Raw genomic sequence first — 53784 nt, forward strand, 5'->3', positions numbered from 1 at the left:
CCCAGCTCGCCGATAGCGGATAGCGTCGGCAGCAGGGAGCGCTGCTGTAGCGAGCGCTCACGTCCGCCGCGTATCAGCTGAAAGACCTGCACGATAAATTCGGTTTCGCGAATGCCGCCCGCGCCCAGCTTGATATTGTTGGTCAGCCCGCGCCGCCGCACTTCGCGGGTGATCATGCTTTTCATATTGCGCAGCGACTGAATCACGCTGAAGTCGATATAGCGCCGATAGATAAAGGGGCGCAGCATCTGCTGCAGCTCCTGGCTCCAGCGATCCTGGTCGTCGCCCATCAGGCGCGCCTTGACCATCGCATAGCGCTCCCAGTCGCGGCCCTGCTCCTGATAGTAATCCTCCAGCGCGGCGAAGCTCAGCACCAGCGGGCCGCTGTCGCCGAAAGGACGCAGCCGCATATCGACGCGGTAGACGAAGCCGTCCATGGTGGGCTGATCCAGAACCTTGATTAGCCGCTGCCCCATGCGCGTAAAGAACTGCGCGTTATCCAGCTCGCGTCGGCCGCCGCGCGTCGCGCCGTTTTCCGGCCAGGCGAAGATCAGATCGATATCGGAAGAGAAGTTGAGTTCACCGCCGCCCAGCTTGCCCATGCCGAGGATCAGCATCGGCTGCGGCTCGCCCGCGCTGTTGCAGGGCGTGCCGAAGTCCTGGCAGCACGCCTGGTATACCCAGTCGCGCGCGCGGCCGATCAGCGCCTCCGCCAGCACGCTGAGCTGCTGCAGGCTCTGTTCAGTGCTGGCCTCCCCCAGACACTGCATCCAGGCGATACGCACCAGCATGCGGCGTCGGAACAGCCGCAGCGCACGCATTAGCGCCGCCTCGCTGTCCACCGTGGCGATATCGTCATCCAGCCAGCGGGCGTAGTGCTGCCACTCCTCCGGCTGCGGTGGCTGCTGCTGGATCGCCTGCCACCAGTCGGGATGACGTTGCAGGTTCTCGACGATGAAATCACTGAACGCCAGCGCGGCACGCTGCGCGTCGGTTAGGGCATCGGCGGCGACGCCAAGGCGCTCGGCCGCGCTGACCGCCTGCGCCTGTAACTCAGCGGGTAACTCTAACAACGTCTTCTCTCCCTGATGGGTCAGATCATCGTGGCGTACTGCTGTTCAGCCAGAAAGGCGGCTGGCGAATCGCCTGGCTCGCCAGCGATTTCAGCCAGTGCTCCTGGTTTTGCGCAATGGATTGTTGCAGCTGCTGCCAGGGCGCCAGCCAGACGGAAACGGCTTCTACCGGGTAGGCACCCGCCAGCAGATGCACCGCCAGCAGCTGACGCGACAGGCGCGTCGCCTTGTCGTGATATTCATTAAGCAGCTGTACGTCGCTGAAGGTCTCTTTAAGATCGGCGTTGATGCGGCTCAGCATGATGTCGCTGAAGCGCTTAAAGGAGCCGTCGAGCTTCGCCTGGCTTTTTGCATCGATCCAGCGCCGCCACTGCGACTCCACCAGCCAGTGAGTAAGCGCTAACTGGGTCTCTACGGAGAGCGCCGAGAAGCTCAGCGCCTGCGCATCTTTAACCGGCTCGGCGAGGATCTCTTCCAGCGTGGTGAGCTTCTGGCGCAGCTCGCTGCTCGCCTTGCGCGGCACCAGGGCGCCGAACAGCGAGAAGGCCTGACGCAGCGCTTCCAGCGCTTCGACAACGCTGCGCTGCGCCTCGGCGTTGCCGCGTAGCCACACCTCTTCATGATATTGCCAGTGGCTGAGGGCGCTCGACATCGCGGCCACCATCCCCTCTTCCACCGTCGCTTTCGGCGCGGCTTTCAGCAGCGGGAACGGACGCAGAAGACGCGGCGGATTGCCCTGCGCCAGATGATAGCCGCGCGCCGCTTTGCTCAGGCTGCCGAGACGCAGGCCGCCGATGGCGATCAGCTCGCGGGCGAAGGTCATCATGTCGCCGCGCTGGCCGCTTTTCAGCTCCAGCTCCACCTCAACCAGATCTTCGCTCAGCGTCTCCGTGGCGACCGAGCCGCGATCGAAGGCCACTTCCACTTCGCTTTCGCCTGCCTGAACCAGCCAGGTCTCGCGCTGAAAATGGGTGCTGAACAGGGGTTGCAGACGCTGCTGCAGCGCGGCGACGTCGGTGCCCTGCGGCCAGACGTCGGCAGGCAGCCGCGCGATATCCAGCTTCGCTTCAGGCAGGTCGATATTATATTCCGCGCGCTGATGCAGGCCGCCGAGCGTTTTCCCGGCGGTCTTCAGCGTCATTTCATACTGGCCGTCAACGCCGCGAATGCGCAGGCCCATATCCCAGCGACGCAGCTGGTTGTCATCTGTCTCAAAATAGATGTTGCTTAACGCGCGCGCGGCCTGGTGCTGGTGCGGAAAACCGGCGAGAGTCTGCGCCAGCTTGCTGGCGGCGTCAGGCGTGGCAATGAACTTTAGTTCGATTTCGATGGTCATAATTTTTTATTCAATACGCTGCTGGCACTTACGAGGATTATCTGGCGAAGAGTAATGCACAGAAGGCGGGCTGTCTCTGCTTTCTTTGCGCTTTCGCTACCCTTTTCGCAGGGAAATGAGACCAGGATAGTTCTCATTCAGATTTATGCGAGGCGGTTCCAGACTGTGCCGGTAAATTTACAGACCCCCAAGCTAAAACGACATCGAATGAAAAAAATTGTAATCGCAGGCCTTACCTTGCTGGCTATCAGCACGCTCGCACCAGCCCATGCAGATGAAAAGCGCTACATCTCCGACGAATTATCCACCTGGGTTCGCAGCGGACCGGGCGATCAATATCGCCTGCTCGGCAAGCTGAACGCGGGGGAAGAAGTGCAGCTGGTGCAGACCAACAGTGACACCAACTACGGCCAGATCCGCGATTCAGAAGGCCGCACCGTCTGGATCCCGCTGTCGCAGCTCAGCGCCGAGCCGAGCCTGCGCACCCGCGTGCCGCAGCTGGAGCAGCAGGTCAAAGATCTGACCGCGAAGCTGGGCAATATCGACAACAGCTGGAACCAGCGCACCGCCGAGATGCAGAACAAAGTCGCCAACAGCGACAGCGTTATCAACGGGCTGAAAGAAGAGAACCAGAAGCTGAAAAACGAGCTGATCGTGGCGCAGAAAAAGGTTAACGCGGCCAACGTTCAGCTGGACGACAAGCAGCGCACCATCATCATGCAGTGGTTTATGTATGGCGGCGGCGTGCTGGGCGTCGGCCTGCTGCTGGGTCTGGTGCTGCCGCATATGGTGCCGCGCCGTAAGAAAAAAGATCGCTGGATGAACTAGGTTTTTTCCGCGTTTTACCTTCCGCACGCCGAGGGCATCCTTTGATGCCCTTTTCGCCATGCCTGCAATCTGGCCATTGTGTGCAACAATAGAGCAACAAGCGCGCTGAATCTTTAGCGGCGGATCTGCCCTCCGGCGCGCCTTTTTATTATCTCTGGAGTTGTTGAGTGAAGACGTATTTAGTAGGCGGCGCCGTTCGCGATGCGCTGTTAAAACTGCCGGTTAAAGACCGGGACTGGGTTGTGGTCGGCGCGACGCCGGAGGCGATGCTGGCGCAGGGCTTTCAGCAGGTTGGTCGCGATTTTCCGGTCTTTCTGCATCCGCAAAGCCGTGAAGAGTACGCGCTGGCGCGTACCGAACGGAAAAGCGGCAACGGCTATACCGGCTTTGTCACCTGGTCCGCGCCCGACGTGACGCTGGAGCAGGATCTGCAGCGCCGCGATCTGACCATTAACGCCATCGCGCAGAGGGAAGATGGCGAGCTGATCGATCCCTTTCACGGCGAGCGCGATCTGCAGGCGCGTCTGCTGCGCCACGTCTCCGACGCCTTTAACGAGGATCCGCTGCGCGTGCTGCGCGTGGCGCGTTTCGCCGCGCGTTTTGCGCACCTTAACTTCCGCATCGCCGATGAGACCCAGGCGCTGATGCGCCAGATGGCGGCCAGCGGCGAGCTGAGCCACCTTACCGCCGAGCGCGTCTGGAAAGAGACAGAGAAGGCGCTGACCTCGCGCAATCCCCAGGTCTATTTCCAGACGCTGCGCGACTGCGGCGCGCTTGAGGTGCTGTTCCCGGAGCTTGACAGGCTGTTCGGCATTCCCGCGCCGGCAAAGTGGCACCCGGAGATCGACACCGGCGTCCATACCCTGATGACGCTCACGCTGGCGGCATCGCTGTCGGACGAGGTCGATGTGCGTTTCGCCACCCTGTTCCACGACGTCGGTAAAGCGCTGACGCCGCCGGAGAAGTGGCCAAGCCATCACGGCCACGGCGCGGCGGGCGTGCCGCTGGTGGAGGCGCTCTGCCAGCGCCTGCGCGTGCCGAACGCCATTCGCGATCTGGCGCTGATCGTCACGGAATTTCACGATGTGGTGCATACCATCGAACGTCAGTCGGCGGACGCTTTAGTGGCGCTGTTCGATCGCATCGACGCCTGGCGCAAGCCCCATCGGGTTGAGCAAATCGCGCTGACCAGCGAAGCGGACGCGCGCGGCCGCGCTGGCCTTGAGAGCATGGCCTATCCGCAGGGCGACTATCTGCGTCAGGCGTTCGCGCTGGCGCAGGCGGTGCCGACCAAAGCGGTTATCGAGGCGGGTTTCAAAGGTGCAGAGGTGCGAGAGGAGCTGACGCGACGCCGTATCGCCGCCGTGGCGCAGGGCATTGCCGAGATGCGGCCAGCCTGATAGCTGGCCGCGCAGAGGTTACATAAAGATAGCGTAGACCGCTGCCGCAACGATAAAGCGGTAGATAGCGAAAGAGACAAACGAGATACGTTTGATCAGCTCAAGGAAGGCCTTGATCGCAATCAGCGCCACCACGAAGGCGGTAACAAAGCCGACGGCGAACATCGGCAAATCGTTCATCGTCAGGAAGCCGATGCTTTTATAGAGATCGAGGCCGGTGGCGCCCATCATCATCGGCACGGCGAGGATAAAAGAGAACTCCGACGCCGCGTAGCGGCTGACGCCCATCAGCATACCGCCAGAGATCGTGGCGCCTGAGCGAGAGAAGCCCGGCCAGAGCGCGAGGCACTGGAAGCAGCCGATCATAAAGGCCTGGCGATAGGTAATATCGTCAATGCCGACCGCTTTTGGCTGTTTCGGCTTCAGGTATTCCGCCACCAGCAGCAGCACGCCGCCGACCACCAGCGCGTACATCACGTTGATCGGGTTAAACAGCGTTTTGATCTGGTCATGCAGCACCAGCCCAATCACCACCGCCGGGACCATACCCAGCAGAATATGGATCAGCGTCAGGTGGCCACGACCAACGCCCTCATGCCTGACCTGGCCGAAGTGAATGCCGATTAATCCAAACAGACGACGCCAGAACATCACCACCACGGCAAGTATGGACCCGAGCTGGATCACCACCTCAAAGGTTTCCGCCTTATCGCCTTCGAAACCCAGCAGGTGGCCGACAATAATCATGTGCCCCGTGGAGGAGACAGGCAGGAATTCAGTTAGCCCCTCCACGATGCCCAGGATTGCAGCTACCCAAAGCTGATGAATATCTGCCATCAAATTTTCCTTATATCCGTTTTAAACCCATTAAAAAGGCGGTCGCGAGTCTGCTTCCGCCTGAAATTTTGCCATCGCCTGCCTGAGGGAAACCTTAAGGCTTTCGGCGGCCTTCACGTTTCACTCCGCAAGGGCGCCAGTTATGACAGACAATAATTTGGTTTGGTTTCATTGTGATGGCAATCACAAGCTAATCATTTAGGAATAGTCCCGCGCTCAATGCGCACGCCCACCTGGTTTGCCTGCGCCACCGCGCCCGGTTTGGCGACTTTGATACGCACCCCTGGCGTGCTGAAACGGGTCATCAGCAGGTCCGCGATTTCCTCCGCTACCCGCTCCACCAGCGCAAAGCGCGTGCCGCTCAGGTGGGTGAGGATCGCCTCAGAGACGTCGGCGTAGCTCAGACAGTCATTAACATCGTCGCTGCGCGCCGCCAGCCGATTGTCCCACGCCATTTCGACATCGAGCACCAGCTTCTGCTGAATGCCCTGTTCCCAGTCGTAAACGCCAATGGTGGTGTACACCGTGAGTTGCTCGATAAAAACGATATCCATGATGACAGTCTCTGTTTTTGGCTAAGCCGGATACCACTTCCGGCATATAATGCGTATTATCCACGGTTAACGAAGACAAAACGACCCTAAAGGAAACGGTACGGTAATATGAGTGCTATCGCGCCTGGTATGATTTTTTTCGCGTATCTTTGCGGTTCGATTTCGAGCGCCATTCTGGTCTGCAAAATCGCCGGACTGCCCGATCCGCGGACGCAGGGGTCAGGCAATCCTGGCGCGACCAACGTGTTGCGCATCGGCGGTAAAGCCGCTGCGGCCTGCGTTTTGATTTTCGATATTCTTAAAGGCATGGTGCCGGTCTGGCTGGCCTATCTGCTGCATCTCGCCCCGCTTTATCTTGGCCTGACCGCCATCGCCGCCTGTCTCGGCCATATCTATCCGGTCTTTTTTCGCTTTCGCGGCGGCAAAGGGGTCGCTACCGCCCTCGGTGCCATCGCACCCATTGGCTGGGATCTAACCGGGCTGATGACCGGCACCTGGCTGCTGACGGTGCTGCTGAGCGGCTATTCGTCGCTGGGTGCCATCGTCAGCGCGCTGATTGCGCCCTTCTACGTCTGGTGGTTTAAGCCGCAGTTCACCTTTCCGGTGTCGATGCTGTCATGCCTGATTCTGCTACGTCATCACGACAATATTCAGCGGCTGTGGCGCGGTCAGGAGAGTAAAATCTGGAAGCGCAGGAAAGCGCGCGAAGAGAAGGAATAAAGCCGGCTCGGTCTGAACGGCCAGCGGCAGACGCGGGTGAGACGGCCCGATTGCACAGAGGGCACACCTGCCAGCCTGGCCCGCCCCACCCGCTTGCGAGCATTAGCTGCTGCCCGCAAGGAAAATCGCATTTTTACCTTAATGACTTTCGATAGCCGGCAGTTCCGCCAGCGGCCAGCGCGGCCGTACGCTGACGCCCAGCCCGCCGCGCGTGCCGCCCTTCAGCCGCACCATGCCTGCATAGGCGATCATTGCGCCGTTGTCGGTGCAGAACTCAGGACGAGCATAGAAGACCTCGCCGCCGCGCGCCTGCATCATCTGCGCCATACGCTCGCGCAGCGTCCGGTTGGCGCTGACGCCGCCCGCGATCACCAGCCGCTTAAATCCGCTCTGCTCCAGCGCGCGTTTACACTTGATCATCAGGGTATCGACCACCGCGTCCTCGAAGGCGCGGGCGATATCGGCGCGGGTTTGCGCGTCGTCCGCATTCTCGCGAATGGTATTCGCGGCGAAGGTCTTCAGGCCGGAAAAGCTAAAGTCGAGGCCGGGGCGATCGGTCATCGGACGCGGGAAGGTAAACCGTCCTGCCACGCCCTGCTGCGCCATTTTCGACAGCATCGGGCCGCCGGGATAGTCCAGCCCAAGCAGCTTGGCGGTTTTGTCGAAGGCTTCGCCTGCGGCGTCGTCGATCGACTCGCCCAGCAGCGCATATTCGCCGATGCCGGTGACGCTAATCAGCTGGGTATGGCCGCCCGACACCAGCAGCGCCACAAACGGGAACTGCGGCGGATTCTCTTCCAGCATCGGCGCCAGCAGATGGCCTTCCATATGATGTACCGGAACCGCGGGCACTTTCCACGCAAAGGCGAGCGACCGGCCGATGGTGGCGCCGACCAGCAGCGCGCCGACCAGGCCAGGCCCCGCCGTATAGGCGACGGCGTCGATCTGCTGCGGCTGCAGGTTTGCCTGTTTCAGCGCCGCCTGAATCAGCGGCACGGTTTTGCGCACGTGATCGCGCGACGCCAGTTCCGGCACCACGCCGCCGTAATCGGCGTGCAGTTTCACCTGGCTGTAAAGCTGATTGGCGAGCAGGCCCGCTTCGTCATCATAGATTGCGATGCCGGTTTCATCGCAGGATGTTTCAATACCCAGAATTCGCATAGCGCTTACCTCTTACTTGCGGCGCGCAGTGTAGCATAGCAACGCCTGCGTTCGTCGACGCTTTCGCTGTAAAAAGTGATTCCGTGGCGCGCAAAGAGTGCGCTATACTCCGCACCCTTGAAAAAAACCGGCAGCCGCATCGGCAAACGCTCCTGTTGGTTCTTAATTGTCCATGGTGCTTTACAAACCGACTCGTGTTGGAGTAAAATGCTGCACCATTTTGAAATGTGCTGACGCCGCAGTCAGCAGCAAAAACCGAATTTTATCGAGGTGAGAGTTACATGCCGGTAATTAAAGTACGTGAAAACGAGCCATTCGACGTAGCACTGCGTCGCTTCAAGCGTTCCTGCGAGAAAGCAGGCGTTCTGGCTGAAGTTCGTCGTCGTGAGTTCTATGAAAAACCGACCACAGAACGTAAGCGCGCTAAAGCGTCTGCAGTTAAGCGTCACGCCAAGAAACTGGCTCGCGAAAACGCACGCCGCACTCGTCTGTACTAAGTTCTTCCGGAGGTTCGCCTCCACCGCGTGTTAAACGCAGACAGAGTCAAGTAAGAGGCCGTGCTTTCCGAAAGGAAGCGCGGCTTGTTGCCGTTTATGAGCTGAAAAACTGGGGCTTATGGCTGGAAGAATCCCGCGCGTCTTTATCAATGATCTGCTTGCCCGCACGGATATCGTGGATCTTATCGATGCCCGCGTTAAGCTGAAAAAGCAGGGTAAGAACTTCCACGCGTGTTGTCCCTTCCACAATGAAAAAACCCCCTCTTTCACCGTAAACGGCGAGAAGCAGTTTTATCACTGTTTCGGCTGTGGCGCGCACGGCAACGCCATCGACTTTTTGATGAATTACGATCGGCTGGAATTTGTCGAGAGTATCGAAGAGCTGGCGACGCAGCATGGTCTGGAAGTGCCCTACGAAGCGGGCAGCGGCCCGAGCCAGATAGAGCGCCACCAGCGCCAGAGCCTCTATCAGCTGATGGAGAGCCTTAACGGTTTTTATCAGCAGAGCCTGACGCACGCCAGTGCGCGATCGGCGCGTGACTATCTCAGCAACCGCGGCTTAAGTGCTGAAGTGATTGAGCATTTCGCCATCGGCTTCGCGCCGCCGGGCTGGGATAACGTCTTAAAGCGCTTCGGCGGCAATAAAGACGATCGCGAGTCCCTGATGGAGGCCGGCATGCTGGTTTCCAACGATAAGGGCCGCACCTATGACCGCTTTCGCGAGCGCGTCATGTTTCCAATTCGCGATAAGCGCGGACGCGTAATTGGCTTTGGCGGCCGCGTGCTGGGCAACGAGACGCCCAAGTACCTGAACTCGCCGGAAACGCCGATTTTCCATAAGGGCCGTCAGCTTTATGGCCTCTATGAAGCGCAGAAGAATCATCCGCAGCCTGCCCGCCTGCTAGTGGTGGAAGGCTATATGGACGTGGTGGCGCTGGCGCAGTTCGGCATCGATTACGCCGTGGCGTCGCTGGGTACCTCCACGACGGCAGAGCATATTCAGCTGCTGTTCCGCAGCACCGATACCGTGATCTGCTGCTACGACGGCGACCGCGCGGGTCGGGAAGCCGCCTGGCGCGCGCTGGAAACCGCATTGCCTTACATGAATGACGGACGTCAGCTACGCTTTATGTTTTTGCCCGACGGCGAAGATCCCGACACGCTGGTGCGTAAAGAGGGAAAAGAGGCGTTTGAAGCGCGTATGGAGCAGGCGATGCCGCTCTCCTCTTTCCTGTTCGACTCGCTGCTGCCGCAGGTCGATCTGAGCACGCGCGACGGTAAAGCGCGCCTGAGCACGCTGGCGCTGCCGCTGATTAGCCAGATCCCCGGCGAGACGCTGCGCATCTATATGCGTCAGGAACTGGGTAATAAACTCGGCATTCTTGACGATAACCAGTTAGAGAAGCTGATGCCGAAGCAGGCACCCAGCGGTGCGGCACCGACGGCGCCGCCGTTAAAGCGCACCACGATGCGCGTGCTGGTGGCGCTGCTGGTGCAAAACCCACAGCTGGCGACGCTGGTGCCCACGCTTGAGGGGCTGTCGCAGGTAAAAATGGCGGGCTTACCGCTGTTTGCTGAATTAGTCAGCCGTTGCACTGAGAATCCTGGATTGACTACCGGACAGCTACTAGAGTTATATCGCGGGACAAATTTTAGTCAGACGCTTGAAACCTTAGCCACGTGGAACCACATGATAGTGGATGAGGAAGTTGAAGCGGTGTTTCATGATTCGCTGGCGAGTATTTACGACGCCGCGCTTGAACAGCGTCTGGAGGAGCTGATCGCTCGCGATCGCACCCAGGGTTTAAGCGCGGAAGAGCGCCGTGAATTCTGGACCTTAAGCCAGGCACTGGCGAAAAAGTAAAATTTTAACTGGGTCAGAATGTTGCGCGTAGTCAAAGGCGCATCTCTGACCCATTCGTTTCTGGGGCAATGCGCCGCAAGCCGAGGCTCAGCGACGCGATAAGCCAGCCCGGAGACGCAACGAGTCTGGCATGACACAGCGCGCCGTTAGCAACACTGGGGCGATAAAGCCAGCCAGTTCAGAGCGCATTGCCAGCAGGGCCGTCGAGAGAGCCCTGTACGCACAGTAAGAGGCGTAGCCTCGAACAGAATACAAAGCGGCTTAAGTGCCGATATATGAGGGGCAAAAGCCCTGGCCGCGACGAAGGCAGCGGCAATAATACAACGCCTTCACTGTTATAGTTGGCTCGCTGCCGACCGACACCAATCTAATTAACAGAAGTGTGGATACCGTCTTATGGAGCAAAACCCGCAGTCACAGCTTAAGCTGCTTGTCACCCGTGGTAAGGAGCAAGGCTATCTGACCTATGCTGAGGTCAATGACCATCTGCCGGAAGATATCGTCGACTCCGATCAGATCGAAGACATCATCCAGATGATTAACGATATGGGTATTCAGGTGGTGGAAGAAGCCCCTGACGCCGACGATCTGATGCTGAACGAAAACAGCGCCGATACTGACGAAGATGCCGCGGAAGCCGCCGCTCAGGTGTTATCCAGCGTAGAATCTGAAATTGGCCGCACCACCGACCCGGTGCGCATGTATATGCGCGAAATGGGTACCGTTGAGCTGCTGACGCGTGAAGGCGAAATCGACATCGCCAAGCGCATCGAAGACGGTATCAACCAGGTACAGTGTTCGGTTGCGGAATATCCGGAAGCCATTACCTATCTGCTGGAGCAGTACGACAAAGTCGAAGCGGGCGAATCTCGCCTCTCCGACCTGATCACCGGCTTTGTGGATCCAAACGCTGAAGAAGATCTGGCGCCTACCGCCACCCACGTCGGCTCTGAGCTGTCTCAGGAAGACCGCGACGACGACGAAGATGAAGACGAAGAGAGCGAAGACGACAGCTCCGATGACGATAACTCTATCGATCCGGAACTGGCGCGCGAGAAATTCGTCGAGCTGCGCACGCAGTATGAAACGACCCGCCTTGTTATCAAGAGCAAAGGTCGCAGCCATGCTGACGCAGTCAAAGAGATTCAAAACCTTTCTGACGTCTTTAAGCAGTTCCGCCTGGTGCCGAAGCAGTTCGACTACCTGGTGAACAACATGCGCGAGATGATGGAGCGCGTGCGTACGCAAGAGCGCATCATCATGAAGCTGTGCGTTGAACTATGCAAAATGCCGAAGAAAAACTTCATCACGCTGTTTACCGGCAACGAGACCAGCGAGAGCTGGTTCAAAGCCGCGCTGGCCATGAATAAACCCTGGTCAGAGAAGCTGAAAGAAGTGGAAGAAGATGTGATGCGCTGCCTGCAGAAGCTGCATCAGATCGAAGAAGAGACCGGCCTGACCATCGAGCAGGTTAAAGATATCAACCGTCGCATGTCTATCGGCGAAGCCAAAGCGCGTCGTGCGAAGAAAGAGATGGTGGAAGCGAACCTGCGTCTGGTGATTTCAATCGCGAAAAAATATACCAACCGCGGTCTGCAGTTCCTCGACCTGATTCAGGAAGGCAACATCGGCCTGATGAAGGCGGTTGATAAGTTTGAATACCGTCGCGGCTACAAGTTCTCGACCTATGCGACATGGTGGATCCGTCAGGCGATCACCCGCTCTATCGCCGACCAGGCGCGTACCATCCGTATTCCGGTGCATATGATTGAGACCATTAACAAGCTCAACCGTATTTCGCGCCAGATGCTGCAGGAGATGGGCCGCGAGCCGACGCCGGAAGAGCTGGCCGAGCGCATGCTGATGCCGGAAGACAAGATCCGCAAGGTGTTGAAAATCGCTAAAGAGCCTATCTCTATGGAGACGCCGATTGGCGACGACGAAGATTCGCATCTGGGCGACTTTATCGAAGACACCACGCTGGAGCTGCCGCTCGACTCTGCGACCTCCGAGAGCCTGCGTTCCGCTACCCATGACGTGCTGGCGGGCCTGACCGCACGCGAAGCCAAAGTGCTGCGCATGCGTTTCGGTATCGATATGAACACCGACCATACGCTGGAAGAGGTGGGCAAACAGTTCGACGTTACGCGTGAGCGTATTCGTCAGATTGAGGCGAAAGCGCTGCGCAAGCTGCGCCATCCGAGCCGCTCGGAAGTGCTGCGTAGCTTCCTGGACGACTGATTGCATTAGCGTTAAAAAAACCCCGGCCTGCCGGGGTTTTTTATTGCCTCTTTTCTGCCTCGCGTTCTATTCCACATCCTGCTGCAGCGCATCATAGAGCTGTCGGTAGGCCGCGACGATCTCGTCAAGAGAGGCGCGGTTAAGGCCGCTGGGATTGGGCAGCACCCAGACCTGGGTTTTGCCCATAAAAATGCCTTGTAAGCCCCACTCCACCTTGCGCTGATTAAAGGCGCGCTTAAAGGCGTCTTTGCCGAGGATCGCCAGCATGCGCGGCTGGTAGTTAAGCACCTTATCGGTCAGGCGCGCGCCGCCGTCGCGCAGCTCCTCAGCCGCCAGCTGGTTCGCCTGCACGGTGGGACGCTCTACCAGCATGGTAATGCCGCAGCCGGTCTCCAGCAGCCGCTGCTCCTCTTCAGGTTTGAGCTGCTCTCGGGTAAAACCCGCCAGATGCAGCACCTTCCAGAAGCGGTTGCCGGGGTGGGCGAAGTGATAGCCGGTGTGCGCAGTCGAGTGGCCGGGATTAATGCCGCAGAACAGCACCTTCAGGCCGGGCGCAATAATGTCGCTGATGTTGTGCTCGCTCATGCCGCCTGCTCCAGTCCGGTGCGGCGCTTCAGCGCCTGCCTGCTGCGCGCCAGCATGGTCGCGGAGAGCGCCTTATCGGGACAGGCGCGCGCCAGCGCCAGCGCGCCGACCATTTCAGCCAGCAGGCTGCTGGCGAGCGCCTCGGCGTCGCGCTGTCCCAGCTCAGCGAGCAGTTCGCCTAACCGCTGCAGCATCGAGGTCACGCCCTGGGTAAAAATAGCTTGCGCCTCTTCTGGCAGATGACCGACCTCGCTGACCAGCGCGGGCACCGGGCAGCCCTCGGCGCGGCAGTCGCGATGCGCTTCTGACAGGTAATAGTCAATCAGGGCGCCCAGCCGCGTGGCCGGATCGGTGCCCTGCCACAGCGACGCCATGCGCTGCGCTGAGTCGGTAAACATTTCGGCGATAACCGCCTGCACCAGCGCCTCGCGGGAGTCAAAGTGCGCATAGAAGCCGCCGTGCGTCAGCCCGACGCGCTTCATCAGCGCCGCCACGCCGATGCTTTCCGTGCCGCATTCGCGCATCACCCGCGCCGCCTCATCAAGGATACGCTGTCGCGTGCGCGCCTTGTGGCTCTGTTTATCCATCGCTTTTTTTCTCGCTGATATGTTCTGCCATTGATAGTAATTATTACGACCATCATATTCCAGCTTGACGGTGAATATGATGGTCGTCATATTAACTACAAATATGACAACCATCATACAACAGAGGTTCACCATGTCAGCATCATCACAAGGCTTTGCTTTAATTACCGGCGCATCAAGCGGCATCGGCGCCACCTACGCTCGACGCCTGGCGGCGCGCGGCTACGATCTGATCCTGGTGGCGCGCGACCAGGCGAGGCTGGAGACGCTGGCGCAGACGCTGCAGCAGCAGCATCAGATTGAGGCGCGTATTCTGCGCGCCGATCTGACTGATGCGGGCGATCTGCGGCGCGTTGAGCAAGAGCTGCGGGACAACCCCGCGATTACGCTGCTGGCGAATAACGCCGGTATGAGCGTGGACGGCGAGTTTATTGATGCCGATATCGATCGCATTGAGACCATGCTGGCGCTCAACATCATCGCCCCTGCCCGCCTGGCCCATGCGGCAGCCAATGCGTTTCGCGCGCGCGGACGCGGTGTGATTATCAATGTCGCCTCGGTGCTGGCGCTGATGCATGAGCGGTTCAACGGCGCCTATAACGGCAGCAAATCCTTTGTGCTGACCCTGACCCGCTCGATGCAGCGCGAGCTGGAGAACAGCGGCGTGCAGGTGCAGGCGGTTTTGCCAGGCGCTACGCGAACCGAGATCTTCGACCGCTCCGGTAAGTCGATTGATGAGCTGCCGGCCGGTATGATTATGGAAGTGGAAGAGATGGTGGATGCCGCACTGGCGGGACTGGAAGCGGGCGAAGCGGTGACCATCCCGGCGCTGGAAGAGATAGCGCTGTGGCAGGAGTATGACCGGGCGCGCGGCGCGATGCTGCCCTATCTTTCGCTGAACCAGTCGGCGTCGCGCTATCGCGACTGAGAGCCTGATGCTTTTAAGGTGAAAGCGAGGGTAAGAACCAGATAAGAGGCGGGCCAGAGCGGGTTTGCTTACCCGCTTTTACTGGAGGGAATAGCTGAAAGCGGGCCGCGTGTTCTGGAAATATTTAGTTTAATCAAGCACTCATGCGCTGGAGGATTTTTGAGCATCCGGCGGATGAGTGCTGGATCGCCTGAAACAGATACATTATAATCCCCGCTCCGCTGGCCCCTTAGCTCAGTGGTTAGAGCAGGCGACTCATAATCGCTTGGTCGCTGGTTCAAACCCAGCAGGGGCCACCAAATTTAAGATTTAAAATCATTGAGTTAAGCCACCTTTTATCGGTGGCTTTTTTGTTTGCCGCGAGACCATTGGCAGCAAAATGGCAGCAGATTTTTTGCCTAATCCTTAGTCTGAGGCTCATAACATGAAAAAAACCGCTTTCGCGCTTACCCTGTTCGCTTCCCTCAGCGCCCTGGCTGAAGAGGTGCCGAAGCCAGTACAAGAAGTGATTAACGTCTATCAACACTCTTCGTCCTCCCTGGAGAATGGTGTGCTTTCAATGACCATCACAAAACCTACCGTTAATGAAGAAATTGCTACCTCATTTTTTCGCGGGATGTGCGATACGCAATATGTTGGGAAAAGCTGGCAACCTTCCCTGATTAAGAAAGTTGTAGTTTTAAACTCTTCTCAGGATCAGGAAGTGGTAATGAACGGAGGCGGCGCTGAATGCAAGAAGTTAGCGCCAATGAATATGAATGAGTCTGAAGTGTATATAAAGTCTTTGATTCAAAAATAAACCCGCATTAGCGGGTTCTTATTTATAACCAGAGCGCGCCCTGAAGTGTTCTGTCAGGATGCGGAGGGGCAGGCTTGACCTTGCCCGGATTCATTATAATTTCTGCCACTGTTTCATGGGACTTGAAGGTGCAACCACAATTGATGTTTTGGCACTGGTTATAGCGCTCCTTCGTTGTCTTAGAAACTTGAAAGCTACTACGCGTATGGGCCGCATTCCCACACAATGGACAATTCATCATAACCCAGCCCCCAATCTCATTTTGGGTGGATAATACACAAAAAACCCCAATTGGGATACTTCTTATTCCATTTCTAATGAGTCGATTTTGACCTCAAGATCAATGCTTGTTGTATAGCCACTGTCCGCACTGAGGCTGTGCGTAAGCGTCGTAACAATCCATTCGCCCGCATCTATCTGCTGCTTGAAGCCCCTCACCTGTACCGGCATTTCGGTATAGAGATCTGCCCGGCCGCGAGCCAGCTGTATAGAAAACGACGCAACTCCGCGCTGCAGGCGCTCCCATCGCATTTTGGCCGCGCGCTCTGCATTGGCCCGGTTTGCATAGGTGCGGCTCAGCACCAGGACGTTTTCATCCGTTCCGATCAGGTAATCGCCCTGTTTAGCTTCTGGCTCTTTTTTCTTTGTCGTCTTTTTCCGCCTGCGCTTTACTTTCGCTACCGGTTTTTTTGTCGGTTCACGGGTATGCAGCCAGCTGGCAATTACTCCCGTGTAGGCGTCGCGGTCAGCCATGGTAAAGCGGTGGCTGTCGCCGTCCTTGCGTTGAATGGTGATCACCGGCAGCGCCTTACCGCTGGCCGTTTTTCCCTGCCCCTGACGTATAAACAGCAGATTGCCGTTTTTGATAGAGGCTATCGCGCCTGACTGTTTCGCCAGGCGCATCAGAAAGCTGGCGTCTGACTCGTTGGTCTGATCAAGGTGATCTACGGCCATCTTCGCCACATCATCACCCAGGGCGATCTTCAGCTTGTGGCGGCCTGCGATGTCTTTCACGATGTCGCCCACGGTAGTCTGGTGCCATGATTTTTCACGCTTTGTATTGAGCGTCTGCCTGAAGTCGGCGCTGCGCGCGCGCAGGGTCAGCCGGTCAGGCGTGCCGGAGTGCTCAATTTCGTCCACGATAAAGGTGCCTTTCGGAAAAAGCGCCTCACCCTGCCAGCCGAGGGCCAGCGACAGAGAGACGCCCCGGCGAGGCAGCAGAAGCTGGCAGTCTGCGTCGTCCAGCTCGATGTCCAGCTGGTCAGCCTCAAACCCCCGGTTATCTGTGAGCGTCAGACTCATAAGACGCTTCTCAATCTTCTGCGTGATGTCCGCGCCTTCAAGCGTCAGCCTGAAAGAAGGGGAATTTGCCTGCCCGTTTATCCATTTCGTGGCGCTCATGAAAGCAGCCCCCCCATCATGCTGGTAACTTTACCCGCTGCGTCCGTCGCCGCGCCCTTTATGGCTGAGAGCTGATCGCTCAGACTGCCGAACATTTCGCCCAGCGTTTCGTCGGTGCGCTTCAGGGTGAGCGTGAACTCAATGCGCCGGCAGACGCCACTGCTGAAAAATTCCGCTTTGGTCTGGCTCAGGCTCTCGATCACAAACATGCCGTAAATAGTGCCGCTTCCCTCTATCAGCGGCCATGCGCGCCCCAGCTCTGCTATCTGCTCCAGCGCCAGCAGTGACAGCCTGCCGCCGGTTATCTCTGGCAGCAGAACGCCCGAAAGCGTCAGCGTTTCATTATCCGGCCCCAAATACTGGAGGGACGAGCGCATGCCTACGCGACTGTTTGACGGAAACCGCCAGCTGCGCTGGATCTGCAGCTCCTGATAAGGGACCGTCTGCAGCATGAAAACGAACATCCCCAGCGTCATCATCATTATTCAATACCTTCTCTGTCGTGGTAGCTGCTGCGGGCGCGGGCCTTCGCCTGTCGCTCTTTTGCCTCAAGTCTGCGCATAACCTCGTCCGCCACGTCCTGCGCGCTCTGCCCTTGCTGCTGCATGATCGTGATAGAGGCATTAACGGTCACGGGCGACATACTGGCCACCGGTTGCGGTCGTGCCGCTTCCTGCCGGTATGCCTGCGCGGGCTGGCTCATCGGATGTAGTGGACGCGCAGCCGCTGGCGTTGCGGCCATGCCCATCGCCAGCGCGGCAGAGGCGGCCAGCGCGGCAGTGCGGCGGCGGCTGGTTATGTTGGCCGGGCCGTTTACAATTTCCGGCCCGTTTTCCCCGACGATGCCGAACTGCCCGGACGGAATATGCCCGCCGGTGTCGTACATCCTCGGAAAAGCCGGGAAGCCGCCCGGCGGCAGCGCCACTTTCCCGTCTGCCGTTACCTGCGCCGGGCGTGGTCGGGCTGGCTGCGCCGGTGCGCCTGGCTTGTCATTGCCGGGCTTTAGAAAGTCCGGCAGGTAATCAGTCAGCGAGGACAGCTTGCTTTTGAGCGCATCCCATTTCTGGCTGATGCCTGCCAGCAGGCCATCAATCATCTGCGAGCCAGCTTCCTTAAAGCGTGCGGGCAGCGCCTTCACGTCGGCCACGATTTCATCCCATTTGGTGCTGATGTAGGTGCGGATCGCCGTCCAAACATTGCTGACTTTGGTGCTGATGCCATCCCACAGCGCGGCAAACTTCGGCCCCAGCGTGTCCCAGTTCTGCCAGATATATATGGCCCCCATGGCAATCAGCCCGATCACGGCCAGAATGGGGTTCGCCATCATCAGCCGCCCCAGCCACAGCACGCCATTACCGACAAGGCCAATAGCCTTACGCATGAGGCCAAAAGAACTAAACGCCTGAAGGCCCGTCTTGTTCATAAGCATACGCATTAGCAGCATGGGGCCGATTGTTGACGCAAAGACCAGCAACGCCGCACCTATCCCTGCTGTCACGATGGCAAATCCCGCCGCTATCTTGAACAGCGCCGCCGTCAGTTGCGGGTGCTGTTTTACAAACGAGCCTAATGCGCCAGCGAGATTTCCCAGCCAGTCGGCCACCTGTTTAAGCACTGGCGCGACCGTCTCACCAATTGCAGCCATTGCATTAGTAAACGAGCCGCTCGCCGCATCCCAGCGGTTTGACAGCGTCTTTAATGAGGCGTCAACGCGCTCCCGCAGAGACGCCTGGTTGTCGAGCTTCGCTGCGGTTTCCCTGTACCCGTCAAGCCCTTTAGTAATCATGTTGTTTAGCACCTGCAGCGTTTCCGCATCGTCGCCAAACATATCTTTGAGCGTCCGCAGCCGCTTCTCGGTACTAAGCGCCTTGAGCTGATCCAGCTGCGCATACATTTTCTTAATACCGGCAAATTCTCCTTTGCCGTTGGTGAAATCAAATTTCACCCCCGTGCCCTTAAGGTCTTCGTTCACCCCTTTGATTTTCTTGTTGTCCATCATGGCCTGCAGCACCTTGCGGTAAGCGTTACCTGCCGAGCCGCCGTCCATGCCCTGCTGATCAGCCATCACAAGCAGGGGCGCAAATTCTCTCGCCGCATCGATCCCTTTCTTTTTGATGATGTCCATGGCGCTGCCGATTTTAGAAAAGCCCTGCAGCATGTTTTCCGAATCCACGCCCGCATAAAATCCCTTCTGAATGATGTCGGTGAGCGCCATCATGTCCTTTTCGCTGGTCTGCGTGGCGTCCTGCAGCTTCGCCGCAAACTCCGCCGCATCGGTCGGGGCCATCTGCAGCTGTACGCCGAGATAGGCCGTCGCCTCACCCAGCCCGCCCAGGATCGCCTGCGCGCTCATGCCCTGGCGGCGCAGCATGGTCATCATGTTCTGAAAGTCCGCCGTGGTGCCGGGCAGCTTGTCGCCCAGGCTCACCGCCAGCCTGTTGATTTTTTCATACTCCGGCAGCACCTTAGCGCCCGGTCCCATCATGGAGGCGGCCAGCTGCGTCGCGGCGTTCTCCGAATCCGCATAGGCGCGCACCGGGGCCATCAGGGTCGCGCCGGTAGCTACGCCGGTTGCCACCATGCCCGCGCCGTTACCGGCCAGCTTATTGCGCGTCTCGGTCAGCTTTTCATGCCGTGCCTGGATGTCGCGTATCTTCTGCTGGCGCTCGCCGAGCTTGCGCAGCTCTGCCTGCTGGCGTTCGATTGCCCCGGTTGCCGCCTGCGCGTCCGTTTTTAGCCGGCGCTGTGCCTCGCTCAGCTGTTTTGTATCAATGCCCGCCGCGTTCAGCGCCTCACGCTGGCGCTGCACCGACAGGCGCAGGCCGTTGTAGGTCTGCTGCAGCTGGCTGGCGCGGTTCTTTGCCTGCTCAAGCAGTCTGGCCTGCTGCGCCGTGGGCCTGTTCGTTTCGGTAAACTGCACGGCAAGGCGCGCCGCTTCCTCGCGGGCGGCCTTCAGGTTGTTGGCGGTAACGGCAAGCTGTGAGCGGGTTTTGCGGAATCCGTCAATGCGGCCCGCCTGCTCGTTAAGGGATTTCAGGCCGTCTTTGCTGGCCTTCAGCGCGGCCGACAGCTCCTTAGAGCCGTCGCGCGCGCTGCGAAAGGGGCGCGTGATTTTATCAACCGCGCTTAATACCACCTGCAGCCGCAGGTTTGTGTCACTCATCGTCACCGGCTCCGCTACGCTGCATCGCTTTATGCCGCCACTCCAGCACGTCCGTCAGAGACTCCGCGTACATCACCGGCGGCGGCCAGTGAAAAACGGTAGCGATGTCCGCTACCAAATCTTCTACCGTCAGGCTGTCGGGAAAGCTGACAGCGCCGACTTCGGCAACAAAAAAGTGATCACCTCGACCGACAGGGACAGCAGATCGGCGGGGTCCATTTCGTTAATTTCCTGCACGGTCAGCGCCGGGTTCGTGACGCGCGGCAGCACGGCCATCATCGCGTTCACGTCCATGTCCATCAGCGCCTGCAGGCGGATGCCGCGCAGCGCCCCGGCCTGCGGTTTGCGCACGGTCACGCTGGTAACTTCGGTTTTGCCGCGCAGAATGGGGGTGTCCAGCTCAACAGCTTTTTCGGTAGTTTTGTCGGTCATGGTTATTTTCCGTTTATACGTTTCAGAGCGGCAGGGCTGCCCCTGCCGGGTTTATCAGAGGCCGAGCGCGTTACGGTGCGCTTCCATGAGGTCGGTGCCGTCCACGATGTGGATCATGTTCACGAGGTCAATCTCGTAAACCACTTCGTTGTTAATGGTCAGCTTGGCGTAGCTGTTGGTCGCGGACACCTTGGTGGTGCTTGAATCGCCGGTCTTCCACTCGCCGGAATCCAGCTCTTTGTAGCGGCCGCGCGTGACCAGTTCGACCGCCTGCACTTCGCCGGTGTCGTCGCGCTGGATAGAGCCGGTAAAGCGCAGCTGCACGCCGTCCACGGTGGCGGTGCCCAGCTGCTTGAACAGCAGCGCCTCGGTGCCGCCTACAGTGAACTCCGTATCCAGCGCGCCGTCGTCCAGGCCCATGTCAATGTCTACCGCACCGGCCATGCCGCCGCCGCGGTACTTCTCAAACTTGCGGGTGACTTTTGGCAGGGTGATGGACTCAACCAGCCCCTGCCAGTTGTTGCCTGCGTTAAACACGTTCAGGTGCTTGAGCTTGCGGGGTAATGCCATGTTTCAGTCTCCTTATGCGCTCACGCGGCTGCTGAAATCGACCAGGTACTGGTCGGTGATGCGCTGGCGCAGCAGCAGGTTTTCAAGCGGTGGCACCGGCGTGTAGTCGTAGTCGATGGTCAGCTTGCCCGCCTTCAGCGTGTCCTTGTCGTTCACGCTTTCATCCAGCCAGCAATCTGCCCCGATGAGGTAGCCCTGATTCACCAGGCTGCGCAGCTTCGCGCGGATGCTCTCGATGATGTCGCGGGCCAGCGACGGGTTCAGCGGACCGTCAACGGCCCACATCTGTGCCTCTGCCATGGTGTCCATCAGCACCTGCGCGGTGCGGGTGTAACACTCAAACTGAAAAAGCGCGTCGTCGCTCAGGCAGCGGGAACCCCAGAAGCGGAAACCGTCCTTGCGGATCAGCGTGGTGACGTCGTTCTGGTTCAGCAGGCCCGCGTCCGTCGCCGGATCCTGCAGGTCCCAGAACACGTCTTTGGAAATGCCGGTGACGCCGTTCACCCCGACGTTTGAGAGGGACTTGTGCCAGCCGGTCTGCTCGTCGATTTTGGCGCGCAGACCGAGCGCGCGGGCGGTGGCGTAGGCCGTCGCGTCCGCTTTCAGCACGGTGTCAAAGTTGATGAAGTCAGGCCAGATAAGCATCCCTTCGCGCTGGCTGAAGTTGGCGCGGTAGGCGATGGCTTCCTCTACGCTTTTGCAGCCGTAGGCCGACAGGTAGGCAAAGCCGCGCAGGCTCTGCGCCACGCTCAGCAGCTCGGTCGCAACGGCCTGCGTGTCATGTCCCGGCACGCCGAGAATGCGCGGCTTGACGCCACAGACGGCCTGCGCGGCCAGCAGCGCCTTCATGCCGGTGCGCTGGCCATCGGTCACGCCGCCGATGATGTTAGCGGTGGTTTCCGCCTCGGTTTCGCCCTGCGGTACGCGCACAACGACGGTGACGGGTTTTGCCTGGTCGGCTATGGCGTCCAGCGAGCGGGCCAGCGTGCCGGACTCGCCAGCCTTGCCGCTGGCGGTAAGCACGTCGGTCAGCAGCACCGGGCGGTTGAGCGGAAAGGTTGCCGCGTCGGCGTCGTCGCCGGTGCAGACCAGACCGACAATTGCCGTGCTGACGGTGGTGATAGTTCGGGTGCCCTCGTTGATTTCCTCAACGCGCACGCCGTGGTGATAATCCTGAGCCATGTGGCGGTTCTCCTGTAAAGGGGTTCCGCTATGGTGAAAGGTGGCGGGCGCGGGCGCACCCTGCGGGCATTGTGTGGAAAATCACACAAGGAACAGCGAAAAAAAGCGCCCCGGCGGGCGCTCATCCTGTCAGACCGGGGGCTGCGGCCACTCTTCCGGCGACTGCGCTTTCGCATCCGCGCGGCTCAGCAGGACGCGGTATTTTCTCCACGCCGTCAGCTGCACCTTCTCATCATCTGTCGCCATTTCCAGATCAACCGCGTCCTGCAGCGTGTCAATTTTCACCGTTGCATCCCGTAGCTTGGCCGTCATGATGGCTTGCTTTGCTTCATTATCTAGCATCGGCACGCGCGGCTCTCCCTGCTTAACTTCGCCGTCAATCAGCCTGGAATCTGGCCCCACCTGCTGGTAGGTTTCTGCTGACACCTCAGTTAAATTCTGGCTTTCGTACGCTTCAACTTCAGCCTGATTCACAGCAACCATCATGGCAACAACGTAGTGCTCTTCGTCCATCTTCAAAAAGAAACGGGTTTTAAATTCATGAAGCTGCGTTTCTTCACTTTGTTCAGTAGCTTTGTTTTCTTCAGCCATTTCAATCACCATACCGCAAAAACATTAATGTTCATTGCCGGGCCATCGTTATATATACCAACCGAGCTAGGCCCTATGCCGTTTAGCCACACCCTGTTACCTGAGTTAAAGTTAGTAATATAAACACCAGGGTTACCCGGAAATGTCACAGGGAAAGTCCAGGTTGTGCTGCCATTTGCATTTAAGTTGACATTTGACCTCGCCCACATTGGCCCATTGGGAAATTTGGTCCATGCTCCATTCCCGTTATTACCGGACTGAAACTGGTCAAGCCGCACGGCATGCGCTGCCTGTGTCGCACCGCCCACACTGAAAGGCGTATACTGGTTTCCGGCCAGTGCGGCATAACTCTGCAATACAAAATTCAGACGGTCATTGTTAACTCCATAAGATCCGGTGCCGCTGTTCGCCATCTGGAATGCCTGTGCCGGGTCGCCGTTAAGCAGTGCTTTTAGCGCCAGTGCTACATTCATCTGCCCACGGTTTACAGCATGTCCGTCAAGTGTGGCGTCTTTGACGAAGAACTGCTGGTTGACGTTGCCCGTCAGCAATGCGCGCGCAGCAAGCTGATTCGTCATTGTGGTAGCAAAGTTCGGGTCGTTGCCCAGCGCGGCGGCCAGCTCGTTCAACGTGTCCAGCGCCTCCGGGGAGGACGCGACCAGCTGCGCAATGGCCGCCTGCACAAAGGCGGTCGTGGCAAGCAGCGTTGAATTGTTGCCCGTCGCTGGCGTCGGGGCTTTGGGCGTGCCGGTAAGCAGCGGGCTGTCTTTGGGCGCATACTGCTTGTGCGGGTCCGCCGCTGCAATATGCTTTGCCATCAAATCGTCCGCGTACTGCCTGACCTCGATCACGGCCTGGCTCACCTTGCTGTCAACATACTGCCGCGTTGCCAGCACCACGGCTGGATCAATCTTCAGGGTGATAGCGTCCGTACTGTTCACGATGATGAGCATGCGCACGGTCTGCGTGCGGCCGCTGCCTTCCTGCAGGGCGGGCTTGTAGGTTTCCGGCGTGTTACAGACCGCAATCAGCGTCCCCTCCGCATCAAACAGCCCCATTTCCCGGATCCAGAATCCGCCCTCCGTTTCGGGAATAACCTGCTCGGCAATCACCTGGCTGGCGTTGGTGGCATCGATACTCAACGTATTAAGGGCCGCCCGGCGCATCTCGTTTACCAGCTTTGTCTGGCTGGCGTTCGGCGTGGGCAGCGTGCCGCCGCCGTCGCCTACGGCCATCTGCGTGATATTCAGTTTTGTGCCGAGCGCGGCGGCGTTGGCAATTTTCGCCGCGCCCAGGTTGGTCACGATTGCGTAAAATTTTTGTGTCATTGTCCGACTTCCATCTGGTCGATAACGTGAACCGCCGCGCCCGCATACGCCGGGCCGCTGACGGAAAGAATTTCCGGGGTGTACGGGTAAACAGAAAGATCGTCACCGTCGTAGCTCGCGGCGGCTATGCGCGTTTCGCCGCTCACCTGCAGGTTGATGGACATGCCCAGCAGGTGACGGCTGCAGGGTTTGGCGTCACTTATGAGCCGCTCCAGCTCGTGATAGGTTTCTTCCGTAATGCCCTGGTCCTGCACGCCGATGTCCAGGCGAAACGTGCCGGGCGTTTCACCAGTTTTCCACCACTCAATAACGCGGATCAGGAACCCGAACGGCTCCACCACGCGCCGGATAGCGCTGATGGTGCCCTTATGCTGATGGATATAAAACGCATCGAGCACCACCTGCCGCTTGACGCTTTCCGCCCAGCCTTCGTCCCATCGGTCCACCGAAAACGCCCAGGCGAGATACGGCAGAAAGCTGACCGGGCAGGTTGCCGGGTTCCACAGGTCGCGCAGGGGTACGTTCAGGCCGGTAATGCCGCTGCAGGCTTCCGCCAGGCGGCGCTCCAGCGCGGACGAGCCGGACGGCATCAGGCTGCTGTTGCTCATATCAGTACCTCGTCAGCCGCCACCGAAATGTCCGTGCCGGTGCAGTTACCCGCTGCCGTACGGTCCAGGATGATGTCCGCAGCCGGTTCGATCATTTCCACCCAGTCCACGCCGGGCACGCGCAGCACCGCCCCGTAGGACTCGCGGCGCACGCTGCGGCCCAGCTTTTTCTGCTCGGTGAGGTAAGCGGCCAGCTGCGCGTTTGCCGCCTCCAGGCAGGGGCCGGCCGCCACGCCATCAAACAGGTGCAGCTTTGCCTTCACGCTGTAGTCATGAATGGTCGCGCCCTGCACGGTGACGCGGTCCGCTACGGGCCGCACCGTTTCCGCGTTTAGCGCGGTGTTCACTGTAGCCAGCAAATCCGCCGCCGCTTCGCCGTTCCCTTCGCGGCTCAGAACGGTGATCAGCACGCTGGCCGGTGACGGGCTGGTTGCCGACACGTCCTGGACGCGGCCGTCCGCGCTCTTTGCGTGAAACTCATAGGCCGCCGTCGGCCCGGCCACGCTCAGCCCCACAAACGCCTCCGGCACGCGCACGCGCAGGGCATCGTCGGTTTCCATCACGGCATCGACAGGCGGCACTGCGTCAGGGTCAGCCGGGGTCACGGTCAGGCGCTGCACGTTATGGTTTGCGGCCAGCTGGTCCAGATCGCTGCCGAGCGCGTAGGCCACCATGACCGCCTGCGCCGCCTCGTTGATACGCTGGCGCAGCAGGATTTCCCTGTAGGTGTTTTCCTGCAGCGTCTTCACCATCGGATCGGACTCCAGCGCCAGCACGCGGCGCACCGCCGCCTGCTCCTCTTTCGGGTAGAGCGCGATCAGCGCCTCTTTGCGCTCGGTCAGCAGGGTTTCAAAGTCCGGCACCTCAATCACTTCAGGCGCGGGCAGCTGGGAAAGGTCAATTACTGCCACTGTTCACCCCCGTTGAAACAGACATGGCAACCGGCGAGCCGTCATCCCGCTGGCCGGTCAGTTCAACCACCATTGAGCCATCGAAGGCGCTGGTAATGTTGACGGTGTTCAGCCTGATGCGCGGCTCCCAGCGGCTGAGCGCGGTATACACTGCCGCCATCACCTGCAGGCGGATCACGTCATTTTGTGGCTGATCAATCAGCACCGACAGCAGCGAGCCGTATTCGCGGCGCTGCAGGCGGCTGCCTTCCGGCGTCATCAGAATGTCCCGTATGCTCTGCCGGATGTGATCGATGTCGGTGATCGCCTCGCCGGTGTTGCGGTTCATGCCGAGATACATCATTGCGGACCTCCTGACATATCGCTGCCGGACTTCACGCCGCCGTGCTGATGGGTATGCACCACGACGCCGTTTGAACTCATGCCGCCGCCGCCCTGCGTCACCGCGCCGTTCATCACGGTTTCGCTGTTGATCCGGGTCTGGTCAGCGTCCACGCCAAACTGCTCAGTGATGAGCCGAATCCCGTCGGCCGCCTCTATGCGCACGCTTTTGATGTTCTTTATCAGCAGCTGGCCGGTTTCCGGCTCGTACTGAAACCAGCCGCCGTCCTGAAACACGGTTGTCGCGCCGTTTTCTGAGTAGTCCGGCGGCGGAAAAGCGTCGGAATAGATGGCGGGCAGCGCAAACGCGGTTTCGAGATTGCCGCCCAGGCTCAGCAGCACAACCTGCTCGCCGACGGTGGGTTTCCACCATGTGCGGGTGCTGCCGGCGCGCATGGTGAGCCAGTTAATCCAGTTGGTTTCGATGTCGCCCGTTTTCACCCGGCACAGCCTGTTCACCGGGTCCACCTCGGACACGGTGCCGGTGCGGATCAGGTTAGTGATAAGGCGCATGATTTCGGTCAGTTTTTCGTTCATTACTAGAGATTGGCATCTAAAAATTTGAAACGGCAGCGTGTAGGATTGTGTGGCCGCTGATACAAGGTAACTTCAAAAAAGGATGAAATAATGGAAGCTCGCCAATACCCTACATATGAACTTCGCGAATTTAGTAACGCTAACGAACTATGGGATGCGCTCTCACCAACTCAAAAAATCGATCCCAATTGCGTCGATAATATTGTGTATCGTGGACAAGCAGATTCAGAATGGAAGTTAATTCCTTCAGTTTTGAGGGAAACTCCGCCCTATATAGTTTCGGGATCTGAACCTAAAGCGGACGAACTTGTTGCAAATGAATTGATTATGATAAATTCTTTTGTGAAAAACTGCGATAGAATAGGAGTTAAAGTACCAAGTGATAGCCAGCATTTCCGCAATGAATATTTGGATATAAGCAATCAAGATAAATATTTTATTAACCCTTCATTATGGCCTAATCCAGAATTACTAGACGTTATGGCTATGGCTCAACATCATGGCGTGCCAACGCGCCTGCTAGACTGGACGCGCTTAGCTTATACCGCTTATTATTTTGCTGCCAGTTCCTGCATGGCTAATTACAAAAACTGGACCAAATATTCAAAATTAGCTGTTTGGGCATTAAATACGGAGCTACTTGCATCCCATCCTCATATTACACTACATGTTTCTGCCGGATCAGTTAGCCCGCACTTAGCCGCCCAATATGGACTTTTTACTGTCCATCCAAATAATGGAAAAAGAGGCGAGGTAATTAGCCCCAAAAGTTTAGATGAGCTGGCTAATGATAGTATTCACCCTATATTTTTTAAATACACACTCCCGGTTAGTGAAGTTTTCCAGGCGGCAAGATTATTATACAAAGCTGGCTTTAGTGCGGCAGATATTTATCCGTCGGCAGATGGCGCTGGCAAAGCGATTTATGATGAAATAAATTACGAAAAAGCCAGGCGCCATATTGAGACTTTGTAGGCTATTGATTGGAGCTAAGCCAGCGCAGCAGGGTGTCGCGCACTGAGCTTTCAACCTCGGCATTTACGCCCAGCAGCGGGCGCTCCGCATATTTGACCATCGTGCCGCGCCGGTTTACCCGGTCGCGAAGGCCGTAGTGATGCACGCGGGCCAGCTTCTGCACGGCAGGCGCAAAGGCTATTTCGGCCTGTTCGGCGCTGGCCTGCGCCTTCAGGTACTTTGTGGTCTTGAGCTTCGCAAACATCTTGCGCCGGATCCGGCCCGGCTTCGTGCGGGCCGTGATGCGGCGGGGTTCCCATGCGGTGCCGTCCGGGGCGCGCTGCGCCGTGATGTTCGCCTGCTGAATGCGGCGCACGTCGCGCGCGACCTCGCGCAGCATCCTTGCCCTGGCCGACGGTTCAAGCTGCGCCAGCAGCGCATCCAGCCAGGCGTCTACCTCATGCAGTTCAGCCATGGCGGGCCGTCCAGAACTCCTCTGGCACGTCCGGCTCCGGCACGGCCTCAATGGTCATTTTTCCGTCCACCTCCCGCGCCAGCACCCGCTCGGTCAGCTTCAGGTTCATGCTGATGTCGCAGCGGTCATTGCCGAGGATGTCGGCCTCAAAGGTGAAGAGCTTTTCCCGCTCGCCGGGGTTCTGCAGGGCGTCCGGCTGATTTTCCCGCAGCCAGAACATTACCGGGGCCATCAGCAGGTTCTGGTCGCCGGTAAAGTCGGTAATCACCACGTTCAGGGTGTAGCGGTATTCCCATGAGATCGACGCGGCGGATGTGGCGACCAGCGCGCCGTTATCCACGAACAGGTGCAGCCGGTCGGGATTGTCCGCCACGTAGGGCACGGCTTTATTCAGGGCGCTTCGCAAGGACTGCGGCTTGTTCATCGTCTTTTTCCTGACAGCTGATAATGGTATCGACTTTGTCCGCGCACGCCGCCCAGGCGGCCTCGGTTTCATCCAGCAGGGCGTTCAGGTCGCCGTTACTTCGCGGCGAGGCCGGGTCCAGCTGGCAGCGGGTGATTTTGGGACAGCCACTCACGGTAAGATTCACCTCCGGCGAGGGCCGGTCGCTGGCGCAGCCGGACAACAGGATCAGGCAGAGGGGAATCAGCCCAGCGGCGCAGGTCTTCATTTTCACGTTTAAGCTCCTCAATGGTGCGTTGCCGGTCGCGCAGCAGCCTGCCGTTTTGCTCGGCGGCGGCATAAAGCTGCGTCTGCGCCTGGCTGTTCGTCTGCGTCAGAATGTTCAGGGCGATCAGCTGGCCGTTCTTCTGCGACAGCTTTTTGCCCTGGTCCGCAATCGCCGCCTGCTGCGTGCTGATGGTGTGGTGCGCATTGCTGAGCCGCCATGACTGCACGCCGAGCGCGGCCAGTATAAGAATGGCAAGCGCTGCTGCCAGCAGCACCCGCTTCATGCGCCCGCCCCCCTGAGACACCATGCCATTTCACGCTGGCGGCGGTTATCCAGCCCCTGATTAAATACGCCTTTTACGTACACCCAGCGCGGCAGCTGTCCGCAGGCATCACGCCATCGCCCCTGTTTCAGCAGCGCTACCATGGTCGAGCCGCAGGCGTTGCCGGTGCCGACGTTGAACGCCAGCGACACCAGCGCGTCATAAACCTGCGGCGGCATTGATACCGCCACGCAGCGCGCCAGTGCCGCCTCGACGCGTAACACGTTGGTGATGAAGTTGCCCGCCGCCTGCCGCTCGGTGATGGTTTTCCCCGGCACCACGCCGCGCGTGTTGCCGATCCCGTCGGTCCAGACGCCGGCGCTGCACTGGTACGGCTGCAGGCGGCAGCCCTCATAGTCCGCGATGAGCTTCAGCCCCTCCACGGAGGTGTGCAGCTGCTGAAAGCCGGGCAGCGTGGCGGCCAGCGCCAGCACCACGCCCACGGCGCAGCGCTTAACGGTTTGCAGATTCATAGTCCTCCCGCGTGATGCGCCCGCTTGCCAGCAGCAGGTAGGTTTTGTGCTTGTAGTACCAGCTGATAAGCGCCATCAGCAGGCCGATGAAGACACCGGCCACGGTAGAAACATCCTTCAGATCCATGCCACCCAGCCACGCCATCACTACCGCCACGCACCAGGTGATAAAGGTGCTGATTTTTTCCCACATAGTTCAGTCCCAAAGCTGGACGGCCTGCACGGTTGCCGTCGTCGTCACGTCCGGCAGCTCCACTTCCAGCCCGTGCGGCAGGATGGGGCCATGCTCAGACAGCCCCGGATTCGCCCGTATAACCTGCTCGGTCATGCCCTGCGTGCGCCCGTAGTGACGCCAGCAGAGCGCATCTACCGTGTCGTACTGCTGCGCACGCACTTTCATCAGATAAGCTCCACGGTGCTGTGCGGCAGGTTCTGCACGCGGCTGATGGCCCAGCGCGCATCCCGCCACAGGTCGCCGGTCGTGTCGGCCAGCTCCTCGCCGCGCTTCGCCGCAGCGGCGGTCGCGTCAAAGTCCTGGTAGCGCTCGTTAAGCACCGCACGGGTCCAGCACCACACCGCATTAACGTAGTGATGCAGGCGCACGCTCTCACCGGCCAGCTTTTCCGCCGGCACGTCGGCCAGGGTGTTAAACCCGCGCAGCTCCTGCCGCTCGCGCCATGAATAAAGCTCGGTATTGACCTCCGCCATCGCGGTGAGCACCACCTGCTTTAAGCGCTCCGGCGTCACGGTGCCGTCTACGCGCATTGCGGCTCTGAACTTCGCCAGATCGACGTCCGGCCAGAACGAGTTGTTGGGGATAATTTCCGGCGTTCCCGTCGCCTTCTGCGGCGCTACAAATTCCATAGCCTTGATACTCCTGAAAAGGTTGGGCGGTGGACGGGGTTTTGATAAGGCTCAGCCTGTCGCCACCCCGTGCCGCCCCGCGCGTGGGCACGTCCGGTTATCAGCTGACGTTGCGGATTTTCCGCTCCAGCTGCTCAATGTCTTTTTTCACGCCGCAGCGCTCGTCGAGCTGCAGCGCCTGCTTAAGATGATTCAGGGCCATCTGGGGCTGGCTGCCGGTGAGCACGTAGCCGATGGACTTGTGCAGGCGGGCACGCGACTGGTCCGGCATATCCAGCCCGTCGGTTGCCTCCAGCGTCTGCATCAGCAGGGCAGGATCAAAGTCGCTTTCTGCCATCAGGGCATTTTTAGCGGCGTCGGCCATCTCTTCGGCCAGCAGGGTCTGCACGTTTCGGTTAAACCCCTGCGGCATAGACCAGCCGTGCTTAAGGGCATGGCGGCCAACGGCCAGCGCCCCGGCATAATCCCCGGCGTCAATGCGCCACAGCATCACGTACATCAGCACGTCATCCTGTTGCGCGCCGTCGGCGGCCAGCACGCCGTCTACCCAGGCGGCATATTTCGGCAGCACTTCCACCTTGATTTCGGCTTTTTTGACGTTGGACTGAATGCCCTTGAGGCGGCGGCGGTCTTCACCCAGTTGCATCAGCATCAGCTCGTAGCCGTTCGCGTGCCGGGCAGAGCCGCCCGTGCGGGCGGCCTGCTCAGCCTGAACGCGCAGGCGGTGCTGCCGTGCGGGACTCAGGCTCATGGTTTACGCTCCGGCACCGGCATCAGCTGGCGCGCTAAAGTCGCCGATGGTGATGTTTTCGATCAGCGCGGCGCAGCGGTAGTCCTCCACCACGTACGCCTCGTTAACCGACTCGTAGTTCTCGATGCGGTCGCGCTTCGGATTGTCGATAACCGAGCGGCGGCGGGTGTCCTCCTGCCAGTAAATCGACAGGTTATCCAGACGGGTGATCAGCAGGGCATTAGCCGGGAAGTACGGCGCGCGCACCGCCTGCAGGCCGCCCATACGTTTCTGGCTGATGATGAGATCGGCGGCAAGCTTTTCGGTATTGGCCTGCTCGTTGTTGACCAGCGGAAAATACTTGTCAGACAGCAGCTCGCGCCCGCAGATAACCACCATTTCGTCATCGTCCTGGAAGATGGGATCGATAAGCTCGTTAACCGCATCCATGACCAGCGCGTCCAGGTTGGCATAGTCGCCACCTTTGCCGACCTTCACCGATCCGGCGGTGGTTTCGCCGTCTTTAGTCGTGCTGCCCATCACGTTGTCCGGGGCGTCTTCGCGCAGCTTCTGCAGCCAGCCTTTGTTGACGTCCTGCAGCAGCGGGTTCTCTGCGCGGTTAGAGGTTTTGGCGCGCTTCACGCCGTTGAAGCCGATCATGATGCGGTCCAGCGCCTGGCGCTTCACGATGGCGTCGCGGATGCGGGTCTGGAAGTCCTGAAACTTCGCCCACATGTCCAGCTTCGCGTAGGTAATGGCCGTGTCGAAGTTGGTCTGCTCGCACTTGTACTCGGTGTCGGTCATCGCCGTTGGATCGGTCGGCTCGCGGTCCTTAGAGCCGGTATCGGTGGTGCCCGCGATGGTGCTGCCGACGCCGAGGCCCAGCAGCTGGCCGGACTGTTCAGATACGGCGATAACGTTAACCAGCGTCAAAAACGCGGTGCTCTGCTGGATGGTGTCCTCCAGCGTCTGCGCCACAGACGGCTCCACGCTGAACTTGCTGGAAAGCTCCGCAATTTCCACGGAATAGATGCGCGCCAGTTGGCTCAGGTAGGCGTTAAAGGCAAAACGGGTCTGTTTTTTCATGGGGTGTACTGCTCCTTAGCAGTTGGTCAGGTGAGCGGCCGGCGCATCGCCGCCCGGTGCGCGCTGGCGGTAGTCGGGGCGGCTGTCTGCGCGCTCCAGCTGCTCTTTGAGTTCGTTAAAGGCTTCCTTCTGCGCCGACAGATCATCCAGTTGCGACTGCAGGCTGCTTTCCAGCTGGCTCAGGCGCTCGGCCTGCTCGCCCAGCGTTCTGTCGGTGCGGGTGCCATAGTTCTGCTGCTCGCTGGCAATCAGCTCGACCGCCTGATGCACGTCGCTGAAACGGTCGTCATCGGTCTGCTTTTGTTTGGCAAACATCGCCTTGATGCGGGTAAACAGGGCGGGCTTTTCCTCCGGCACGTCTTCCAGCTCGATCACGGTTTCGGTGGCGGCGGTAAAGAGGTTGTCCGGGTGCTGCTTGCGGTTTGCCAGCGGGTTCTTTTCTGCCGACGCGCTGAACGCCAGCATTTCGGTGCCGAGGCTCGCCGGATCGTCCGTGGCAGCCAGGCCGACCAGGTAGGCTTTGCCGGTGTCGGCAAATTTAGTGCTGACCTCCATGGAGGTGAAAAGCTTCTGGCCTTTTTTAACCAGCTCGACGAGCGAATCCGTTGGCATGATGTCGGCGTAGAGCGCCATTTTCCCGGCCAGCGGTCCGTCGGGGATTTCCTCCGCAACCAGCGCGCTCACCGAGCCGTAGCGGTTAAAGGTGCTGTCCGGGGCGTAAGACTTGATGTGCTCCAGATTAATCAGCGCGGTGTAGACCTGCGGGTTGTACGCGGCGGCCATCTGCACGAGCCACTCGCGGGAAATTTCGCGCCCGTCCGTGGTGGCACCTTCCACCCCGATCCGAAAACGCTTTGCAGTTACTGTCATGAGCCAGGCTCCGTTGTGAAAAATCGCTTTGAGGCTCTATGTTTGCGGCGGGAGGGGATCGAAACAACGCGGGGCCATTGTGCGGAAAACCACACAATGAGGAGCGGCGGAAAAGGGACCGCCGGGGCCGTATTTTGGGGCCATGACAACGACACTCGCCCCCGAAGACCTCGATCCCCGCAGGCAGGCCTTGCTCCTGTACTTTCAGGGATACCGTATCGCCCGCATTGCTGAAATGCTGGGAGAGAAACCCGCAACCGTTCACAGCTGGAAGAAGCGCGACAAGTGGAACGACTACGGCCCGCTTGACCAGATGCAGCTCACCACCGCCGCGCGCTACTGTCAGCTGGTCATGAAGGAGACGAAAGAAGGGAAGGACTACAAGGAAATTGACCTGCTGGCGCGCCAGTCCGAGCGCCACGCCCGCATCGGCAAGTTTAGCAACGGCGGGAACGAGGCGGACCTTAACCCGAAGGTGGCAAACCGAAACAGCGGCCCCCGCAAGCCACCGGAAAAAAACGTATTCAGCGACGAACAGATCGAGAAGCTGCAGGAGATTTTCCACGGCTCGATGTTCGGCTATCAGCGCCAGTGGTGGGATGCGGGCAACAAGCACCGCATCCGAAACGTGCTTAAATCCCGTCAGATCGGCGCGACGTTTTATTTTGCCCGCGAAGCACTGATCGATGCCCTGACCACCGGCCGCAACCAGATTTTCCTGTCAGCCAGTAAGGCGCAGGCGCACGTCTTTAAGCAGTACATCATGGAGTTCGCCAAAGAGGTGGATGTAGAGCTGAAAGGCGACCCGATGACGCTCAGCAACGGCGCGTGCCTGTACTTCCTCGGCACCAACGCCCGCACCGCGCAGAGCTATCACGGCAATCTCTACCTGGATGAATATTTCTGGATCCCGAAGTTTCAGGAGCTGCGCAAGGTGGCGTCCGGCATGGCCCTGCACAAGAAATGGCGGCAGACCTACTTTTCCACCCCGTCCAGCCTGACGCACAGCGCCTATCCGTTCTGGTCCGGTGCGCTCTTCAACCGTGGGCGCGCTAAGGGGGACCGCGTGGACATCGACCTGACCCACGGCAACCTGTCGCCGGGCTGCTTCTGCGATGACGGCCAGTTCCGCCAGATTGTCACGGTTGAGGACGCCGTGCGCGGCGGCTGTAACCTGTTCGACCTCGATCAGCTGCGCCTGGAGTACAGCCCGCCGGAATACCAGAACCTGCTGATGTGCGAGTTCGTGGACGACCTGGCGTCCGTGTTCCCGCTGCAGCTGCTGCAGAAGTGCATGGTAGACAGCTGGGAAGTCTGGAACGACTTCGAGGCGCTGGCGCTGCGCCCGTTCGGCTGGCGCGAGGTCTGGATCGGTTATGACCCGGCGAAGGGCACGCAGAACGGCGACAGCGCCGGGTGCGTGGTTATCGCGCCGCCCGCCGTGCCGGGCGGCAAGTTCCGCATTCTGGAGCGCCACCAGTGGCGCGGCATGGACTTCCGCGCGCAGGCCGAGTCCATCAAAAAGCTGACCCAGCAGTATAACGTCACCTATATCGGGATCGACTCCACCGGCGTCGGCCTCGGCGTCTATGAAAACGTGAAGATGTTTTTTCCGGCCGTGAAAGAATTTGTCTACAACCCGAACGTGAAAAACGCCCTGGTGCTGAAGGCGTACGACATCATCAGCAGCGGCCGTCTGGAGTTCGACGCCGGGCACCTCGACATCGCGCAGTCATTCATGGCAATCCGCCGCGCCACCACGGCCAGCGGCAACCGCCCGACCTACGAAGCCAGCCGCAGCGAAGAGGCAAGCCATGCCGATTTAGCCTGGGCGACGATGCACGCGCTGGCAAACGAACCGCTGCAGGGCGAAGCTGCCCACAGCCGCAACATTATGGAGATTTACTGATGAGCAAACGCAGGAACCGCACGCGCACCCAGTCCGTGCAGCAGCAGATGACCGGCGGCGCGGCGGCAGAGGCTTTTACCTTCGGCGACCCGGTGCCGGTACTGGACCGCCGCGAGCTGCTCGACTACGTGGAGTGCGTCATTAACGATCGCTGGTATGAACCGCCGGTGAGTTTTGACGGACTGGCGCGCACGTTCCGCGCAGCCGTGCATCACAGCTCGCCGCTCAACGTGAAGCGTAACATCCTGACCAGCTCGTTTATCCCGCATCCGTTGCTGAGCCAGCAGGCATTCAGCCGGTTTGTGCAGGACTACCTGGTGTTTGGTAATGCGTATCTGGAAAAACGTACAAATCGCCTCGGCGGCGTGCTGGCACTGGAGCCTGCGCTGGCAAAGTTCACGCGGCGCGGTATCGATCTCGACACCTACTGGTTTGTGCAGTACGGACTCAGCATGCAACCTTATCAGTTCACGCCGGGCAACGTGTTCCACCTGATGGAGCCGGATCTGAATCAGGAGGTGTACGGCCTGCCGGAATATCTTTCGGCCATTCCGTCTACGCTGCTGAACGAGTCGGCGACGCTGTTCCGCCGCAAGTATTACCTCAACGGCAGCCATGCGGGTTACATCATGTACGTTACTGACCCTGCGCAGAATCAGGAAGATGTTGACGCCATGCGCAAAGCCATGAAAAGTGCGAAAGGCCCTGGCAACTTCCGCAACCTGTTCATGTACTCGCCGAGCGGTAAAAAGGACGGCATTCAGATCATCCCGCTGTCAGAGGTCGCGGCTAAAGATGAATTTCTGAATATCAAGAACGTGAGCCGCGATGACATGCTGGCCGCGCATCGGGTGCCGCCGCAGATGATGGGCATTATCCCGAACAATACTGGCGGGTTCGGTGACGTTGAGAAGGCCAGCCGCGTGTTCGTACGCAATGAACTGATGCCGCTGCAAAAACGCTTCGAGGAACTAAATAGCTGGCTAGGTGAAGAGGTCATAAAATTCGAAAAGTATGATCTCGCAATACAAAATTAATAAAGCGGGCTATGCCCGCTCTAATAGGTTCCCGAAGATAGATACTCGCCCGAATGTTCTGCTGACAAGCTGATATATTCAACACGCCACTGATCCATTTTACGGAGAGAATAAAGCGTAAAATTTGTATCAGCAACAGGAAGACAATCCTCTAAAGCTATCATTTCAGCAGTGTCAGCTGTGCCATAATATTGTTCAAAAATCTTTTTGAGCTCACGAGCAGCAGCAGCAGCAGCCTCACGTGTTGCTGTGCCACCCTCGATGCCATCATATACAACGCTGATGGATAGCTCATATGGTAAACCTTCTGGCAGATCTTCGAATCTGGCTTCACCTAAATCAAAAAAAATGCCTACTAACTCATCTGCATACTTTTCAATGATTTTTGCGACTTCGCCTTCGAATGCGAACTTTCCTTCGTCATAGGCTCTAAGGCGGTCTTCGAAAGAATTAGGGAATGCAGGTCGGCCATATTTAGCAGCCAGCCATTGCTTTAGCCCTTGCTTTTCATCGTCAGTGATCAGCATTTCTGCATCAAAATCTTCACAGTCAAAGCTTGCCTTTGGTATGACGACTTTTTTGTCATGCCTCAATTCAATGGCAGATGTCTCATCAAAGCACAAGTGTAATATTCGAGGATGCTTAGCCCTTTTAAACTGACGCTGTGCCTTCTTAACTTCTCCGATGATAACTTCTACAAACTTATCAGACGGACTCTGCAAGTCGCAGTCGTGAGTAATCACGACTGCTTTAAGTTTGTCTTGCCCTGGCTCAATCAAGCCAAGCGAAATAGCGTCATCTGTTCTAAGAATGTGCCCCTGTCTCCAGGATGTGCCAAAGCCAAGCATGTTCCTCTCTCTTAATCTCTTACATCTGCACTAGGAATAGATACATATGACTTCCAGCTATCCGTAGATTTAGCCTTAGTTTCTCTTCCGATGACTTGATCAGCCTCGCTCTTTCTGGCTTTAGACTCATCAATTAACGTTGAAACGGCTTCGAGCCAGTCCCCACCGTTTTTTACTATATCCAGTATGGTTAAGCCATTAAAAGCCTTGATTTTGCTCAGGTTTTTCGCATCTGTAACATTAGCCTTGACGAACTCATCAGAAATTCTGCTTAGGGTTAAGATGTATTGTTCATTTTTTTTGTCTTCAGGTAAAAATTCGCCCGAAACCCATTTATACAAAGCTTGTCTCGTAACGCCTAAGTCTCTTGCAAGCTCAGACATTGATGGATTAATAACATTACGTATATTTTCAAGATGTTGAGCAATAGTTCTTACCTCAACATCATTTGCACCAGTGTCACCGTAACGAAGATCGATACCATCAAGATTAAACTCTTGATGCACTCTTGGCTTAACATATTCCATCCATTGTGGCAGGTCTTCTACAAAATAACTCGAACCTGTTCCCGACAGCAAAAAAGCAGTAGCAATCACAGTACAAGTACCTACTCCAGCTTTTGAAGTCGTTAATGGACGTTCAAAGCCACTACCAATAACTGATGTGTACATACCCCCCCCCTAAACAGTTACTTCCACTTCTCCAAAGCAAATGGTGAAACCATACTTTCAAAAGCTGATTTCAATATTCCATGAAGTGATAATAACTGTTGGTTGATTTTCTCACTATCAGGTTGCATGTTGCCCTCAACATAATGATCAGTATCAATCACACAGTGCCACCGAGCTGAGTTCTGATGAAATTTTTGAAGCATATTTACGCCATAAGGAACTACATCAGGCGGAAAAGCCAAGGTTCCATTCATCTTATACAATTTAGCAATCAGCACGCCATCATTAATCATTGGCTGAACATCTGTTTGGAACACTGCCTCGTTACCTGACTGAATAGCCTTTAAATTTGATGATACACCATGAAGCCCTTCAGCCAAGTAGTCTTCTACCTTTTCTCCTTCGGACGGTACCACAGCATCCAGATATCGAATCCCAACCCTTGTTATAAGTGCTGGCTTAGCATTTTCAAGCACTGTTTTGAGGCCAAGCATAAGCGCAGCAAAAAAAGGCTTATGAGTTATATAATCAGTAGTTTGAAAAATAATAAAATCATTACTTAAGACAAAGCCAGCGGTTTTATCAACGTTAGTAATGTACCAGCGAGTGATCGTGTCAAAGCTTGGTTCAAGCTGTTGATTGGGTGCTGTAACATCAAATCTGATCTGATTATCTTCTCTTTTTTCAAAAAGAGGATATCCTTCAAGCCTCAAGACGTCTTGAATTTCATCAATATATTTTGCCATCGCCTTAATGGGTGTGAACTTCACTTGGGCTAGAGCGAAGTATACGGGTGCGTTTACCATACGCCCGTTCACGTTAGACATATCTTTCTCCAGTAGTATTTAAGTTGAGTCAAGTTTACACCTTGATTGACACTTGCACCATTGTTTAGTTCATCAACAACATCTTTTGATATTGGAACCTGAATGCCTTGGCGCGCGCTCGTACCCCCGCCACGCCTGCCCGCTTAATGTAGTGGTTTTCATGCAGGTGCATGACATAAGCAAAAGCCCGCCATTACTGGCGGGCCGGGGCATAAACGATCCTTTCGGGATCATGCGAATTCATGCGGCATAGTCATGCAGTGCCGGGCAACATCAAAACAGGGGCAACTGGTCATCAGGCTCTGACTCTGGCACTTCAACTTTTCGCTTGGTGAAATCCATGGCAAGCAGAAGAGCCTCCCGGTAAGTCAGGGGAAACGGCCGGCCAAAGATAAACGCATTTTCGAAAGTCTGCCCCAGCCAGAAACCGCCGCCACACTCGCGCGACTGTTGAAACATAACCCATCCACCTGGACGGAAATATGGGAGGGTTTCACCACGATAAACAACCTGAAATTCAGATTCTCGTCCCCCCATAACCTAATGCCTCGCTCGCTCGTTGTTCAACCCTGCCGCCGTCAAAATCAAGCTTTTGACGTCTGCACGGTTATCAGTGTAGCCAGCTGTCATCTTTCCAGACGTTCTGGAGCAGATCATTTAGCCGCCGCCTGTCCTCGTCGAGTTTAAAGCCAGGCATTTCTATTCTTGTGTGGCTTCCTTGCCGTACCTGCACTACTGCTTCGGGGTAAAGCGCTACTACGCGCCTGTGTATCTCGTCATGAAAAGCTTCAATCACTGACTGGCTTAGTTTTTGATTTTTATCAAGCATAATTTCAATGCGCATAGTCTCCCCTCAAATCATTCAGATACTTGTATAGATCGTGAATATTCGTGGCTTCTTACCTTACGCATCAGCTCATCAGTCAGCTCTGAAACCCACTGAATCGCGAGCTGTTTCTCATCTTCACTGCAATCACTTGCTGCAACAAGTTTCATAAATAAATCAATACGTTGGAGCTTCATTGACTCCAAAAAATAGTCTCGCATAATCCCTCCGCACAATGAATAACTGGTTATGCATACAGTATATTACGAATTTCCAAATGTGAAATGATTTTTTATGGTCAATAAGACTTTATCTGAAAGCATGCTCTTGAAGTTAGGACGTTAATTGGCTTCATTCGCATCCTTAGAGGCACGAGCTAAGCGCCCTATTCGCTCCAGAATTTCATATTTTTTAGGTCCAGCATGAGGCCTCACTAACTCACCATATGCAGAACTGCGAAACAGTCGGCCAGCAATTTTCGTCTGCGTGCCGCCAATCAGGCGCACGGCCAGACCGCGGCTGATGGTTTCACCGCATAATTCCTTCACCTGGCCTATCACGTTGTCGCATGCGGCCTCGATTTTGTCCGACCGCCTTAGCTGCCGATGTCTTTTTTCTGGCTCCTGCGCCCTGATCCGGCTCAGCAGCTGCCGTCTTTCTCGTCTGCTCATGCCGTCCAGGTCGATATTGTCGAAACTTTCCGGCGGGTTCGAATCCTCAGATCTCAACCCCCCCGTACAGTTATTGACAGAACTCCGAGAGGACGCGGACGCGTCCTTAAATTCAAAACCCAAATCAACGGCACGTTTCGGCACAATCTTCCACTGTGCGAGACGGGTGAGGATCGGCGTATCTTCGCCAACTTCAGTTGCATAAACGCCCTTGATGCGCACGGTTTCCTCGCCATACTCGTTCACGTCTTCGCTGGCCTGATACCAGGTGCGCACGGCCAGCTCGTCGCGGCGTACGAACGGGCCGCCCTGTGCGTTAACGTATCCTGCCCAGTCTCCTGCGTCGGCGGCGTCATGCGCGGCCGCAAACTCAACGCTGAGGCCGTGTGCGGTATCGCTGTCTGCCAGGCGGCGCAGCTCACGGTAAACCGTCACCGGCGCGCCACCCACAAACTGGAATTGCCGGATGTGCCAGCGGGCCGCCCAGGCGGAAACGGCCGAGGCGGTTTCCTTCAGGTCTTTGCCGCTTTCGTCGTCCGCCTCGCCGTCCAGCGCGTAGCCGTCGATATTTTTGGAAATGTACTTAGCGACGTAGCCCGTCGCGCTGCCCTTCTCCGGGTCGATAGCCTCCGCGTGAAAGCGGGCCTTGCGGGCCTTGTCTGTTGTCAGCTCGCCGCTGTCTTCCTGCCAGGCGTAGTCGCGCATAATCTCGCGCACGCGCTCAACCTGTTCGGGACGCATAAACATCAGCATGTGCCAGTGCGGGGTTGCGTCGTGATGAGGCTCGGCAACGCGGATCCCGAAGATGCGGATTTCCTCGCGGTGCAGCCTGGCGCGGATTTTTTGCCAGACGCGGCAGAGATAGCGCTGGGTGTCGGCCGGGCTGGCGCCGTTCCATTTACGGTTGTGATGGCCGGTTTTGATTGTGGCGTGATAGCGCGCCGGGGCGGTCAGCGTGTAGAACTCGCCGATGAAGCCCATCTCGTTGCAGATGTTTTCGAAGCCGCGAATGCGGGTCATCAGCTCGCAGCGGCGGATCGCCGGATTGGCCACGCTGCCGTCGTACTTCTCGATCAGGCTGATGCGGTTGCCTTCCTCGTCTTCCAGCTCCATGCCTTTAAGAAACTCACGGGTGCGGCGCTTCTGCTCGCGCCATTCGGAGACGGTCATGCTGCTGGCGTAGGGGGTATGTTTTTTGCTGACGTTAGCCAGGGCAATCTGCAGGTGCTCACGCCATGACGCGGCGACGCGGCGCAGGCGGCCCTTCCACCATTTTTCGGTCTGCATGCGCATGATCGCCGGGGTCACTTCCTCCGGGTCGAACAGGCGGGACGTTACCTTTTCCCACAGCGGCGGCGTCTGGCTCAGCTCGCGGGTGATGGTGGCGGCGGTCATGTAAACGCGGTGCGTGTACCGGTAATCCGACTCGTCGCTGGCCTGCGCGTGCGCCTGTGCCAGCTCGGCGAGGATGAAATTAGCCACATCCCCGGCCAGCAGATCAACGTCAGCGCGCGCCATATCCGGCAGCCGATTAAAGCGGCGCATCAGCTCCCACAGCGTACCGGCCGCGCTGGCCGCGCCAGCCTGTTGCGCGGCATTGCCTGCCAGCAGGTTAAACGTGCCGCTGCTCATTTCTCCGAGGCGGTACTGCTCACTGACGCATTCAACGCGTGGCAATGTGCGCTCAACAAAGGTTTTTGCTAAGTACGCATTGGCACGGGCAATGCCCTGGGTCTTTTCAAGCTCGCTGACGCGGCGCTTAACGTCGAGCTGGATCAGCGTCGGCTGCTTTTCCAGTAGCTCCTGCGCACGCGCTAAAGCCGCAATCATCTGACTGCGGCTGTGCATTTCCTCATAGGTAGGATACGGGCTGGCGATGGCCTCCCGTGGAGCATTCCACGGGTAAGCGTATTCATTCGTAACGAACATTATCGGGAATACCGCTCAGCAATATCCTGACAGTCGACGCAGCGAGTTACGCCACGCACAGCGCGGCGGCGCTGTTCCGGGATCGGGGCGTCGCAGTCTTCGCAAAAAGATGCCGCAGCGCTGACCGGGCGGTTAACCACGCTGGCGATGTTGCGTGCCAGCAGTTCATCGGCACGCTGCTGCGCCATGTCGATTGAGTCGGCCATTAGTGCAGCTCCTGTGATTCGTTCTGATAACGCTCTGCCTCGCGGCGGATCAGGTCTGCAGCTTCGATGCCGGAAAGCCCTCGCTGATGTACGTGCACGGCCAGCTCAACAAGGCGCTCAGACACGGCCAGCGCGCGGTCTTTGCGCTCTTCAATGCGCGCCCTGGTGATGACTGCGGCCAGCGCCTCGGTGTCAGCGTCAAAATTAAATTTCTCGATATTTCGCATTTCACTTTCTCCAGAATTTGGGCAAAAGAATGCCCGGCGGATGTACGCCATTTATTTACTTCGGGTTAATTAATTAGGCAGAGCCATTCGCTTCGGAAATAAACTCACGACTGCTTTTAGATGATTCATTGCACGAATAAGCGCCGCTCTTTCATCAGTAGTCAGTTCACTAAATTCAGCGGCGTGCCTGTCCTTACCGATGCCAGCCAGGAAAAGAATCGCGCCCAGCGCGCGCTTGTTGTCCTGGTAATTACTGTCTGTCACATCGCGCATTTCAGAGAAAAAACGAGCCATATCTTTTTCACAGTTGCCGCCCATCAGCTGCGCGCGGATTAAGGCAACGTGATTCAGCGCCGAAACCCGTTGGCCGGCAGTAAGCTCGACCAGCATTGAATCGCCTTCGATAGCCATGTTTTACCTCTTTGCTCTTTTACCTGTACCTGCTGGCTCAGTACCGGATGCCAGCGCTTGCCGTTCTCGCCCATAATCCAGCCATGCCCGTATGACATCGACGGGCTCTGACGTTTGAGGCGTGCCGCAAATGAAATCATCGTGCGCCCTCAGCTGATGCCAATCGAAGCACCCAGCCCGCTGATAGCGTCAACGGTTGAGGCTAAAGTCGGGTTAGAGTGAACGCGGTTCTGCACGGCCAGCGCGGCCAGCATCATGCAGCGGATCCCGGTATTGGCAGCTTCCAGAATGCCGCGGCGGCAGGTTGCCGTAATACGCTCCGGGTTCGCGGCGTTAGCGGCCATATGCCCGACTTCGGCGGTCGCCTTCAGCACGTACGCCGGAAACTTCTCTTTTGCCAGCTCGTTAACCGGCACACACGGCAGACACTGCAGCTGCGCCAGCATGCCGTCCATCAGCGTGGCGTCTTCGGTCAGGTCGGTGAGCAACAGCACTTCTGGAACGGTCAGCTGATGCACCTGCTCCGGGTTCAGCTTGTTGCGCAGCGTCTGCACTTTCATACCTGCCCGCTGCGCCAGCTCCGCCATGTTGTGCGTGAGCGCAAACTTGCGGCAGGCGTCGTCGTAATCGGTATGTTTGGAAACACGAAAATCAAACATGATTATTCCCTGTCGTTATCTCAATATGGATACATCAACCCTGCATTGTGATTTCGCAGCCAGCTGCTGCTTCGATAGTTAGAGCAACCATATTGATTTCGATCAGCCCGTTTACGCCTTCTTTCTTCCGGATGGGTAAACGATTTTCGCGGTACATCTGGCGCACGGTGCCTTCCTTGTAACCAGTGCGACGACAAAACTCTTCGACAGTAATGTACGGTTCTGAGATCACAAGGTTGATTGAAGGGCGCATTGAAAGTTTACGGGTCATGATGCACTATCCTCTGTTGAGTTCTAGCCAACTCTATTCATCACTATTAAACACGTCTTGATACGACGAGTGAATATTAGGATCACAAATTGGAAAGGTCAACGAAAGATTTTACGAGTCGTAAAGCACCAACTTTACCGGAGGGTGGTAAAGATCCCATTGAACGCATCGTTCAGGCATATGGTTTTTCATCCCGACAGGCGCTGTGCCGCCATTTAAATGTCTCTCAGAGCACTATGGCTAACCGCATAATACGCGGGAACTTTCCAGCTGATTGGGTGCTGATATGCTCTATGGAAACTGGTACTTCGCTTGAGTGGCTGACGTACGGCCGTGGTGATTCAAACATCACAAAACAAAATGAAAAACCCAACAAGATCGAACTCAAAAAAATCACAAATGGGAACTTTTCATCATCTGATTGGGTTGAATATGACATTCAGCTTTTGCCAAGCGATGTTGAGGCTCCTCTGTTAGTACTTTTCGAAAAACAGAATTACCTGGTTGATATGACTGCCGCAGAGATCACCGATGGGCTATGGCTCATCGAGATTGATAAGCTCATAAGCGTTAAAGAGCTTTACCGTTTTCCTGGCGGACGCATTCGCGTTGAGAATGGAAAAGCCTCATTCGAGTGCAAAGCGGAAGACATCAAGGTTTTGGGCAAAGTCCTTGCCCGTACTGAGTATCTTTAAAGGCAAAGCATGGCGATTAGCAAATTACCCAACGGAAAATGGCAAGCTCAGGTGTTCCCGAACGGCCGAGACGGTAAACGGATACGCCGCCAATTTGCCACCAAAGGCGAAGCGCAGTCTTTTGAGAAATTTGTGAAGGATCAGGCTCAGGATAAACCTTGGCTGGGAGAGAAAACAGATAAGCGCCGGGTAATAGAGCTGGTTGAATTGTGGTTCAATACGCATGGCATCACGTTGGCGGATGGCGAGAAGCGGCGAACCACGATGGCGTTTGCCTGCGAAGCGATGGGAAATCCACTGGCTACCGAATTCAACGCGAAGATTTTCGCGTCATATCGTGAGCAGCGGCTAAGTGGGAAGATTACCCGCTCTACCCGGGTGAAGACGGTAACGCCGCGCACAGTAAATTTAGAGCTGGCGTACTTCCGGGCGATGTTTAATGAGCTGCGCCGGTTGGATGAATGGACCGCACCCAATCCGCTTGAGAACGTACGCGAGTTTAAAATCAGTGAGTCGGAAATGGCGTATCTCACTATTGAGGAAATTAAAACCCTTCTCGTCGAATGTGAAAACAGCCGATCTAAAGATCTGACGACCATTGTGAAAATCTGCCTGGCTACGGGTGCACGATGGAGTGAGGCCGAGGGCTTGAAAGGAAACCAAATCCGCGCCGGCCAGATCATCTACGTGAAAACTAAGGGCAAGAAAAATCGCGCGGTGCCGATAACTGAAAAATTACAGGCTGATCTGCCATCGAGCAGGAAAGCACAGTTGCTCTTTAAACCATGCTATTCAGCTTTTAGAAAAGCCATGCAGCGCGCTAGTATCGAGACACCTGCGGGGCAATTGACACATGTTTTACGTCACACTTTCGCATCTCATTTTATGATGAATGGTGGAAATATTCTTGTGCTTCAGAGGATACTAGGTCATACAGATATTAAGGTAACGATGCGATATGCGCACTTTGCACCGGACCATTTGGCTGAAGCGATGCAGCTGAATCCACTTAATAAAATTGAGGGTTAAGATTAAAATCCCGAAGTTCCATATCTACCGGATTACGATTCATTAAATAACATAAAAAGCACTAAGTTAAATAAATCAGCTAAATTTATCCGCAGAAGGATTTGAAGATGAGTTTCACCAAAACAATTGAATTCGCAAACTATACATTAAATTTTGGTTCTGACAAGGTTCTGCTTGATGCCTTTGAAAGTATCGTTTATCCATCCTTTCTGGATCAGAAATACATCAGAAAATTCAAGGATACGGAATACTTCTTTACAGATACACGATTGATAATATTAGATGACATTGATCCTACTTTTATAGGGCCACTTCAATTGAATGTTCCAACCATTGCTTTATGTGGTCGAATAATTAAAAAGACTATTTTCAAAAGAGAACAGATATTCCATGATGGGGAACTTATCAAGGATCCAAAAACACTTGAAAGTCATCCAAGTTCATTATTTATTTTAATACTCAACGACCATAGGCTGATGTTATGCAAAGAAGTTCCCGGCGCACCAACCTTAGAAGAGTTTGAAAACACCAGTAAACATTGCCTAGCTAAACGTTATAATTCATTCATCGATTATCAAGTCGAGAAGAATAGACGGCTAAGAAAAAAGAAACCTCATATTGGCCGACTGTATAAAAAAGAAATTTATACCATACTAAGCATCCCCAAACTACGAGTTACCCCACTAACTGACCCAAGAACTTTAAGTGATTTCGTTGAGCTTTTTTCTGTAGTAAACAGACTATCGATTGAATTATTGCCTACAAACAGCGAAAACATCTCACTGGATGACTTTTGGAGAAAGATAGAAGAAGAGAATGAAGAACTAAACAGCAATAAAGCACAGCTTTTTTTCACAAACAGAAATGAAGATGGTTTGGATCCAAATGCAGTAATTGAGAAAACTACAAGCGCAACAAGAATGGCAAATTCCAAAATAATAATATCAGGTAAAGACGAACACGGGGCCAAATTATCTGGTAATAATGATAGTTTCACACTCAAGACTCCAAGCCCAGCCATAAGTTCCGATGTAGACCAAGCAGCACTAGAGGCCTACTCATCTTTCAAAAAACTAGAGGAAGATGGCAATATAGTATCACCTGAGAGAAATTCACATGAAATATTAAAAATAAGCACTAGAATAATCTCTATTGTAAAAAGGTGGTTCTAAAATGAAATTCAACTTCAAGCCTGAAGAGCTAACGAAAGAAAAATCTTTATTTGATATTTACATCTTAACCAAACCAATTAAGATTAATAATTTTGATTTTTACTTAACAATAGTCGTTTTCTTATTGTTACTGGCAAACTCAGTATGTTTTTCTTCATCGAAGGAATTGTTAGATTCGATTAGAAGCTGGGTACCATTAACATTCAGTTTTACCACCACAACCTTGGGCTTCCTTATAACTGGATTTACAATTTTTGCGACTATTAATAAACCGGATTTGTTCCTCGCATTAATGAACATAAAACACCCTGATTATGACATGAGCTATTTGAAGTATGTTTATGGTGTATTCATGCGTGTTTTTATTCATTTTATTTTTTGGTCTATTGTTTACTTATTCATTATAATGTTCGGTCAACAAAATGGCTTAATATCAAAAATAGCCAATGGATTGATGATCCCATATGAAGCTAAAAAAATAGTCATTAAATCAACTTATGTTATTTTAGGATGCAGTGCTATTTACCTTGTTTTATCCATAAAGACTTTTATATTTAATATTTATACAATGTTGATGCAATCCTTAAGATGGGAAATGGGAAAAAACCATGAAACCAAGAAAGAATGATTAACATTTAATGTAGAGTTCAAATATATAATTTCAGCCCTCTATATGAGGGCCTTAAAGATAAATCATTTAATTACAACTATACCAGCAGTTCTTATTCACCACGTTGACGTTAGCTAAACTTAGTTTTTCTCTCTTTCGCCAGTACGCCTATTCATTAAAATCGCTGGAGCCTACTAATCTATTAGAATAATGGCAGCAAAGTGGCAGCAGAGTGCAACGCTATGCACTACTTTTCAACACTATTCGGCCTCAAGAAAATATAAAAATCAGTAAGTTACTGATTTCACTCACTTTGAATTGGGACTCATAATCGCTTGGTCGCTGGTTCAAACCCAGCAGGGGCCACCAATCATCAATGAGTTACCTCAGAAGCTACAGTTAAGCTGGATTTCCAGGATACTCATATGATACCGATCAGAAGTAGATTGAAGTAGCAATTCCCCCATCCCTCATTTAGCCAATCTCGTCACTCTAAGCTGTTTTAGTTTTAAAGCTACGTAATGATCAGGTCACCTGTGGCATAAAGCTGCTCAGCAAGCGCAATGTCCGATTTGAGCGAGAAGCGGAAGTTGACATATCTATTAAAGTAAATGGTTCGTATTTCCGGAATACTTACATTTTGTATTAGGCTTCGACGCCCATATCAAAACCGGTAACTATCAACCTTTCAAGGTCGTGAGTCAGATCAAGTCGGGACTAACACAGGTAAAGTGGCCAAATTAAGCTATCCGCTTTACTTCAAGCATACTCGGACAAGTCATGTTAACTCTTATCATTGAACTCTTTCCATTTTTCCGTCAACTTATCAGTATCAAGACTTACACGATGCGGTTGTAAGGTCTTACCCTCAAACATAGTTTTATGGATACAATCAATAGCAAAATGAACCGTTAAATCATCTGGATTAATCCCCATCAATCCTTTATCAAACATTCGGTGTAGACTTACTTCAAGTAATAGACCGTTAGAAGTGTTGTTGTTCGCCATTTCTGTTATTGCTTCAATATGTGCAGCTTCTAAGATACCTTCGGGCAGTGGATAGCCAGTGATAGCACATTTACCATCGAAGTTATCCCAAACACGGCGTTTAAAATCAGCTTGATCTCCAGCATGACGGGCTTTATGCGTAACTTCAACTGTGCGCCCTGTAACACAGGTATCATTTGCGGCCTCTAAAGGCTTAGTTAGTTCTTCATTAATAGCTATAGCACCTCCATCAATGACAAGAGAAGTTCCAATATTAGGTTCCTGTGGTGAGCTTATGTATCGATCGCTTAAAAACATCATACTAGCCTCTTCATTAGTGGCGAGTTTCCAAGCTTCTGATTGTTTCATTATTAGTAATGCAGTTTGATAAACTTGTTTATTGAAATAGCGTTTATGCTCCTTATCAATTTCTGTAATAATAGTAGAAGATTCAACCGAAAGTCTTTTATTACCAATTAAAAGATCACGTATTTCTACAGCTTCTTCTAAAGTATCAAACCATTTTGTAACACATTTGCTATTCAGTTCTAGCCCCATGAAGGGAAGAGTTACACGGATTGCATTAGGATAAACTTGTAATAAATAACGTTTAGTATCTTTTGGTTTATCAGCCCAAAATGAAATATATCTTTCGCCAGTGGTTCTATTAACTCTACTATTTGTATTTTCGACAGTATCAACAGGAGCTATTACAGGCTTAGTAAGTGGGTTATCGACATGGCCTAGGTGGTTGTGTCGTAGATGCCACTCTATAGCATCATCTTTTACATGAATATTGCAGACAGGACATACAACAAGTCCCATAGATGTTACAGGTAGCTTCTTGCTACCGATTAAACGTAATGTACTTGCATTCTGGTTATGTACTTTCTTCTGATTCTGTGTAAGTACAGTACGTTTAGCCTCTAAGCGGGTAGGGATCTTAGCAAGATTAAGCGATTTACGGCTATCTTGCCTTTCACGATCATAGATCTGAATCCCTGCTTTCGTTTTGATTTTTTTCCACATGGAATTAGGGAATTTATGCCCGTGTACTTTTTCATAATCAGCATGAGCTTGCAAAGTAGCAGTAGCACTATCTAATCCTTTTTTGCGAAGTGCTGTATATTGCTGAAAAAGGTTAATAGCATGGGCAGAGATAGCGAGTCTAATTTCTCTTAGTTGCTCTTTTTTTGCTGCTTGTTCTGCTTGCAATGCTTTTTGTTCAGAGGTAAGCAACTTCTGTTTAGCTTTCTTGGTTCTTTTCTTACTCGAAGCTTTTTTGCTGATATCGTTCATTCTGCAAGCCTTTAATCTAATTCATTGGAGAGATCATACAATTGACCTGCTCCCAGTAAACTAACATAGCGCGATGTAAGTAACTTCCGCTTCTGGCACAAGGCGGACGTTCGACATGAGCTTTTATGTGCAATCAGTAACATCGAACAGCCACGTATAAGCAAACAGCCACTGCCCCTCCTTCAACCCTCTTCACTTTCCCAGCAACAGGATATTTGCATGGCTGATTTAAACCATTCGAGGCTGCCGACATGCCTACCCTACCGGCAGAGTTCATCACCATCAGCACGTTTCGAATGAGATGAGCACCTCCTAGAGAAAACAGCCTTCCCTACATGCCACGTAAGCTGTTGTTTATTCGATTCTTCGTCACTTTGGTCATCATGGCCATGCTTTACCTAAAATTCTGCATTCAGAGGCGCCAGGGATGGGCCGGAGCCCTGTGATTACTAAGCTTCACTTACATATCTTAACTGGTGTCGTATAATCCCCACCACCTCGACCCTGCTCATTTACGGATTTTCTTTTTAATATCAAATAATTAACCGCTACCCACCTGTCCCTGTTTTTGGCGAAATGGACACCTCAAAAGCCAATTTAAATCTTAAAATCAATCAGTTACGACACGTGGTGGTATCCCTATGAAAATCGCAAAACTAGCCGTTTTCTGCGGGGCCGCCGCCTCGTGGACAGGGTCCCCCTCCGGAAGGACCCGCAGGTTCAGAGCGTGCCGGGGCAATGCTTTTTTTTCTGGCCAGGCTTTTCACCGCCCAAGTCTTTGCCACGCTCAGACACTCATCGGACACTTTAATTTTTCCACCGCACGAACCTGCGCGACGGTGAAACCTCAGTGCCTCACACGCGCCAATATTCACGACGTTAATGGCGAAACCCTGACGGGTGAGTTCTGCGAACTCGATGGCCTACCACTATGGCGTTGCCATATTTACTCCAAGAAAAAACCGCCCCTGGGCGGTTAGTTGTCAGGGTGGGATTCGAACCCACGCCTTGCAGTATCGGTCACGTGCACTACTGCTTGATGTAGCTCATGTCACGCTTTGTCTCGTCAGAGCCTTCGCTCGGCCATCTCGCGCACCTGACTTCTTAATCATAAACAAACTTTGTGCCGTTTCCCAACGAGAATAACCGTTACATACAAGAGATAGGATCGCAATATTGCAGCCATTTTTGGGCAAGCGCATCAATGTTCCTCAGAAAATCTCTTCTGCTAGATGAAGGTGTTTTAAGGGGCCTGGGCACTACATATTGTGTTCCGTACAAAAGTATCGCCCAAGACGCAGCCTTTCTTGTAAAGGCACAAAGCGGAAAGATACTTAAAATGCAATGACTTTACATCTGTCTTAGTGCAGTAAATGTTTGACTCGGTTACAATGACTAAAACTTAACGGAATACATTTATGAATATTCAACCCATTATTTCTTCGCTTTCAATAAAAAAGTTATTCGGCGAACATGACCTTAGCATCAACTTCAGTAATAAGACGGTAATTGTCGGAAAAAACGGCCTCGGCAAAACAACAATTCTAAAAGTTATAAATGGTTTGATAACGGATAATAATCATATTGATTATGAAAGTATTTGTGAGAGTATTGAATTGACATTAGGAGATGGAAACCCGATTTGTTATGGCGTGATTAGTGAAAAGTTAGTGCAATCGTTCTACAAGAACGATCTTGAAGATTTAATGCTTCAAAATGAAATAATAAAAAAAACAATAAAAGAAAAATTAGAGAAAGATGATTATTTCAAAGACAAAAAATCAGAAGAGGTAATCAACTCTATAATTTCATCCTTTGCAAAAAACGAGCACTTTTTGAACGCCACAAAAAACAAAATAATGGAAACATTTAATGGAAAGAAAGATTTAATAGCAGCTGACAAGGAAGTCAGAAAAAATTTAAAAAAATCTGTTCTTGTTAGGTATATCTCTACCGTAAATATTTCCGCCAACGCTGGAAATAAAATGGATTTAGGTAATAGCATCGAGAAAAATCTCCTCGATCTTGCAATTTACGAAGAATTACGGCTTTTGCTTAAAAGTGAAAATAGCTCTGCAATTATTAGATTTGAACATCAACTCAACACATTTTTAAAAGACTCTAGTAAAAAAGTACGTCGTGACCACAATGATTGGATTTTTATTACAGATGCAGGCTTATCTCTTAGCCTCAGTCAGTTATCTTCTGGCGAACGTCAGCTTGTTTATATTTTAGCAACTGCTGCCAATACTTACGACAAACCGACTCTTTTTTTGATGGATGAGCCAGAAGTCTCCCTGCACCTAAGCTGGCAGGAGAAAATCATTGACGCAATCATGTCCATTAATTCTCAGATGCAGATTATTGCAGTCACGCACAGCCCCGGCATTGTTATGAATGGTCACATGGATGCATATGTTGAAATGAAAAACATTTTGAAGGTTAGCAACGATGCCTGATTTGACCGATTTTATGCGAAATCCGCAGTTTATACGACTATATACTAGCATTGAGTCATCAGGGCCGCAAAAAGGCATTATCCTTATCGAGGATGCATCCGATCGTTTTTTTTGGGAAAAAGTTGTAAACACCGTTTCACCCGGACGATATGATATTAAACCTTTTTCACAAAACGGTGCAGAAGGTAAACGCGCCTTAGAAAAAGAGTATGAGCATTTAAGTAAAGATAGGCTGGTTGCCGTGGACAGTGATTATGACTATTTGTGTCCTGAAAAAAATGCGTACGCTTCAGCACTAAATAGTAATCCCTTTGTTCTTCATACTTTCCTTTACTCAAGGGAGAGCTTCATTAGTACTCCTGAGGCTATTGATTTTCTTACGGGATGTATTCATCTGCATGTAAGGTTAGAAAATCAGCTCATTCAGGCAGTTCAGAGCTATTCCAGGATCGTTTATGATGCACTATATCTTTTTTCATGGCTGCATAATCTTGATCCACAGCAATACAGTGAAAACATTTTTAATAATAGCATCCGACTTCCCATAGGAACCCGGCTTTTGGATGATGAACTTAATGTCAATGATGGTGTACTGGCACAGCTTAAACAATCAGTTGATTTATATATTCATAATCACAGGCAATATATTGATGATAAAGATTGCTATGGTGCATATCAGGCAGTACTGAATAGTCGGGGAATTACGCCCCAAAACGCGATTCTATTTACTAACGGTCATTATCTACTTGATGCTGTGTTCCATCCTGTATATATGGAATTTATACGCAAGAATAAGAAGAAAGATAAGGAATGGGTAGCAGCCAACTTTCCAGATAATGAAGTTAGAAATCGTAAGAATCAAGTAGACAACCATTACAAAGATAATTGTACCGCTAAGCAACTTATTTATCGGTGTGAAGCTTATAGAGAGACACCATTTTGGCAGAAAATCACCCAGAAGTTACGTGACATAGAAAACGCTGTGTAACATTATTACTGATATTTATATAACATCCGCGGTTGGCCGCGGATGCTTCCGACAGTTGTTTATCTGATTAATTAGAGATTTTAACCGTCTTTTCAAGTGGCTGATCTATCTTGCCTGTTAATGCTAAAATATACATCACGAAAACCTTATATTATATGCATACGATACATCGAGAAATATACCCACTATGCTTACATTACGTTGAGAGTGAATAACGTCATTTTTACCGTCTAAGAAAACCAGCCCAACTCTAGTCATCTTCTGCATTCAGCGGATGAATTATATGGTATTTTTTCCATTACTTTAATCGTTATCGTTTATAATATATGATGTGCTCATCACTATCTTCCCGTTTCGAATGAGATGGAGAAACAGCCTTACCGAAATTTGACGTGAACTATTGTTTATTTTATCCATCCTCACTTTGAGGATACAGGTCATGCCCTCTGTAAATTCGTTTTTAATATGAAGAGCTTACAGTAGGCAAAAGAACGGTGTTCAGAGTAGTTCGATTTCAGAAAGAGCGGCAAAGATAAATTTCTGAACATCAAGAATGTGAGCCGAGATGACATGCTGGCCGCGCACCGGATGCCGCGGCAGGTGAAGGGCATTATTCCGAACAACACCGCAGATGTGTAACGTCTGTTTGTTGCAATTTCGGCAAGGACAAGCCCCTCTTCACATCAGAATTCCCGTTTTTAGATCGAGCTTAAAAGTTTCCCAGCCTCCGGGCGGATCCCACTCTCCCATGCCAAGCACCGTATCATCCTCTATTGATGTAATGATCACGCCATCAATAGCGCACTGACCAGATTTCCAGAGAATTCCTGCTGCAATATCAATCAGAAAAACGTGGCAGTAAGTGGCAACCAGAACTCGCTCATTTAGCCTGTCTGAATGGATGTCAGGAAGTGAATAAATATGACCAACGTAATCGCCTAGTGGATGGCTTCTGAACGCGTATGTGGCCATGTCAAAAACATGAAAGTAGTCGCCACAAATGATTGCTACGTGAGATTCATTCAGAAGAAACTCAAAGAAGGCGCTCGAAATCAGAAAGCCATCCTCATCTGCACGATTATACAACTGTAAAA

At 54.4% G+C, this 53784-nt stretch carries 64 protein-coding genes, 2 tRNA genes and 2 pseudogenes (1 of these 68 only partly in view); 19 read left to right on the plus strand and 49 right to left on the minus strand.

Annotated elements, in window-relative coordinates:
• Both glnE and MHZ97_RS18740 read right to left on the minus strand, forming a co-directional pair.
• Positions 1–1073: bifunctional [glutamate--ammonia ligase]-adenylyl-L-tyrosine phosphorylase/[glutamate--ammonia-ligase] adenylyltransferase (gene glnE, locus MHZ97_RS18735; protein ID WP_239323813.1), on the minus strand; the 1073-nt coding region annotated here is incomplete at its 3' end.
• 25 nt (positions 1074–1098) lie between these two features.
• Positions 1099–2409 carry an inorganic triphosphatase gene (locus MHZ97_RS18740; RefSeq protein WP_239315434.1) on the minus strand — a complete coding sequence of 437 codons (1311 nt, stop codon included), beginning with the start codon at positions 2407–2409 and terminating at the stop codon, positions 1099–1101.
• 207 nt (positions 2410–2616) lie between these two features.
• On the opposite strand from MHZ97_RS18740, the gene MHZ97_RS18745 reads away from it, so the two are divergent.
• Positions 2617–3237 (plus strand): TIGR04211 family SH3 domain-containing protein, encoded by a 621-nt coding sequence (locus tag MHZ97_RS18745; protein WP_103794633.1) that lies wholly within the window; start codon positions 2617–2619, stop codon positions 3235–3237.
• 167 nt (positions 3238–3404) lie between these two features.
• Positions 3405–4637 (plus strand): multifunctional CCA addition/repair protein, encoded by a 1233-nt coding sequence (locus tag MHZ97_RS18750; RefSeq protein WP_103794632.1) that lies wholly within the window; start codon positions 3405–3407, stop codon positions 4635–4637.
• An 18-nt stretch (positions 4638–4655) separates the two neighbouring features.
• Here MHZ97_RS18750 and bacA read toward each other — a convergent pair whose 3' ends face one another.
• On the minus strand, positions 4656–5474 hold the full coding sequence (gene bacA / locus MHZ97_RS18755; RefSeq protein ID WP_103794631.1) for an undecaprenyl-diphosphate phosphatase: 819 nt from the start codon (positions 5472–5474) through the stop codon (positions 4656–4658).
• Between the two features lie 194 nt (positions 5475–5668).
• The gene (gene folB / locus MHZ97_RS18760; RefSeq protein WP_033752500.1) at positions 5669–6028 is read right to left on the minus strand and encodes a bifunctional dihydroneopterin aldolase/7,8-dihydroneopterin epimerase; all 360 of its coding nucleotides are present in this window, start codon (positions 6026–6028) and stop codon (positions 5669–5671) included.
• Between the two features lie 108 nt (positions 6029–6136).
• Between folB and plsY the strand changes: the two genes are divergently transcribed.
• Positions 6137–6748, plus strand: a complete 612-nt coding sequence (gene plsY / locus MHZ97_RS18765; RefSeq protein ID WP_103794630.1) for a glycerol-3-phosphate 1-O-acyltransferase PlsY — start codon at positions 6137–6139, stop codon at positions 6746–6748.
• Between the two features lie 138 nt (positions 6749–6886).
• Here plsY and tsaD read toward each other — a convergent pair whose 3' ends face one another.
• A complete protein-coding gene (gene tsaD / locus MHZ97_RS18770) occupies positions 6887–7909 on the minus strand; it encodes a tRNA (adenosine(37)-N6)-threonylcarbamoyltransferase complex transferase subunit TsaD (protein WP_103794629.1) in 1023 nt (340 codons plus the stop codon).
• A 281-nt stretch (positions 7910–8190) separates the two neighbouring features.
• On the opposite strand from tsaD, the gene rpsU reads away from it, so the two are divergent.
• From rpsU to rpoD, 3 genes are all read left to right on the plus strand, one after another.
• Positions 8191–8406, plus strand: coding sequence for a 30S ribosomal protein S21 (gene rpsU / locus MHZ97_RS18775; RefSeq protein ID WP_001144069.1), 216 nt, complete (start codon positions 8191–8193; stop codon positions 8404–8406).
• Positions 8407–8524: 118 nt separating this feature from the next.
• Positions 8525–10270 carry a DNA primase gene (dnaG, locus tag MHZ97_RS18780; protein ID WP_103794628.1) on the plus strand — a complete coding sequence of 582 codons (1746 nt, stop codon included), beginning with the start codon at positions 8525–8527 and terminating at the stop codon, positions 10268–10270.
• 396 nt (positions 10271–10666) lie between these two features.
• Complete coding sequence (rpoD, locus tag MHZ97_RS18785; protein WP_033752514.1) at positions 10667–12511, plus strand: RNA polymerase sigma factor RpoD; 1845 nt, start codon at positions 10667–10669, stop codon at positions 12509–12511.
• A gap of 66 nt (positions 12512–12577) precedes the next feature.
• Here the strand turns inward: rpoD and mug are convergent, their stop codons facing one another.
• Together mug and MHZ97_RS18795 are read right to left on the minus strand one after the other, a co-directional pair.
• Entirely contained in the window at positions 12578–13096 is a 519-nt protein-coding gene (mug, locus tag MHZ97_RS18790) for a G/U mismatch-specific DNA glycosylase (protein ID WP_239315433.1), read from the minus strand.
• On the minus strand, positions 13093–13683 hold the full coding sequence (locus MHZ97_RS18795; RefSeq protein WP_239315432.1) for a TetR/AcrR family transcriptional regulator: 591 nt from the start codon (positions 13681–13683) through the stop codon (positions 13093–13095). Before MHZ97_RS18795 ends, mug begins: the two co-directional genes overlap by 4 nt.
• Before the next feature lie 133 nt (positions 13684–13816).
• On the opposite strand from MHZ97_RS18795, the gene MHZ97_RS18800 reads away from it, so the two are divergent.
• The 3 genes from MHZ97_RS18800 (at position 13817) to MHZ97_RS18810 (ending at position 15410) form a co-directional block, all read left to right on the plus strand.
• Positions 13817–14611, plus strand: a complete 795-nt coding sequence (locus MHZ97_RS18800; RefSeq protein ID WP_239315431.1) for an SDR family oxidoreductase — start codon at positions 13817–13819, stop codon at positions 14609–14611.
• Between the two features lie 223 nt (positions 14612–14834).
• Positions 14835–14910 (plus strand) — tRNA-Ile (locus MHZ97_RS18805).
• A 125-nt stretch (positions 14911–15035) separates the two neighbouring features.
• Positions 15036–15410 carry a hypothetical protein gene (locus tag MHZ97_RS18810; RefSeq protein WP_239315430.1) on the plus strand — a complete coding sequence of 125 codons (375 nt, stop codon included), beginning with the start codon at positions 15036–15038 and terminating at the stop codon, positions 15408–15410.
• Between the two features lie 22 nt (positions 15411–15432).
• Here MHZ97_RS18810 and MHZ97_RS18815 read toward each other — a convergent pair whose 3' ends face one another.
• From MHZ97_RS18815 to MHZ97_RS18880, 14 genes are all read right to left on the minus strand, one after another.
• Positions 15433–15651: an ogr/Delta-like zinc finger family protein gene (locus tag MHZ97_RS18815; RefSeq protein WP_072051019.1), complete on the minus strand. Its 219-nt coding sequence runs from the start codon at positions 15649–15651 to the stop codon at positions 15433–15435.
• A 62-nt stretch (positions 15652–15713) separates the two neighbouring features.
• A complete protein-coding gene (locus MHZ97_RS18820; RefSeq protein WP_239315429.1) occupies positions 15714–16811 on the minus strand; it encodes a phage late control D family protein in 1098 nt (365 codons plus the stop codon).
• Positions 16808–17293, minus strand: a complete 486-nt coding sequence (locus tag MHZ97_RS18825) for a phage tail protein (protein ID WP_239315428.1) — start codon at positions 17291–17293, stop codon at positions 16808–16810. The genes MHZ97_RS18820 and MHZ97_RS18825 overlap by 4 nt, the downstream gene beginning before the upstream one ends.
• Positions 17293–19974 (minus strand): phage tail tape measure protein, encoded by a 2682-nt coding sequence (locus MHZ97_RS18830; RefSeq protein WP_239315427.1) that lies wholly within the window; start codon positions 19972–19974, stop codon positions 17293–17295. The genes MHZ97_RS18825 and MHZ97_RS18830 overlap by 1 nt, the downstream gene beginning before the upstream one ends.
• Positions 19967–20092: a GpE family phage tail protein gene (locus MHZ97_RS18835; RefSeq protein ID WP_224481611.1), complete on the minus strand. Its 126-nt coding sequence runs from the start codon at positions 20090–20092 to the stop codon at positions 19967–19969. The genes MHZ97_RS18830 and MHZ97_RS18835 overlap by 8 nt, the downstream gene beginning before the upstream one ends.
• Positions 20093–20103: 11 nt before the next feature.
• Entirely contained in the window at positions 20104–20406 is a 303-nt protein-coding gene (locus MHZ97_RS18840) for a phage tail assembly protein (RefSeq protein WP_033752527.1), read from the minus strand.
• 54 nt (positions 20407–20460) lie between these two features.
• On the minus strand, positions 20461–20976 hold the full coding sequence (locus MHZ97_RS18845; RefSeq protein WP_033752530.1) for a phage major tail tube protein: 516 nt from the start codon (positions 20974–20976) through the stop codon (positions 20461–20463).
• Positions 20977–20988: 12 nt separating this feature from the next.
• Positions 20989–22158, minus strand: coding sequence for a phage tail sheath protein (locus MHZ97_RS18850; RefSeq protein WP_103794620.1), 1170 nt, complete (start codon positions 22156–22158; stop codon positions 20989–20991).
• A 129-nt stretch (positions 22159–22287) separates the two neighbouring features.
• Complete coding sequence (locus MHZ97_RS18855; protein ID WP_239315426.1) at positions 22288–22749, minus strand: tail fiber assembly protein; 462 nt, start codon at positions 22747–22749, stop codon at positions 22288–22290.
• 5 nt (positions 22750–22754) lie between these two features.
• Complete coding sequence (locus MHZ97_RS18860) at positions 22755–24077, minus strand: phage tail protein (protein ID WP_239315425.1); 1323 nt, start codon at positions 24075–24077, stop codon at positions 22755–22757.
• Positions 24074–24685 (minus strand): phage tail protein I, encoded by a 612-nt coding sequence (locus tag MHZ97_RS18865; protein WP_239315424.1) that lies wholly within the window; start codon positions 24683–24685, stop codon positions 24074–24076. Before MHZ97_RS18865 ends, MHZ97_RS18860 begins: the two co-directional genes overlap by 4 nt.
• Positions 24682–25596, minus strand: a complete 915-nt coding sequence (locus MHZ97_RS18870; protein WP_239315423.1) for a baseplate J/gp47 family protein — start codon at positions 25594–25596, stop codon at positions 24682–24684. Before MHZ97_RS18870 ends, MHZ97_RS18865 begins: the two co-directional genes overlap by 4 nt.
• Positions 25583–25939, minus strand: a complete 357-nt coding sequence (locus tag MHZ97_RS18875) for a GPW/gp25 family protein (RefSeq protein ID WP_239315422.1) — start codon at positions 25937–25939, stop codon at positions 25583–25585. The genes MHZ97_RS18870 and MHZ97_RS18875 overlap by 14 nt, the downstream gene beginning before the upstream one ends.
• Complete coding sequence (locus MHZ97_RS18880) at positions 25936–26514, minus strand: phage baseplate assembly protein V (protein ID WP_239315421.1); 579 nt, start codon at positions 26512–26514, stop codon at positions 25936–25938. The genes MHZ97_RS18875 and MHZ97_RS18880 overlap by 4 nt, the downstream gene beginning before the upstream one ends.
• 90 nt (positions 26515–26604) lie before the next feature.
• Between MHZ97_RS18880 and MHZ97_RS18885 the strand changes: the two genes are divergently transcribed.
• A complete protein-coding gene (locus tag MHZ97_RS18885; protein WP_239315420.1) occupies positions 26605–27489 on the plus strand; it encodes an FRG domain-containing protein in 885 nt (294 codons plus the stop codon).
• 1 nt (position 27490) lies between these two features.
• Here the strand turns inward: MHZ97_RS18885 and MHZ97_RS18890 are convergent, their stop codons facing one another.
• The 11 genes from MHZ97_RS18890 to MHZ97_RS18940 all read right to left on the minus strand — a co-directional run bounded on the left by MHZ97_RS18890 (position 27491) and on the right by MHZ97_RS18940 (position 32959).
• On the minus strand, positions 27491–27943 hold the full coding sequence (locus tag MHZ97_RS18890) for a phage virion morphogenesis protein (protein ID WP_239315419.1): 453 nt from the start codon (positions 27941–27943) through the stop codon (positions 27491–27493).
• Entirely contained in the window at positions 27936–28367 is a 432-nt protein-coding gene (locus MHZ97_RS18895) for a phage tail protein (protein ID WP_239315418.1), read from the minus strand. The genes MHZ97_RS18890 and MHZ97_RS18895 overlap by 8 nt, the downstream gene beginning before the upstream one ends.
• Positions 28330–28569, minus strand: a complete 240-nt coding sequence (gene lysC / locus MHZ97_RS18900) for an Rz1-like lysis system protein LysC (protein WP_239315417.1) — start codon at positions 28567–28569, stop codon at positions 28330–28332. Before lysC ends, MHZ97_RS18895 begins: the two co-directional genes overlap by 38 nt.
• Entirely contained in the window at positions 28463–28897 is a 435-nt protein-coding gene (gene lysB / locus MHZ97_RS18905; RefSeq protein WP_239315416.1) for an Rz-like lysis system protein LysB, read from the minus strand. Before lysB ends, lysC begins: the two co-directional genes overlap by 107 nt.
• On the minus strand, positions 28894–29409 hold the full coding sequence (locus MHZ97_RS18910) for a lysozyme (protein WP_239315415.1): 516 nt from the start codon (positions 29407–29409) through the stop codon (positions 28894–28896). Before MHZ97_RS18910 ends, lysB begins: the two co-directional genes overlap by 4 nt.
• Complete coding sequence (locus MHZ97_RS18915; protein WP_103794609.1) at positions 29390–29602, minus strand: hypothetical protein; 213 nt, start codon at positions 29600–29602, stop codon at positions 29390–29392. Before MHZ97_RS18915 ends, MHZ97_RS18910 begins: the two co-directional genes overlap by 20 nt.
• A gap of 3 nt (positions 29603–29605) precedes the next feature.
• Entirely contained in the window at positions 29606–29809 is a 204-nt protein-coding gene (locus MHZ97_RS18920) for a tail protein X (RefSeq protein WP_239315414.1), read from the minus strand.
• Positions 29809–30273 (minus strand): head completion/stabilization protein, encoded by a 465-nt coding sequence (locus MHZ97_RS18925; RefSeq protein WP_239315413.1) that lies wholly within the window; start codon positions 30271–30273, stop codon positions 29809–29811. The genes MHZ97_RS18920 and MHZ97_RS18925 overlap by 1 nt, the downstream gene beginning before the upstream one ends.
• A gap of 100 nt (positions 30274–30373) precedes the next feature.
• Positions 30374–31024, minus strand: coding sequence for a terminase endonuclease subunit (locus tag MHZ97_RS18930; protein ID WP_239315412.1), 651 nt, complete (start codon positions 31022–31024; stop codon positions 30374–30376).
• A gap of 3 nt (positions 31025–31027) precedes the next feature.
• A complete protein-coding gene (locus MHZ97_RS18935) occupies positions 31028–32089 on the minus strand; it encodes a phage major capsid protein, P2 family (RefSeq protein WP_239315411.1) in 1062 nt (353 codons plus the stop codon).
• Positions 32090–32104: 15 nt separating this feature from the next.
• A complete protein-coding gene (locus MHZ97_RS18940; protein ID WP_239315410.1) occupies positions 32105–32959 on the minus strand; it encodes a GPO family capsid scaffolding protein in 855 nt (284 codons plus the stop codon).
• Between the two features lie 142 nt (positions 32960–33101).
• Between MHZ97_RS18940 and MHZ97_RS18945 the strand changes: the two genes are divergently transcribed.
• Both MHZ97_RS18945 and MHZ97_RS18950 read left to right on the plus strand, forming a co-directional pair.
• Positions 33102–34868: a terminase ATPase subunit family protein gene (locus MHZ97_RS18945; RefSeq protein WP_239315409.1), complete on the plus strand. Its 1767-nt coding sequence runs from the start codon at positions 33102–33104 to the stop codon at positions 34866–34868.
• Positions 34868–35905 (plus strand): phage portal protein, encoded by a 1038-nt coding sequence (locus MHZ97_RS18950; protein WP_239315408.1) that lies wholly within the window; start codon positions 34868–34870, stop codon positions 35903–35905. Before MHZ97_RS18945 ends, MHZ97_RS18950 begins: the two co-directional genes overlap by 1 nt.
• Positions 35906–35925: 20 nt before the next feature.
• Here MHZ97_RS18950 and MHZ97_RS18955 read toward each other — a convergent pair whose 3' ends face one another.
• The 14 genes and pseudogenes from MHZ97_RS18955 to MHZ97_RS19015 all read right to left on the minus strand — a co-directional run bounded on the left by MHZ97_RS18955 (position 35926) and on the right by MHZ97_RS19015 (position 43451).
• Complete coding sequence (locus tag MHZ97_RS18955) at positions 35926–36753, minus strand: hypothetical protein (RefSeq protein WP_239315407.1); 828 nt, start codon at positions 36751–36753, stop codon at positions 35926–35928.
• 11 nt (positions 36754–36764) lie between these two features.
• Entirely contained in the window at positions 36765–37424 is a 660-nt protein-coding gene (locus MHZ97_RS18960) for an XRE family transcriptional regulator (protein WP_239315406.1), read from the minus strand.
• 17 nt (positions 37425–37441) lie between these two features.
• Positions 37442–38251 (minus strand): TIGR04255 family protein, encoded by an 810-nt coding sequence (locus MHZ97_RS18965; RefSeq protein ID WP_239315405.1) that lies wholly within the window; start codon positions 38249–38251, stop codon positions 37442–37444.
• 64 nt (positions 38252–38315) lie between these two features.
• Positions 38316–38495 (minus strand): annotated as a pseudogene (locus MHZ97_RS22370) (hypothetical protein).
• 29 nt (positions 38496–38524) lie between these two features.
• Positions 38525–38710: a hypothetical protein gene (locus MHZ97_RS18970; RefSeq protein WP_239315404.1), complete on the minus strand. Its 186-nt coding sequence runs from the start codon at positions 38708–38710 to the stop codon at positions 38525–38527.
• A 151-nt stretch (positions 38711–38861) separates the two neighbouring features.
• Positions 38862–39095 (minus strand): DinI-like family protein, encoded by a 234-nt coding sequence (locus MHZ97_RS18975; RefSeq protein WP_239315403.1) that lies wholly within the window; start codon positions 39093–39095, stop codon positions 38862–38864.
• Positions 39096–39109: 14 nt separating this feature from the next.
• Positions 39110–39298: a hypothetical protein gene (locus MHZ97_RS18980; RefSeq protein WP_033755241.1), complete on the minus strand. Its 189-nt coding sequence runs from the start codon at positions 39296–39298 to the stop codon at positions 39110–39112.
• A gap of 120 nt (positions 39299–39418) precedes the next feature.
• Positions 39419–41677, minus strand: a complete 2259-nt coding sequence (locus tag MHZ97_RS18985; RefSeq protein WP_239315402.1) for a replication endonuclease — start codon at positions 41675–41677, stop codon at positions 39419–39421.
• On the minus strand, positions 41677–41883 hold the full coding sequence (locus MHZ97_RS18990; protein ID WP_239315401.1) for a TraR/DksA C4-type zinc finger protein: 207 nt from the start codon (positions 41881–41883) through the stop codon (positions 41677–41679). Before MHZ97_RS18990 ends, MHZ97_RS18985 begins: the two co-directional genes overlap by 1 nt.
• The gene (locus tag MHZ97_RS18995; protein ID WP_069728938.1) at positions 41883–42110 is read right to left on the minus strand and encodes a DUF2732 family protein; all 228 of its coding nucleotides are present in this window, start codon (positions 42108–42110) and stop codon (positions 41883–41885) included. The genes MHZ97_RS18990 and MHZ97_RS18995 overlap by 1 nt, the downstream gene beginning before the upstream one ends.
• Before the next feature lie 69 nt (positions 42111–42179).
• Positions 42180–42521, minus strand: a complete 342-nt coding sequence (locus MHZ97_RS19000) for a DUF5347 family protein (protein WP_239315400.1) — start codon at positions 42519–42521, stop codon at positions 42180–42182.
• A complete protein-coding gene (locus MHZ97_RS19005) occupies positions 42458–42661 on the minus strand; it encodes a phage filamentation protein Fil family protein (RefSeq protein ID WP_239315399.1) in 204 nt (67 codons plus the stop codon). Before MHZ97_RS19005 ends, MHZ97_RS19000 begins: the two co-directional genes overlap by 64 nt.
• 9 nt (positions 42662–42670) lie before the next feature.
• Positions 42671–43180: a phage regulatory CII family protein gene (locus MHZ97_RS19010; protein ID WP_239315398.1), complete on the minus strand. Its 510-nt coding sequence runs from the start codon at positions 43178–43180 to the stop codon at positions 42671–42673.
• A gap of 34 nt (positions 43181–43214) precedes the next feature.
• Positions 43215–43451, minus strand: a complete 237-nt coding sequence (locus MHZ97_RS19015; RefSeq protein ID WP_239315397.1) for a regulator — start codon at positions 43449–43451, stop codon at positions 43215–43217.
• An 89-nt stretch (positions 43452–43540) separates the two neighbouring features.
• Between MHZ97_RS19015 and MHZ97_RS19020 the strand changes: the two genes are divergently transcribed.
• The 4 genes from MHZ97_RS19020 (at position 43541) to MHZ97_RS19035 (ending at position 46975) form a co-directional block, all read left to right on the plus strand.
• Entirely contained in the window at positions 43541–44146 is a 606-nt protein-coding gene (locus MHZ97_RS19020) for a phage repressor protein CI (protein WP_239315396.1), read from the plus strand.
• 9 nt (positions 44147–44155) lie between these two features.
• Positions 44156–45175, plus strand: coding sequence for a tyrosine-type recombinase/integrase (locus MHZ97_RS19025; RefSeq protein ID WP_239315395.1), 1020 nt, complete (start codon positions 44156–44158; stop codon positions 45173–45175).
• 107 nt (positions 45176–45282) lie between these two features.
• The gene (locus tag MHZ97_RS19030) at positions 45283–46347 is read left to right on the plus strand and encodes a hypothetical protein (protein WP_239315394.1); all 1065 of its coding nucleotides are present in this window, start codon (positions 45283–45285) and stop codon (positions 46345–46347) included.
• Between the two features lies 1 nt (position 46348).
• Complete coding sequence (locus tag MHZ97_RS19035; protein ID WP_239315393.1) at positions 46349–46975, plus strand: hypothetical protein; 627 nt, start codon at positions 46349–46351, stop codon at positions 46973–46975.
• 765 nt (positions 46976–47740) lie between these two features.
• Here MHZ97_RS19035 and MHZ97_RS19040 read toward each other — a convergent pair.
• Positions 47741–49243, minus strand: a complete 1503-nt coding sequence (locus MHZ97_RS19040) for an HNH endonuclease signature motif containing protein (protein ID WP_239315392.1) — start codon at positions 49241–49243, stop codon at positions 47741–47743.
• Between the two features lie 980 nt (positions 49244–50223).
• A tRNA-OTHER gene (locus MHZ97_RS19045) sits at positions 50224–50345 on the minus strand.
• Between the two features lie 316 nt (positions 50346–50661).
• Here MHZ97_RS19045 and MHZ97_RS19050 point away from each other — a divergent pair.
• The 3 genes and pseudogenes from MHZ97_RS19050 to MHZ97_RS19060 form a co-directional block, all read left to right on the plus strand.
• Positions 50662–51702 carry an ATP-binding protein gene (locus MHZ97_RS19050; protein ID WP_239315391.1) on the plus strand — a complete coding sequence of 347 codons (1041 nt, stop codon included), beginning with the start codon at positions 50662–50664 and terminating at the stop codon, positions 51700–51702.
• The gene (locus tag MHZ97_RS19055) at positions 51695–52690 is read left to right on the plus strand and encodes a DUF4435 domain-containing protein (protein ID WP_239315390.1); all 996 of its coding nucleotides are present in this window, start codon (positions 51695–51697) and stop codon (positions 52688–52690) included. Before MHZ97_RS19050 ends, MHZ97_RS19055 begins: the two co-directional genes overlap by 8 nt.
• 484 nt (positions 52691–53174) lie before the next feature.
• Positions 53175–53317 (plus strand): annotated as a pseudogene (locus tag MHZ97_RS19060) (capsid portal protein); the annotation flags it as partial.
• Between the two features lie 51 nt (positions 53318–53368).
• Here MHZ97_RS19060 and MHZ97_RS19065 read toward each other — a convergent pair.
• A protein-coding gene (locus MHZ97_RS19065) for a hypothetical protein (protein WP_239315389.1) crosses the window boundary here: on the minus strand, positions 53369–53784 show its 3' portion. The gene runs 145 nt beyond the window's last position; the window shows 416 of its 561 coding nt (coding positions 146–561); its start codon lies off the right edge, out of view; its stop codon occupies positions 53369–53371.

It is taken from the genome of Pantoea sp. ACRSC (assembly GCF_022346785.1).
Lineage (GTDB): Bacteria > Pseudomonadota > Gammaproteobacteria > Enterobacterales > Enterobacteriaceae > Pantoea > Pantoea alvi.

Excerpts from the sequence above, each read along its gene's own strand:
- MHZ97_RS19005 (WP_239315399.1), bottom strand. The coding sequence starts at position 42,661 with ATGATTTCATTTGCGGCACGCCTCAAACGTCAGAGCCCGTCGATGTCA.
- MHZ97_RS18950 (WP_239315408.1), top strand. The coding sequence starts at position 34,868 with ATGAGCAAACGCAGGAACCGCACGCGCACCCAGTCCGTGCAGCAGCAG.
- MHZ97_RS18990 (WP_239315401.1), bottom strand. The coding sequence starts at position 41,883 with ATGGCCGACTCAATCGACATGGCGCAGCAGCGTGCCGATGAACTGCTG.
- MHZ97_RS18740 (WP_239315434.1), bottom strand. The coding sequence starts at position 2,409 with ATGACCATCGAAATCGAACTAAAGTTCATTGCCACGCCTGACGCCGCC.
- lysB (WP_239315416.1), bottom strand. The coding sequence starts at position 28,897 with ATGAAGCGGGTGCTGCTGGCAGCAGCGCTTGCCATTCTTATACTGGCC.
- dnaG (WP_103794628.1), top strand. The coding sequence starts at position 8,525 with ATGGCTGGAAGAATCCCGCGCGTCTTTATCAATGATCTGCTTGCCCGC.
- MHZ97_RS18955 (WP_239315407.1), bottom strand. The coding sequence starts at position 36,753 with ATGCTTGGCTTTGGCACATCCTGGAGACAGGGGCACATTCTTAGAACA.
- MHZ97_RS18825 (WP_239315428.1), bottom strand. The coding sequence starts at position 17,293 with ATGATGATGACGCTGGGGATGTTCGTTTTCATGCTGCAGACGGTCCCT.
- MHZ97_RS18800 (WP_239315431.1), top strand. The coding sequence starts at position 13,817 with ATGTCAGCATCATCACAAGGCTTTGCTTTAATTACCGGCGCATCAAGC.
- MHZ97_RS18995 (WP_069728938.1), bottom strand. The coding sequence starts at position 42,110 with ATGCGAAATATCGAGAAATTTAATTTTGACGCTGACACCGAGGCGCTG.
- MHZ97_RS18895 (WP_239315418.1), bottom strand. The coding sequence starts at position 28,367 with ATGAACAAGCCGCAGTCCTTGCGAAGCGCCCTGAATAAAGCCGTGCCC.
- MHZ97_RS18745 (WP_103794633.1), top strand. The coding sequence starts at position 2,617 with ATGAAAAAAATTGTAATCGCAGGCCTTACCTTGCTGGCTATCAGCACG.
- MHZ97_RS18795 (WP_239315432.1), bottom strand. The coding sequence starts at position 13,683 with ATGGATAAACAGAGCCACAAGGCGCGCACGCGACAGCGTATCCTTGAT.
- MHZ97_RS19025 (WP_239315395.1), top strand. The coding sequence starts at position 44,156 with ATGGCGATTAGCAAATTACCCAACGGAAAATGGCAAGCTCAGGTGTTC.
- rpsU (WP_001144069.1), top strand. The coding sequence starts at position 8,191 with ATGCCGGTAATTAAAGTACGTGAAAACGAGCCATTCGACGTAGCACTG.
- MHZ97_RS18930 (WP_239315412.1), bottom strand. The coding sequence starts at position 31,024 with ATGAGCCTGAGTCCCGCACGGCAGCACCGCCTGCGCGTTCAGGCTGAG.
- MHZ97_RS18960 (WP_239315406.1), bottom strand. The coding sequence starts at position 37,424 with ATGTACACATCAGTTATTGGTAGTGGCTTTGAACGTCCATTAACGACT.
- MHZ97_RS18865 (WP_239315424.1), bottom strand. The coding sequence starts at position 24,685 with ATGAGCAACAGCAGCCTGATGCCGTCCGGCTCGTCCGCGCTGGAGCGC.
- MHZ97_RS18920 (WP_239315414.1), bottom strand. The coding sequence starts at position 29,809 with ATGAAAGTGCGTGCGCAGCAGTACGACACGGTAGATGCGCTCTGCTGG.
- MHZ97_RS19035 (WP_239315393.1), top strand. The coding sequence starts at position 46,349 with ATGAAATTCAACTTCAAGCCTGAAGAGCTAACGAAAGAAAAATCTTTA.
- tsaD (WP_103794629.1), bottom strand. The coding sequence starts at position 7,909 with ATGCGAATTCTGGGTATTGAAACATCCTGCGATGAAACCGGCATCGCA.
- MHZ97_RS18910 (WP_239315415.1), bottom strand. The coding sequence starts at position 29,409 with ATGAATCTGCAAACCGTTAAGCGCTGCGCCGTGGGCGTGGTGCTGGCG.
- MHZ97_RS19030 (WP_239315394.1), top strand. The coding sequence starts at position 45,283 with ATGAGTTTCACCAAAACAATTGAATTCGCAAACTATACATTAAATTTT.
- MHZ97_RS18845 (WP_033752530.1), bottom strand. The coding sequence starts at position 20,976 with ATGGCATTACCCCGCAAGCTCAAGCACCTGAACGTGTTTAACGCAGGC.
- MHZ97_RS18980 (WP_033755241.1), bottom strand. The coding sequence starts at position 39,298 with ATGCGAGACTATTTTTTGGAGTCAATGAAGCTCCAACGTATTGATTTA.
- MHZ97_RS18965 (WP_239315405.1), bottom strand. The coding sequence starts at position 38,251 with ATGTCTAACGTGAACGGGCGTATGGTAAACGCACCCGTATACTTCGCT.
- MHZ97_RS18810 (WP_239315430.1), top strand. The coding sequence starts at position 15,036 with ATGAAAAAAACCGCTTTCGCGCTTACCCTGTTCGCTTCCCTCAGCGCC.
- MHZ97_RS19000 (WP_239315400.1), bottom strand. The coding sequence starts at position 42,521 with ATGGCTATCGAAGGCGATTCAATGCTGGTCGAGCTTACTGCCGGCCAA.
- MHZ97_RS18855 (WP_239315426.1), bottom strand. The coding sequence starts at position 22,749 with ATGGCTGAAGAAAACAAAGCTACTGAACAAAGTGAAGAAACGCAGCTT.
- plsY (WP_103794630.1), top strand. The coding sequence starts at position 6,137 with ATGAGTGCTATCGCGCCTGGTATGATTTTTTTCGCGTATCTTTGCGGT.
- MHZ97_RS18975 (WP_239315403.1), bottom strand. The coding sequence starts at position 39,095 with ATGCGCATTGAAATTATGCTTGATAAAAATCAAAAACTAAGCCAGTCA.
- MHZ97_RS19015 (WP_239315397.1), bottom strand. The coding sequence starts at position 43,451 with ATGACCCGTAAACTTTCAATGCGCCCTTCAATCAACCTTGTGATCTCA.
- mug (WP_239315433.1), bottom strand. The coding sequence starts at position 13,096 with ATGAGCGAGCACAACATCAGCGACATTATTGCGCCCGGCCTGAAGGTG.
- folB (WP_033752500.1), bottom strand. The coding sequence starts at position 6,028 with ATGGATATCGTTTTTATCGAGCAACTCACGGTGTACACCACCATTGGC.
- bacA (WP_103794631.1), bottom strand. The coding sequence starts at position 5,474 with ATGGCAGATATTCATCAGCTTTGGGTAGCTGCAATCCTGGGCATCGTG.
- MHZ97_RS18985 (WP_239315402.1), bottom strand. The coding sequence starts at position 41,677 with ATGTTCGTTACGAATGAATACGCTTACCCGTGGAATGCTCCACGGGAG.
- MHZ97_RS18945 (WP_239315409.1), top strand. The coding sequence starts at position 33,102 with ATGACAACGACACTCGCCCCCGAAGACCTCGATCCCCGCAGGCAGGCC.
- MHZ97_RS18925 (WP_239315413.1), bottom strand. The coding sequence starts at position 30,273 with ATGGAATTTGTAGCGCCGCAGAAGGCGACGGGAACGCCGGAAATTATC.
- MHZ97_RS18830 (WP_239315427.1), bottom strand. The coding sequence starts at position 19,974 with ATGAGTGACACAAACCTGCGGCTGCAGGTGGTATTAAGCGCGGTTGAT.
- MHZ97_RS18850 (WP_103794620.1), bottom strand. The coding sequence starts at position 22,158 with ATGGCTCAGGATTATCACCACGGCGTGCGCGTTGAGGAAATCAACGAG.
- MHZ97_RS19050 (WP_239315391.1), top strand. The coding sequence starts at position 50,662 with ATGAATATTCAACCCATTATTTCTTCGCTTTCAATAAAAAAGTTATTC.
- MHZ97_RS18840 (WP_033752527.1), bottom strand. The coding sequence starts at position 20,406 with ATGACCGACAAAACTACCGAAAAAGCTGTTGAGCTGGACACCCCCATT.
- MHZ97_RS18820 (WP_239315429.1), bottom strand. The coding sequence starts at position 16,811 with ATGAGCGCCACGAAATGGATAAACGGGCAGGCAAATTCCCCTTCTTTC.
- MHZ97_RS19040 (WP_239315392.1), bottom strand. The coding sequence starts at position 49,243 with ATGAACGATATCAGCAAAAAAGCTTCGAGTAAGAAAAGAACCAAGAAA.
- MHZ97_RS18915 (WP_103794609.1), bottom strand. The coding sequence starts at position 29,602 with ATGTGGGAAAAAATCAGCACCTTTATCACCTGGTGCGTGGCGGTAGTG.
- MHZ97_RS18880 (WP_239315421.1), bottom strand. The coding sequence starts at position 26,514 with ATGAACGAAAAACTGACCGAAATCATGCGCCTTATCACTAACCTGATC.
- MHZ97_RS18970 (WP_239315404.1), bottom strand. The coding sequence starts at position 38,710 with ATGTTTCAACAGTCGCGCGAGTGTGGCGGCGGTTTCTGGCTGGGGCAG.
- MHZ97_RS19055 (WP_239315390.1), top strand. The coding sequence starts at position 51,695 with ATGCCTGATTTGACCGATTTTATGCGAAATCCGCAGTTTATACGACTA.
- MHZ97_RS18875 (WP_239315422.1), bottom strand. The coding sequence starts at position 25,939 with ATGATGTATCTCGGCATGAACCGCAACACCGGCGAGGCGATCACCGAC.
- MHZ97_RS18860 (WP_239315425.1), bottom strand. The coding sequence starts at position 24,077 with ATGACACAAAAATTTTACGCAATCGTGACCAACCTGGGCGCGGCGAAA.
- MHZ97_RS18815 (WP_072051019.1), bottom strand. The coding sequence starts at position 15,651 with ATGATGAATTGTCCATTGTGTGGGAATGCGGCCCATACGCGTAGTAGC.
- MHZ97_RS18890 (WP_239315419.1), bottom strand. The coding sequence starts at position 27,943 with ATGGCTGAACTGCATGAGGTAGACGCCTGGCTGGATGCGCTGCTGGCG.
- MHZ97_RS18885 (WP_239315420.1), top strand. The coding sequence starts at position 26,605 with ATGGAAGCTCGCCAATACCCTACATATGAACTTCGCGAATTTAGTAAC.
- MHZ97_RS19010 (WP_239315398.1), bottom strand. The coding sequence starts at position 43,180 with ATGTTTGATTTTCGTGTTTCCAAACATACCGATTACGACGACGCCTGC.
- MHZ97_RS18935 (WP_239315411.1), bottom strand. The coding sequence starts at position 32,089 with ATGAAAAAACAGACCCGTTTTGCCTTTAACGCCTACCTGAGCCAACTG.
- MHZ97_RS18940 (WP_239315410.1), bottom strand. The coding sequence starts at position 32,959 with ATGACAGTAACTGCAAAGCGTTTTCGGATCGGGGTGGAAGGTGCCACC.
- rpoD (WP_033752514.1), top strand. The coding sequence starts at position 10,667 with ATGGAGCAAAACCCGCAGTCACAGCTTAAGCTGCTTGTCACCCGTGGT.